The following is a 57,048-nucleotide window of genomic DNA, read 5'->3' as shown; positions in this document are numbered from 1 at the left end:
GGTCCAGAGCGTCCACCATGATCCGGCGCACCGCGGCGACGTGCCCCGGCGCCGAGGCCTCGAGCGCCGTGAAGCCGGCGTCGGTCATGGTGCAGTTGACCCCGCGCCGGTCGCCCTCGGCTGCCTGCCGCGCCACCAGACCGCGTGCCTCCATCCGGGCGACCGTGTGCGTGAGCCGGCTGCGCGACAGCACCAGGCCGTCCGCGAGCGTCGACATCCGCATGGTGCGCTCCGGCGCCTCCGAGAGCTGCACCAGCAGGCTGTACTCGCCGAGAGTGAGGTCGAGGGACCGGTCGTGCACCGCGCCGAGCGCCTCCACGAACCGGGCGGTGCCCTCGAGATAGTGCCGCCAGGAGCCCTGCTGCTCCTCCGTCAGCCAGAGGTCGGACTCCTCGATCGTCTCCGCTGCCACTTCGCCCACCGCCTTCGTGCTCGCCGAGCTGCCAGGAGGGTGACCCGGCGCCCCGGTGCCGACGTCCCCCGGCCCCGATGTGATCTGCGACGCTCCGAGCGCCCTCTAGGAATACGTTACGGGACCCGTTATGTTGGAACGCATCAGATCTAGTTGATCCCTCAACTATCTACCTCAACCGCCGCACCCACAAGGAGTCCCCCTGATGGCCACCCCGCTCCCCGCTGGTCTCACCGCCGGCACCTACGACATCGACCCCTCCCACACCGCTGCCTCCTTCTCCGTCCGCCACGCCGGCATCGCGAAGGTGCGCGGCAGCATCGCGGTCACCTCGGGCACCATCACGGTGGGCGAGGACCTGGAGTCGTCGAGCGTCACCGCCGAGCTGGACGCGGCCTCCGTGAGCACCGGCGACGCCGGTCGTGACGGCCACCTGAAGAGCGCCGACTTCTGGCACGCCGACGAGAAGCCGACCTGGACCTTCTCCTCGACCAGCATCAAGGCCGACGGCGACGACTACGTCATCCTGGGCGACCTGACCATCAACGGGATCACCAAGGGCGTCGAGCTCGAGACCGAGTTCACCGGCACCGCCAAGGACCCGTTCGGCAACGACCGCGCCGGCTTCGAGGCCAACCTCGAGGTCAACCGCAAGGACTTCGGCCTCACGTGGAACGCCACGCTGGAGACCGGCGGCTTCCTGGTGGGCGACAAGGTCAAGATCACGCTGGACGTCAGCGCGATCGCCAAGGCCTGAGCGACTCCCGCCGTCGCCGGGTAGGCGGCGCTCCTGATCCTGGTTCAGCAGACTCGTGGCGACCATCGTCCTTCGGGACACGGTCGCCCCGAGCCTGGTGAGCCAGGATCAGTCGTTTCCGGGCGGGGTCAGACCGCGGCGGCGCGGGTGGCCGCGTGGAACGCCAGGATCTGCAGCTCGCCGCCGACGTCGACCGAGCGGACCACCACGTCGTCCGGCACCTGGAGCGCCACCGGCGCGAAGTTCAGGATCTCCCGGACGCCGGAGCCCACCACGGCGTCGGCCACGTCCTGGGCACCGTGGCCGGGCAGGGCCAGCACGACCATCGAGACGCGCTCGCGCTCGATGACGTCGGCCACCTCGCGCACGTGCTCCACGGTCACGCCGGCCACGCGCGTGCCGACCACCTCGGGCGAGGCGTCGAGCAGCGCCACCACCTGGAAGCCGCGGGTCGCGTACCCGGAGTAGTTCGCCAGGGCGTGACCGAGGTTGCCGATGCCGACGATCGCCAGCCGGTGCTCGGTCTCGAGCCCCAGGGCGACGGTGATGTACGAGGCGAGCGACTCGACGTCGTACCCGACGCCGCGCGTGCCGAACGAGCCCAGGTACGAGAGGTCCTTGCGCAGCTGCGCCGAGCTCACGCCCGACCGCTCGGCGAGCTCCGTCGAGGACGTGAGGCCCACCCCCTCCGCCGCGAGGTCCCGGAGGGCACGCAGGTAGTAGGGCAGCCTCCCCACGGTTGCCGCGGGGACTGTCCCGTCACTGAGCTCGACCACGTGCTGCTCCCCTCCCCGCGACCACTGTGTCGCGGGCGTACGCACACACTGCCTGGACGATCATGCCAGGAGGCGGGCAAGGCGCGCACCGTCCACGCGCCAGAAACCTTGCTGTATCCCGTCCACCTCGAGCACGGGCACGTACTCCCCGTACCTGTCCCGGAGCTCGGGCGTGCTGTCGATGTCCACCTCGCGCCACCGGGCCCCCGAACTGTCGCACACCTGCGCGACGACGGCACGTGCGTCCTCGCACAGGTGGCACGCCTCGCGTGTGTACAGGACGACCCGGGTGTCGGCAGCGGTGGTCACGCCCCCGAGGTTACGTCACACGCGGGCCGCCGAACGGTCGGTGTCCGGCAGCCGCTCGTCCGCCCAGCGCACGCCCCAGGCCAGGACGAGGAACACGACGGCGACGACCGCGGAGTTGGTCACGGCGCCGGCGTACCCGAGCACGTTCACGTCGAGGAACGGGTACGGGTACCAGCCCGTGACGGCCCCGCGGACGAACGTGTAGACCAGCCACGCGATCGGGTAGACGACGCACCACCACACCGTCCGCGCGCTCACGCGCGGCCGCGGCCCCACCAGCAGCCAGGCGACGACGGCGAACACCGGCGCCAGCACGTGCAGCATCACGTTCGACACCATCCCGGCGCCCGTGAGCTCCACCAGCCCCCGCAGCACCGTGTTGTAGACGATCCCGGTGACCGTGATGCACAGCAGGGCGTCGAGCCGCAGCACGCGGAACAGCGGACCGTCGCGTCGCGGGTCGAGCGCGAGCGCGAGCGACACCCCGCCGATCAGCAGGTTCGACTGGATCGTGAAGTAGCTGAACAACCGGACGATCCGCTCGGCGTGCGTGGGGGCAAGGCCGGCGCCTCCGGTGAGGGCCACGACGAGCTCGATGCCGAAGCCGCCGAGCGCGAGCACGGCGACCAGCAGGTGGAGGAATCGCGCGAGCCCGGCCCCGTCGGGAGCCCCGATGTTCTGCGTCACTCCCTGGTTCTACCAGCGCTTCTACCGGGGTGCCCGGCGAGGACTTGCGTCCTGTGGCACGCCGATAGAGTGACCTCCATGCCGTCGACGCACCCTTCGTCCGCCACCGCGGCGTTCTTCGACGTCGACAACACGATCATCCGCGGTGCGAGCGCCTTTCACCTGGCCAAGTCGGCGTACCAGCGCAAGTTCTTCGGTACGCGGGACCTGCTCAGGTTCGGTCTGATCCAGGCCCGCTACCTGCTGTTCGGTGAGAACAAGGACGAGATCGACGTGGTCCGCGACCGCGCGCTCTCCCTCATCGCCGGCCGCAGCCTCGCGGAGGTCGCCACCCTCGGCGAGGAGGTGTGGGACGCCGTCCTCTCGCTGCGCATCTACCCCGGCACCCGCAGGCTGCTCGACGAGCACATCGCGGCAGGCCACCAGGTGTGGCTCATCACCGCCACGCCGGTGGAGATCGCCCGGCTCATCGCTCGCCGGCTGGGCGCGACGGGGGCGCTCGGCACCGTCGCCGAGCACAAGGACGGCTTCTACACCGGCCGGCTGGTGGGCGACCTCATGCACGGCCAGGCCAAGGCCGAGGCCATCGTCGAGCTCTCCGAGACCGAGAAGATCGACCTCGACGAGAGCTACGCCTACGGCGACTCGCTCAACGACCTGCCGATGATGCGTTCCGTGGGGCACCCGTGCCCGATCAACCCGGACCTGCGGCTGCGCCGGCACGCCCAGGAGGTCGGGTGGCCCATCCGCGAGTTCCGCGGGCGGTCGCAGCGCGCGGCCGGGCGCGGGGTCCGGACGGCGTCGTGGGCCGGCGCGGCGTGGGTGCTCGGCCTGGTGCTGCGGGCCGCCCGACGCCGGCTGCGGGGACACTAGCCGCTCCCAGGTTTCGAGACCGGTCCCTTGCATCGAGACCGGTCCATCGGCGGACCGGTCTCGATGCAACGGACCGATCTCGACAAGACAAAGAGGCCCAGCCCCTGAGGGGGCCGGGCCTCTCGTCACGCGCCCGACGGCGCGCGCGTCACTTCTTGTTGCGGCGCTGGTGGCGCGTCTTGCGAAGCAGCTTGCGGTGCTTCTTCTTGGCCATGCGCTTGCGGCGCTTCTTGATGACGGAGCCCATAGGTCCTCGCAATGTTCGGTCGGTCGGTCGGCGGCGGCCCGACGACGGGCCGCGCGGCGAAATGGTCCACGGTTGGTCCGGGACAGTGACGCCATAGTGACGATGGCCGACCAACACGAAAAGGAGTCCGCTACCTAGGCTACCTGCTCTGCCGCGCGCCCCGTAATCGACAGCGGTGTGAGGTGCGCCGGAGCCGCCCGGAGGACGACGTCGGCGCAACCCCTCACGGCCTGGCCGCGAACCGCTCCAGCAGGTCGGCGTGGCCCGAGCAGACGAGCAGGTCGTTGGCCGAGACCCGGGTCTCCGGCGTCGCGTACACGAAGTCCACGCCCGGCGACTTCACCCCGATCACCGTGATGCCGTACCGCTTGCGGATGTTCGACTGCGCGAGCGTGAAGCCCTGCGCCTCCCGCGGCGGGCGCATCTTGACGATGGTGAACCCGTCCTCGACCTCGATGTAGTCGAGCAGCTTGCCGCTGACCAGGTGGGCCACGCGCGAGCCGGCGTCGGCCTCCGGGAAGACGACGTGGTGCGCGCCGATCCGGGTCAGGATGCGGCCGTGCTCGGCGGAGATGGCCTTGGCCCAGATCTGCGGCGTCCCGAGGTCCACCAGGTTGCCCGTGATCAGCACCGACGCCTCGAGCGACGAGCCGACGCCCACCACCGCGACGCCGAAGTCCTTGGCACCGAGCTGCTCCAGCGCGTCCGGGTTGGACGCGTCGGCCTCGACCAGGGGCAGCCGCCCCGACCACTGGGCCACCAGCGTGGGGTCCTGCTCGACGGCCAGCACGTCCTGGCCCAGCCGGTCCAGGGTGGCGCCGATCGCCGACCCGAACCGGCCCAGGCCGATCACCAGCACACCCGCGTCCCGCTCGGGCTTCTTCTCCGGCACGGTAGTCCTCTCCTCGACGTGTCAGACGTACAGGTCACCCTAGTGACCTGTACGTCTGACACGTCGTCAGCCGATGTTGTCTGTCGCGTGCGGCCTGTGTTCCGTTCCGGGCGTGTGCCTCGTTCCTCGGCCCTCACCCTGCACTGCACTCCGGCCTCACCCGATGATGGGGCGTTCCTCCGGGAAGCGTACGATGCGCCGCCGGTCGCGCAGCGCCAGCACCGCCACGACGGTCACGGCACCGGTGCGCCCCACGAACATGAGGGCGGTCAGCACGTACTTCCCGGCGTCGGGCAGGTCGGCCGTGATACCGGTGCTCAGGCCGACGGTCGCGAACGCCGACAGCACCTCGAACAGCACCTTGGACAGGGGGAGGCCGGTGACCTGCAGCAGCGCGACGCACGAGATCAGCACGATGCTGGCACCCGTGAACACGACCGCTATCGAGAGGCGGAGCACGTCACGCGGGATACGCCGGCCGAACGCCTCGATGTCCCGGTCACCCCGCGCCTCCGCGATGATGGCCAACAGCATGACGGCGAGCGTCGTCACCTTGATGCCGCCGGCCGTGGACGCCGAGCCGCCGCCCACGAACATCAGGGCGTCCTGGATGAGCCAGCTCGACTCGTGCATGGCGCCGGTGTCCACGGTGCTGAACCCGCCAGAGCGCGGCATGATCCCCGCGAACAGTGCGGCGAGCAGCTTGTCCCCCACGCTCAGTGGGCCGAACGTCCGAGGGTTGGTCCACTCCAGCACCAGGAGCAGCAGCGCGCCCGCCACGAGCAGCACGGAGCTGGTCACGAGCGTCAGCTTGCTGTGCAGCGAGAGCCGCTTGGTCCAGCCGTGCCAGCGGTGGCCCGGCCGGGGCAGCGACCGCTGCAGGTTGAGGATCACGGGGAAGCCGAGCGCCCCGATGAACACGCCGAGCGCGATCGGCAGCAGCAGCGTCCAGTCACCCACGTGCGGCACGAGGCCGTCCGGGGTCGGCACGAACCCCGCGTTGTTGAACGCCGAGATCCCGTAGAACAGGGAGTGCCAGGCCGCGGTGCCCACGTTGTCCTCGAGCACGAAGAACCGAGGGAAGAGGAGCAGCGCGATGGACAGCTCCAGCGTCGTCGCGGTGATGATGATGACCCGGACCAGCGAGCCGACGTCGCCCAGCCGGCTCGTCTTGGTCTCCGAGGCGGTGAGCAGCTTCTGCGTCAGCCCGATCTTGCGGGAGACGATCATGCCGAGCAGCGAGGCGACGGTCATGATGCCGAACCCGCCCACCTTGATGCCCGCGAGGATGACGACCTGCCCGTAGAACGACCAGTAGGTCGCCGTGTCCTGGACCACGAGGCCCGTGACGCAGACGGCGGACACCGCGGTGAACAGCGCGTCGACGAAGCTCGCGCCCTCGCCGTCGGCGGTCGCGAACGGCATGAGCAGCAGGATCGCGAACAGCCCGATCACGCCCGCGAAGACGGTGACGGCGAGGCGGGCCGGAGCCCGGAAGGCCAGCTCGTCCACCAGCTCCCGGATGCCGAACAGCCTGTGCCGGAAGATCGGCATCAGCCGCGCTCCCTCCTCGTTCCGGTGTCCCAACGATTCGGGGCCCAACTCTGCCACGCCGGAGGGCCGCTGCCAGGCAGAAGTCGCCGGCGGGACTCACCGCCCGACCACTAGATCGCCGTTGCGTATGAGCAAGGGCATCTGAGCGCGCATGGCCATGCTTTCTACGACATGATCCACCGGTGAAAGAGGAGCACGCCCCGTTGGATGTTTTCGCGCTGCACGCCTGGGTGGACGAGTCGATGCAGATGCCGGGCCAGGAACGCGAAGGGCTCTACCTGCTGGCAGCTGCGGTAGCCAGCCCGGCTACGTGTGACCCCGTGCGAGAGAACCTTCGCGAGCTACTGCTCAAGGGAGCTGAGCGCCTGCACTGGCGAGACGAGTCGGCCCCGCGTCGCGCGAAGATCGCGTCCGCGATCGCGAACCACGACCTGGTGCACGTCGTAGTCGTCGGTGCACCAATCGACGCGCGGAAGCAGGAACGGGCCCGCCGCCAGTGCATGGAACGCCTCGTCTTCGAGCTTGGGGTCCTGGGGGTGTCACAGGTCTGGCTCGAGACCCGGACCAGCTCCCTGAACGAGCGCGACCGGCGGATGTTCGCCGCGCTGCACGCGAAGAACGCGATGCCCGCCAGGCTACGCATCGACTTCGCTCTACCGACGGACGAACCGATGCTGTGGGTAGCCGACGCCGTCGCCGGTGCGGTGGGCCAGGCCCGCCGGGGTTTTGCCCTGGACGTCCGAGACGCCCTCGGGCACGGGATCGACGAGATCGACATCTCCCTCTGAACACGCGAAAGCCGGGATCCCGTCGTCCGGCGGGAGTTCCCGGCTTCACTTCCTGGCCCCCCGCAGGGGGTGGCACTCAAAGCGTACCGTGCGAGCCCCTTGCGGGCCATGCCACGCTCCGGTCGTGAACCACGGCGGCCCTCACCGGCGCGGTCCGTTACCGTGGGCGGGTGCACCTCGCCCGGCTGGTCTGGAGTCCGCGACTCCTCGAGTACGACTTCGGCCCAGGGCACCCCATGGCGCCCGCCCGCCTCGACCTGACGATGCGGCTCATCGAGGCACTCGGCCTGCTCGACCGGCCCACGCTCGAGGTGGTGGGCGCCGAGCCCGCCACGGACGCCGTCATCGAGACCGTGCACGACGCCGACTACGTGGCCGCCGTCCGGCATGCCGGTAGCACGCTGGAGCCCGACCTGATGCGTGGCCTGGGCACCGACGACGACCCGCTGTTCGCAGGCATGCACGAGGCCGCCGCGCGGCAGCTCGGCGGGTCCGTCGCGCTCGCCGACGCCCTGTGGCGCGGCGAGATCACGCACGGCGTCAACGTCGCGGGCGGCATGCACCACGCGATGCCGGGCGCGGCGTCCGGCTTCTGCGTCTACAACGACGCCGCCGCGGCGATCCAGCGCCTGCTGGACCTCGGCGCGGAGCGCGTCGCCTACCTGGACTTCGACGCGCACCACGGCGACGGCGTCGAGGCCATCTTCTGGGACGACCCGCGCGTGCTGACCGTCTCGATCCACGAGGACGGCCGCACCCTGTTCCCCGGCACGGGCGCCTCGTCCGACGTCGGCATGCCCGGCCCCGCCGAGGGCACCGCCGTGAACATCCCCGTACCGGCGCGCACGTCGGGCGCGGCGTGGCTGCGCGCCATCGACGCCGTCGTCCCCGCGCTGGTCCGCGAGCACCGCCCGCAGGCGATCGTCTCCCAGCACGGCTGTGACGCCCATGGGCGCGACCCGCTGTCGAACCTCAACGTCTCCGTGGACGCGCAGACCACCGCGCAGCAGTGGGCGCACGCCCTGGCGCACGAGCACGCCGACGGCCGCTGGCTCGCCCTGGGCGGCGGCGGGTACGCCGTGTCCGACGTCGTCCCGCTCGCCTGGGCGGCGCTCGTCGCCGAGGCCGCGCACGAGCCCCTGGAGCGCGGGGCCGCGCTGCCCGCCGTGTGGTGCGAGGCGGTGGAGGCCCTGGACCTGGAGGCCGCGCACACGCTCGGTACGGCCGAGGTGCCGTTCCGGAGCTGGCGCGACGGCTACGACCCCGCCGACCCGGTGGACCGCGCGACCCAGGCCACCCGCCGCGCGGTCTTCCCCCTCTGGGGCCTGGACCCCCTGCTGGACTGACGCGGCGCGGCCGTGGACCCGGATGATCGGTAGAACGTCAGGTGGTCGGCATTCCGAACTACCGACCACCTGACGTTCTACCGATCACCTGGCGTACCGCCGATCACCGGCCGCCGTACACGCTGCGTTCACTCCCGTTCGGGATCGTTCCGGACATGCGACGTCGCCTCGCCGGCCTGTCGGCCGCCCTGCTGCTCCTGCCGCTCCTCGCACCCGCCGCGGCGTCTGCCGCCGCCGGGCACGGGCACGGGGACCACCGGACCGCCACCGTCACCACCTCGGTGGAGACTCCCCCGCTGTACGACGACGAGGCCGGCGGCAACGCTTCGGGCGACGACCCCGCGATCTGGGTGCACCCGGACGACTCGGACCGTTCGCTCGTGGTCGCGACGGCCAAGGAAGGCGGGCTGCGCGTCTACTCCGTGGCCGCGGCCGAGCTGCAGTCGGTCGCGGCCACGCCGGCCCCGCGCGCGGACGGCGTACCCGGCAGGTTCAACAACGTGGACATCGCCTACGGCCTGCGCGTCGACGGCCGGGCGACGGACGTCGCCGTCGTCTCGGACCGGTACAACGACCAGATCCGCTTCTTCGCGATCGACCCCGCGGGGGCGGACGCCGCGGCGCCGCTCACCGAGGTCACCGCGCCCGAGCTGGAGTTGCTGTTCAGCCCGGACCGGGCGACCGTCGCCGAGGACCACACGGCCTACGGCCTGGCCGTCTACCAGCCGCGGCGTGGCGCGGCGTACGCCGTGGTGACCCAGGAGGGCAGCACCACCATCGCCACGGCTCGCCTCACGACCGGCCCGGACGGCGTCGGCTACACCGACGTCGAGCACCTGTCGATGCCCGGCGAGTTCGCCCTGCCCGACGGCACCACCTGGGTGCCGTGCGAGGAGCCGGGCGTCGAGCCGCAGCTCGAGGGGGTCGCGGTCGACCGGCGCACCGGCACCCTGTACGCGACGCAGGAGGACGTCGGCCTGTGGCGGGTGCCGCTCCCGCTCGGCTCGGGCGCGCCACGCCTCGTCGACAAGGTCCGGGACTTCGGCGTGCACGACGTCTATGACCCCGAGACCGAGGAGTGCGCCCCGGTGGACCCGGCGGCGCCGTCGTACGGCGGGACGAACCTGACCGCTGACGCCGAGGGCGTCGACATCTGGTACGGCCCGGGCCGCACGGGCTACGTGATCGTCTCCAGCCAGGGTGACGACACCTACGGCGTCTACGCCCTGACCGGCCGCAACCGCGCGCTCGGCACCTTCCGCGTGGCGGGCGACGGCGTGGACGACGTCAACGGCTCGGACGGGCTGGCGGTCTCCAACGCGCCCGTGGGCGAGTACGGGTCCGGGCTCCTGGTGACGCACGACGAGCCCGAGACCGGCCCCGACGTCGACCCGGACCGGGACGCCACGGGCTTCTCGTACGTGCACTGGGGCGACGTCGCGCAGGCCCTGAACCTCCACTGACGACGTGTCAGACGTACAGGCCACCCGAGTGACCTGTACGTCTGACACGCGTCACGCGGTCCGGCGGCGGAGCGTGGCGATCCCCAGCACCACCGCGCCCACGATGAACAGCACGATCACGCCGACGGCGCCGCGGACGTCGGCCCACTCGTCTCCCGCGGCGAGCGACGTCATCGCCTCGATGGCATAGGTGAGCGGGAAGATCCGGGACAGCCACTCCAGGACCTCGGGCATCTGGTCGCGCGGCATGAGGAGGCCGCAGGTGATGAGCTGCGGAAAGATGATCGCGGGCATCATCTGGACCGCCTGAAACTCGCTGCGCGCGAGCGCCGACGCGGCCAGGCCGAGGGTGCAGCCGAGGATCGCGTCCAGCAGCGCCACCACGACGACGAGCCAGAGCGGACCCGCCACGTCCATCCCCACCAGGAGCGCGAACCCGACCACCACGAACGCCTGCACCAGCGCGAGCGTCGCGAAGGCCAGACCGTAGCCCGCCACGAAGTCGCCCTTGCGGATCGGCGTCGTCATGAGGCGCTCCAGCGTGCCGGACTGCCGCTCGCGCAGCGTCGCCACGCTCGTGACCAGGAACATCACGATGAGCGGGAACAGGCCCACCAGCATCGGGCCGAACTGGTCGACCACCTGGGGCTGGTCGTGGAACATCCAGGCGATCAGGCCGATGAGCAGGCACGGCAGCAGCATGATGAGGGCCACGGTGCGGTGGTCGCCGCGCAGCTGGGACAGCACGCGGCCGGCGGTGGCGAGGGTCAGGGTCATCGTGCGGTCTCCTCGTGCGTGCCGGCGGGACCGGCGTCGGCGGTGGCGGAGCCGGCGTCCGCGGCGTCGATCAGGGCGAGGAACGCGCGCTCGGCGTCCGGCGCACCGGTGCTGGTCAGCAGTTCGTCGGGCGTGGTGTCCGCGACCAGGCCGCCCGCGCGCATCAGGAGCAGCCGGTCGCACTGCGTGGCCTCGTCCATGACGTGGCTGGAGACCAGGAGCGTGCGGCCCTCGGCCGACAGCCGCCGGAACACGGCCCACAGGTCGCGCCGCAGCACCGGGTCGAGGCCGACCGTCGGCTCGTCCAGGACGAGCAGCTCGGGATCGCCCACCAGGGCGGCGGCCAGGGAGACGCGGGACCGCTCGCCACCGGAAAGAGTGCCCACGCGCTGCTTCTCGTGCCCGCCGAGGTCGACGACGGCGACGGCGTCCGCCACGGCCTTCCCGGGGGACGGGACGCCGGCCAGCGCGGCGAAGTACCTGAGGTTCTGCACCACGGTGAGGTCGGTGTAGACGCTGGCATCCTGCGTCATGTAACCGACCCGGTGGCGCAGGGCGGGGCTCCCCGCGACGTCGTCGAGCACCTCCACCGTGCCCGTGACCTTGTCCTGGACTCCCACGACGGCGCGCATGAGCGTGGTCTTGCCCGAGCCGGACGGCCCCAGCAGCCCCACCACGGACCCCGCGGGCACGTCCAGCCGGAGCCCGTCGATGACGGTCCTGTCGCCGCGGACGACCCGCAGGTCCCGGATGACGACCGCGTTTTTCCTCATGTGAGGAATTATGCTCCCGGCGCGGGCTACGGCGCAAGACCTCCGGCGTCCGGGAGCGCCCCGGTGAGGTAGCGCTGCAGGGTGGGGCCCACGAGCCGTGCGACGTCGGCCGGGGCGAGCGAGGCCAGCGGCTCCACCGGGATCAGGTAGCGGGTGAGCAGCACGCCCGACATCTGCGACGCGACGAGCGCGGTACGCAGCGCGGCGTCGGGCAGGTCGAGGGCGCGCATCACGGGCGCCAGGATGGCCGCGCCGATGAACTGCGGCAGCAGGCCGCGCAGCTCGGCGTCGGACATGACAGCGGGGATGACCACGCGGACGGTGTCGCCGCCGTCGAAGTCCCAGATGCCGACCACGGCCGCGGCGAGGCGCTCCCCCAGCGACTCCACCGGGCCGGCGGCGACCTGCTCCACGACCTTGTCGGGCTCGATCCCCGCGACCCCGAGCGTCGCCGTCAGCAGGCGTGCCTTGTCGGGGAACCAGTGCCGCACCGTACCGGGGTCCACGCCCGCGCGGCGCGCGACGGACCGGAGCGACGACGCCTCGTACCCGCGCTCGACGAACTCGTCCCGGGCGGCGGCGAGGATCTCGGCGCGGGCGTCCTGCCCGGCGGGACGGCGGCCGCGGCGGGACAGGGGTGCGGACGGAACCATCCGCTCATTCTCGCCCACCCTCTGCGAGCGCGAGGTAGAGCTCTGGCGAGACAAGACTCCGGCGAGACGGAACGGCAGGCTCGCTGCGTTCCGTCTCGCCAGAGTTTTATCTCGCCAGAGCTCTACCTCGGCGGGGCGGGGTCAGCGGGTGGCCGACGCCCGCTTCTTGTTCCAGACGTCGAACGCGACGGCCAGCAGCAGCACGATGCCCTTGACGATCTGCTGCGTCGACTGGTCGACGCCCATGAGCGACATGCCGTTCGAGATCACCGCCATGATCAGGCCACCGACCATCGCGCCGGTCACGGTGCCGATACCGCCGGTCACGGCGGCGCCACCGATGAAGCACGCCGCGATGGCGTCGAGCTCGAACATGTTGCCAGCGGCCGGCTGGGCGGCGCTCGACCGGGCCGAGAACACGATGCCCGCGATCGAGGCCAGGAAGCCCATGTTCACGAACATCCAGAAGTTCACGCGCTTGACCCGGACACCCGAGAGCTGCGCCGCGGCGAGGTTGCCACCGATGGCGTAGACGTGGCGGCCGAACACGCTGTGCTTGGTGACCAGCGTGTAGGCGATGACCAGCACGGCCAGGATGATCAGCACCGCGGGCAGGCCGCGGTAGCTGGCGAGGTTCCACGCGAACCACATCACGACGGCGGCGACCACGACGATCTTCAGCACGAACAGAACCGGCGCCTCGACCGTCTGGTTGTAGGCGATGCGGGCTCGGCGGTTGCGCCAGGAGTTGTACGCGAAGCCCAGCACGCCGACCGCGAAGATGACGAGCGTGAAGGTGTCGTAGCCGTAGCCGCCGAGCAGGCCGTTGAGGAAGCCCGAGGCGATGGAGGTGTACTCCGCCGGGAACGGCGAGAGCGAGACGTTGTTCAGCACCTCGAGCGTGAGGCCACGGAACAGGAGCATGCCGGCCAGCGTCACGATGAACGCTGGGATGCCGACATAGGCGACCCAGAATCCTTGCCAGGCGCCGACCAGCAACCCGGTGCCGAGGGCGGCGAGCACGCCGACCCACCAGGGCATCCCGTTGCGGATCACCAGCACGGCGGCGACGGCGCCGGTGAGCGCGACCACCGACCCGACCGACAGGTCGATGTGCCCGCCGATGATGATGATGACCATGCCGATGGCGAGGATCAGGATGTACGAGAACTGCAGCACGAGGCTCGTCAGGTTGCGCGAGCTCAGCAGCAGTCCGTCGGTGAGCACGGAGAACAGCACGACGATCGCCACGAACGCGATGTAGATGCCGCTGGTCCGGATGTTCCGGGTGAACAGGTCCCGGATGTTGGCGATGCCGGTCATGCCTTCGTCTCCTGCGTCTCGCGCGTGGTCTCCTGCGTCATGAGGGCCATGAGTCCTTCCTGGGTGGCGGAGGGCACGTCGACCTCGCCTGTGATGCGCCCGAAGGCCAGGGTGTAGATGCGGTCGCAGATGCCGAGGAGCTCGGGGAGCTCCGAGGAGATGACCAGCACGGCCTTCCCTGCCGCGACCAGCTCGTTGATGATGGTGTAGATCTCGTACTTGGCGCCGACGTCGATGCCGCGCGTGGGCTCGTCGAGGATCAGCACCTCAGGGGCGGTGTACAGCCACTTGGACAGCACGACCTTCTGCTGGTTGCCGCCCGAGAGCTTGCCCACCTCCACCAGCACGTTGGGGGTGCGGATGTTCATGGACGCGCGGTACTCCTCCGCGACCTTGAGCTCCTCGTTCTCGTCCACGAAGCCGTTCCTCGACAGCTTGCCGAGGCCCGCCGCGGAGATGTTGCGCCGGATGTCCTCGATGAGGTTGAGCCCGTACTGCTTGCGGTCCTCGGACACGTAGGCGATGCCGGCCCGGATCGCGTCCGGCACGTTGTGCACGTCGACCGGCTTGCCGTGGATATAGGCCTGACCGGTGATGTCCCGGCCGTAGGAACGGCCGAACAGCGACATCGCGAGCTCGGTGCGCCCGGCGCCCATGAGGCCGGCGATGCCGACCACCTCGCCGGCGCGGACGTTCAGGTGGGCCTTGTCGACGACGACGCGCCCGGTCTGGGTCGGGTGGTACACCGTCCAGTCCTCGATGCGCAGCACCTCCTCGCCCGGGTGCGACACGCGGTCGGGGTACCGGTTGTCGAGGTCACGGCCCACCATGCCCCGGATGATGCGGTCCTGGACCGCGTCGGACGAGGCGCCCGCCGTGGCCATGTCGAAGGTCTCGATCGAGCGGCCGTCCCGGATGATGGTGGTGCGGTCGGCGATCTCGGCGATCTCGGCCAGCTTGTGGGAGATCATGATCGACGTGATGCCCTGCTCCTTGAACTGGCGGAGCAGACCGAGCAGGTGCTCGGAGTCGTTGTCGTTCAGCGCCGCCGTCGGCTCGTCGAGGATGAGCAGTCGCACGTCCTTGGAGATCGCCTTGGCGATCTCGACGAGCTGCTGCTTGCCCACGCCGAGCGCGGAGATGGGCGTCGTCGGCGACTCGCTCAGGCCCACCCGCGCGAGCAGGGCGGCGGCCTCGGCGTTGGTCCTGTTCCAGTCGATGGCGCCGCCGGCCCGGGTGCGTTCGTTCCCGAGGAAGATGTTCTCGGCGATGGACAGGTACGGGACGAGGGCGAGCTCCTGGTGGATGATCACCACGCCTCGCGCCTCGGAGTCGTTGATCGTGCCGAACTCGGCGGTCTCGCCGTCGAGCACGATGTCACCCTCGTAGCTGCCGTGCGGGTAGACGCCCGAGAGCACCTTCATGAGGGTGGACTTGCCCGCCCCGTTCTCGCCGCAGATCGCGTGGATCTCGCCCCGGCGGACGGTGAGGTTGACGTCCTGGAGCGCCTTGACCCCAGGGAATGTCTTGGTGATGCCGCGCATCTCGAGGATGTCGGTCGGCGCCGAATCGGCCATGCCAGTCCTTGTCGCGTGCTTGTCGCCAGTAGAGATGTTGCTGTGTGCGACGCCCGCCCGTGGCCCCGGGCCGGCCGGTCAGGACACAGGGGTGTCCTGGCCGGCCGGCCCGGAGGCCGGAGCGGTGTCGCGCCGGTCCCGCGAGGAGGTCAGACCTACTCGTCGACCTGACCGGAGGCGACCTCGTCCTCGGTGAGGTAGCCGGAGTCGACCAGCTCGGCCTGCAGGTTGTCCTTGGTGACGATCACCGTCGGGAGCAGGTACGACGGCACGACCTTCACGCCGTTGTCGTAGGTCTCGGTGTCGTTCGCCTCGGGCTCGTTGCCCTCGAGGAAGGCCGTGGCGGCGGTGACGGCCTGCTCGGCCAGCAGACGCGTGTCCTTGAAGATCGTCGAGTACTGGTCGCCGTCGACGATCAGCTTGGCGGACGACGCCTCGGCGTCCTGGCCGGTGACGATCGGCGTGGCGAGGTCGCCCTTGCCGTAGCCGGAGTTCTTCAGGGCCGTGATGATGCCGCGCGAGATGACGTCGGCCGGGGCCAGCACGCCGTCGACGGTCACGTCACCCTTGGTGTACGTGGCGGTCAGCAGGTCCTCCATGCGCTTCTGCGCACGCTCCTGCTCCCAGCGCTGGATGGCGACGGTGTCGAAGTCGACCTGCTTCGAGGGCACGACGAGCGTCTTGTCGTCGATGTACGGCTGGAGCACCGACATCGCGCCGTCGAAGAAGAACCCGGCGTTGTTGTCGTCGGGCGAGCCGGCGAACAGCTCGATGTTGAACGGGCCCTCGGGCGCGTCCGCGGCCTCCTCGCCGTTCTCGTCGAGGATGCCCAGGCCGGTCAGCAGCGAGGTGCCCTGCTGCACGCCGACCTCGTAGTTGTCGAACGTGACGTAGAAGTCGACGTTCTCCGAGTCGCGGATGAGGCGGTCGTAAGAGATGACCGGGATGTCCGCGGCAGCGGCGGCCTCGAGCTGGCTGCCCAGCGCGGTGCCGTCGATCGAGGCGATGATGAGCGCCTCGGCGCCCTTGTTGATCATCGCGTCGATCTGCTGCTGCTGGGTGGGGATGTCGTCGCCCGCGAACTGCAGGTCGACGTCGTAGCCGGCGTCCTCGAGGCCGGTCTTCACGGCGTCGCCGTCGGCGATCCAGCGCTCGTACGTCTGAGTCGGCATGGCCACGCCCACGAGGCCGCCGGCCTCGCCGTCGCCCGCACCGTCACCGCCGCCGGCGCCACCGCCGGCACCGCCACCGCCGCACGCGGCGAGAGAGACGGCCATCGCGCCCGTTGCCAGCGCGGCCAGACCGCGCGTTGCCCACAGCTTCCTTGCCATGACTTCTCCTCTTCGAGTGTTGCCCGGGCAACGTCTCTGCAACCCGGCCGACTTCACTTTGTGAACGCAACAGATTGTGAACGCTCACAAGCCCATTGGTCAAAACCGTGTCGGCTGAGAACCGCCACGATCGTTCGGTGACGGGGATCACCGTAGCCGTGGTCGCGGGTAAGTAAGGAGAACTTCTTGGATGGTTACGGCATCGATACAGTCAACTCTTGAATCCGGCGCGCCCGGTCCGGGCGCGCCGGACCTCAGCGGACGCTGCCGAGCGACAGACCGCCCTGCCAGTACTTCTGCAACGAGAGGAACGCTGCGACCAGCGGGACCACCGACAGGAACGAGCCGGTGACGATCAGGTTCCAGACCTGTTCGCCGCCCGCGCCTGCGTTCGAGAGGGCCTGCCAGTTGTAGATGCCGACCGTGACGGGCAGCAGGTTCGGGTCCCGGAGCACGGCCAGCGGCAGGAAGAAGTTGTTCCACGTGGCCACGGTGGTGAGGAGCAGCACAGTCACGATGGCGGGGCGCAGCAGCGGCAGGACCACCTGGAAGAAGAGCCGAAGTTCACCCGCTCCGTCGACCCGGCCGGCGTCGAGCACCTCCTCCGGGACGGCGTCCTGGGCGTAGACCCGCACCAGGTAGACGCCGACCGGGCTCAGCAGCGACGGCAGGATGACGGCCCACATCGTGTTCAGCAGGCCCATCCCGCTGAGCAGCACGAAGGTGGGGATGACCAGCGCCGTCATCGGCACCATCACCGAGCCCAGGAGCAGCGCGAAGAACACGGAGCGCCCGCGGAACCGGTACTTGGCCAGGCCGTAGCCGGCGAGCACCGAGAGCACTGTGGCGCCCACGCCACCCGCGACCGCGTACACGAACGAGTTGCGGAACCAGGTCCAGTAGATGCCGCCCTGGTGGGTGAACAACCCCGTGACGTTGTCCCAGAGGGCGAAGTCGGAGCCGAACCAGAGCGCGTCCCCGGCGAACAGGCCCGCGTTCGTCTTGGTGGACGCCACCGCGAGCCACCACAGCGGCACCACGAAGTAGATCGCCAGGATGACGAGCACCACGTGCGAGCCGATGCGTCGGCCCTGGCCCACGGGGGCCGACGGCTCTCGTTCCGTGCGGTCGGTGCGGGACTTGGAGGTCAGGATCGAGGTCGCCATCACTTGAGCCCGCTCTGCTTGCGCGTCAGGAACAGGAACACGTACGAGCCCACGAACACCAGGAACCCGAGGGCGAACGCCAGGGTCGAGGCGTAGTTGAACTGGCTGTAGTTGAACGCCGTCGCGAACGCGTACATGTTCGGGGTGTAGTCGGACGGGATGGCGCCCTGCGCGGACGAGCGCAGGACCTGCGGCTCCGTGAAGAACTGCAGGGTGCCGATGAGCGCGAAGACCACGATCATCACCATCGACGACGAGATCATCGGCACCTTGATGCGCAGCGCGATCTGGCGCCCGTCCGCGCCGTCGAGCACCGCTGCCTCGTAGACCGAGGGGTCGATCGAGCGCAGGGCGGCGTAGATGATGATCATGTAGTAGCCCACCCACTGCCAGGTCACGATGTTGACCAGCGACCCGAAGATGTTGGCGGAGCTGAGGAAGTTCGGCGCCGTCAGGCCGAGCAGGCCGAAGACGTCCTGCGCCGGCCCGAACCGGGGGCTGTACAGGAAGCCCCACATGAGCGCCCCGATCACCGCCGGGATCGCGTACGGCACGAAGATCAGCAGGCGCGTGGCGCGGCTGAGCCGGGTGGCGAGCGTGTCGAGCAGGAGTGCCGCCACGAGGGCGACCACGATCTGGACCGGCACCATGACCAGCACGAACCGCAGCACCCGCCACAGGCCCTCCAGGAACACCGGGTCCGTGAACGCCTTGACGTAGTTGTCGGCGCCCACGAACACGCTGCGCCCGGCCGTGGCGATGCCCTTGTTGTGCAGGCTCATCCACAGCGCGTAGCCCAGGGGCAGCACCAGGAACACGGCGAACACGGCGGCGAACGGCGCCACGTAGACGTATCCCCAGCGCTGCCGCCGGCTGGCGATCTTGCTGGTGGGGCGGGCGGTGCCCGCCTCCACCCGGCTACCGAGGCTCATTCGGAGACCGTGAAGCCCTGCTCGGTGGCGTACTGCACCAGACCGTCCTGCACGGTGCCGAGCGCCGTGGCGGCGTCGGTGCCGTTCTGGACCATGTCGTACAGGGCCTGCGTCTGCTGGTCGTAGGCGTAGACCTGGAACGGGCTGAACGAGAAGCCCTCGTACCCGTTGGCCGCGTCGAGGAACACCTCCTCGTTGATCTTCTGCCCGCCGAAGAACGGCGCCTCGAGGCCCGTGAACCAGTCCGACTCCAGCATCGGCTTCCACTGCGGCCACAGGGCCGCCTCCTCGACGCCGAGCTTCCATGCCTCGTCGGTGTCGAACAGCTCCTTGGCCACGGTCGCCGCGGCCTCCGGCTGCTCGGACTGCGTGGTGACGGCGAAGGTGGAGCCGCCCCAGTTCACCTGCACCGGGTTCTCGGGGTCCCACTGCGGCAGCGGGGCCGCGCGCCACTCGGCGTCGGCGTCGGCCTCCGACAGGCCCTGCAGGTAGCCGGGGCCCCAGGCGGCCGCGAGGTAGACGGCGTAGGTGCCGTCCACGAGCGCCGCGTTGTAGTCGGTCGTGAACGCGTCCTCGGTGGCCACGAGGTCGTCGTCGATCAGGCCCTTCCAGTAGCTCAGGACCTCCTCGGCCTCCGGGCTGTCGACGGTGATGCCGACCTCGGTCGGCTTGGCGGCGTCGTACTGGAACGGCTCCCAGCCGTTCTGGGCGAACAGCGCGTAGTTGAGCGCGTTGCCGTTGGTGGGGAAGTCGGTGATGTGCCCCTCGAAACCCGCGTCGCGCAGGTCCTGGGCCGCGGTCGCGAACTCGTCCCAGGTGGTCGGCACCTCGACGCCGTACTCCTCGAAGATGTCGGCGCGGTAGAGCATGCCCATGGGACCGCCGTCCACCGGGATCGCGTAGACCGCGTCACCGTTCGAGACGTCCGACCAGGAACCGGCCGTGTAGTCGCCCTCCAGCTCGGCGGCGCCGTACTCGGACAGGTCCACGAGCGACTCGAGGATCGTGAAGGTGGGCAGCACCTCGGCCTCGAGCATGATCACGTCGGGCGCGCCGGTGCCGGCCTCGATCGCGGTCTGGAACTTGTTGTACTCGTCCGCGCCCTGGCCCGCGTTGGTCCAGCAGACCTGCAGGTCGGTGTGGGTCTCGTTGAAGTTGTCCACGACCGACTCGAACGCCGGGTACCACGCCCACACCGTCACCTGGGCGGCGTCCGGCTGCTTGATCTCGTTGGTGCAGGTCGCCTCCGCGGCGCTCCCGCCTCCGCCGGAGCAGGCCGTGAGGCCGACGGCGGATACGGCCACGGCGGCTGCGGCAGCCACGCCTCGGCGTCGGGCTGAAGTACGCATCCGAGTCCTCCTTGATTCGGTGCTCCGCGGTCGGGGACCGCGGAGCACCCGGCATCGTCGCCGGGTCACTTTTCAACGTTGTAGGAACGCCGGGCACCGTTCTACCGGCAACCATGCCGCCGTGGCAAGAGGTAGTGCGGTGATCGGTAGTTCGTCAGGCCCAGGTCATGTCGACGGCGACCTGCTCGGTGCCACCCGGCTGGACGTCCACCACATCGCCCGGCTCGCCCGTCGACTCGCGCCCCACGATCCTGGAGTCCGGCACGACCCTGCGGAACGGCGCCGGATCACCGGACGCACCGATGCGCTCGAGCAGCAGCTCCACCGCGGTGTGCGCGATCTGGTCGCGCCCGGGGTCCACGGACGAGAGCGCAGGCACGGAGTACTTCGCGTCGTCGACGTCGTCGAACCCGATGAGCGCGACCTGGCCCGGCACGTCGATCCGGTGCGCGTGCAGGGCGTGCAGCGCGCCGAGCGCCAGGGCGTCGTTGAGGGCGAAGACGGCGTCGATCTCCACCCCGTCGTCCAGCATCCGGCTCATCGTCTCTGCGCCCGTCGAGCGGTGCCACAGGCCCGCCTCGCCCACCAGCTCCGGGTCGAAGGGCAGCCCGGCCTCGGCCAGCCCCGCGCGGTAGCCCTCGGTGCGCAGCGCGGCGGAGCCGACCTGCTCCCCCTCGTGCGCCCCGATCACCGCGATCCGACGTCGCCCGAGCGACGCCAGGTGGAGCGTCGCCGCCTTCGCCGCGGCCACGTTGTTCATGGTCACGTGGTCGGCGGGCGCGCCGAACACACGCTCGCCGAGGATCACGAGCGGGAAGTCCACGGAGAACAGGCCGATGTCGTCGGGGCCGAGCGCCAGCGGCGAGAAGATCAGCCCGTCCGTGAGGTGGCGGCGGCGCCCGGAGAGCACCTCGGTCTCCCGCTCGCGGCTCGCGCTGGTCTGCTCGATGAGCACGGTCCAGCCGGCGGCGTCGGCGGCGGAGATGACGGCGTCCGCGAGCTCGGCGAAGTACGGGAGGGACAGCTCCGGGACGGCCAGGGTGATCAGACCCGTGCGGCGCGTGCGCAGGTTGCGGGCCGACATGTTGACGCGGTAGCCGAGCTCGTCGATCGCCGCCTCGACGCGCTCCTTGGTGGCGGCGCGGATGTACGGGTAGCCGTTCACCACGTTCGACACGGTCTTGATCGAGACGCCGGCGCGTTGCGCCACGTCGTGCATCGTCACGGCCACGCTGCCAGCCTCCGGTCGGCGAGTTTTTCCACAGGGTAGAGGACGGACATCGCTACCGCGTCGTCCATCCGCTAGTGTGCAACGTTGTAGAACCACCGACCGACCAGCGAGGAACAATGACGACCTCCCGCACCCGCGTCCTGCTGCACCCCGACTTCACCGTAGGCACCGTCGACCGCCGCCTGTTCGGCTCGTTCGTGGAGCACCTGGGCCGCGCGGTCTACACGGGCATCCACGAGCCCGGCCATCCGACGTCGGACGAGCACGGATTCCGCCGTGACGTCGCCGACCTGACCCGCGAGCTGGGCGTCACTACCGTCCGCTACCCCGGCGGCAACTTCGTCTCCAACTACCGCTGGGAGGACGCCGTCGGCCCGGTGGAACAGCGCAAGCCGTTCCTCGACCTGGCCTGGCGCACCGTCGAGCCCAACCTGGTGGGCACCGACGAGTTCCTGCAGTGGGCCGAGCGCGAGGGCATCCAGCCGATGATGGCGGTCAACCTCGGCACGCGCGGTGTGGAGGAGGCCGTGGCGCTCCTGGAGTACTGCAACGGCGAGGCCGGCACCCGCTGGGCCGACCTGCGCATCGCGAACGGTCGCGAGAAGCCCTACGGGGTCAAGCTCTGGTGCCTGGGCAACGAGATGGACGGCCCGTGGCAGATCGGCCACAAGGACGCGCACGAGTACGGCAGGCTCGCCCGGAACGCCGGCGCCGCGATGAAGCTCGTGGACCCGTCGATCGAGCTGGTGGCGTGCGGCTCGTCGTCCATGCAGATGGCGACGTTCGGCGAGTGGGAGCGCACCGTCCTGGAGTACACCTACGACCTGGTGGACCACATCTCGATGCACGCCTACTACGAGGAGGTCGACGGCGACCGCGCGTCGTTCCTCGGCTCGGGCACCGCGATGGACCGGTTCATCGAGCGGGTCGTGGCCTCGGCCGACGCCGTGGGCGCGCAGCGCCGCTCGGACAAGCGCATCACCATCTCGTTCGACGAGTGGAACGTCTGGTACCTGACGACCCGGTTCCCCGGCGAGGAGAACCTGCCGATCCAGCGGGACGCGCCGCGCATCATCGAGGACGTCTACTCCGGGCTCGACGCCGTCGTGGTGGGCGACCTGCTGGTCACGCTGCTGAACCACGCCGACCGCGTGCCGGTCGCGTGCCTCGCCCAGCTCGTCAACGTGATCGCGCCGATCATGACCGAGCCGGGCGGCGAGGCCTGGCGGCAGCCCACGTTCCACCCGTTCGCGACGACGGCGCGGCTGGCCCAGGGCGAGGCGCTGGACCTGCGCGTGACGACGCCGGGCATCACCACGAAGGCGCACGGCGAGGTGCCGTCGGTGACGGCCGCCGCCACGCTGTCGGACGGCACCGTGGCCCTGTTCCTGACCAACCGCTCCCCCGAGCCGGTCGAGGTCGAGCTGGCGCACCCGGGTGCGGCGCTGGACGTCACCGAGGGCTGGTCGATGACCGCCGACCACGAGGCCGCCGTCGCCGGCCCGGAGCACGCCGAGAAGGTGGCCCAGGCGCACTGGGGTTCGTTCGACGTCGCCGGCCGGGTCGCCGGGGGCGTCGGCACGACCACGACGGTGACACTGCCGCCGGAGTCGTGGACAGCGCTGTCGGGCACCCTCACGTCCTGAGGACCGGTCAGACGTACAGGTCACTCCGGTGGCCTGTACGTCTGACACCTCGGCAGGGGGTCAGGTCTCGCTGTCGAAGCCGAACCCGCCGTCGGCCTCCGCAGCGCGCCAGAAGTCGCGCAGCATCTCCTCGGGCGTGTGCAGGTTGTGCCGGCTCGCGACCGGCTCCTCGTCGCCCGAGATCGCCTTGACCTCGTCGTGGATGCGTTCCATCGAGGTGTCGAGCGACCACGCGACGTCGGAGGCGAGCTTGAGCGAGTCGGTGAGGTGCCGGGGCACGTCGCCGTCGTACTTGTAGTAGATCTTGTGCTCGAGGCTCGCCCAGAAGTCCATGGCGATGGTGCGCAGCTGGATCTCGACGATGACCTTCTCCACCCGGTCGGACAGGTAGACCGGGATCTGCACGATGAGGTGCAGCGACTTGTAGCCGGTCGCCTTCGGGTGCTTGATGTAGTCCCGCTCCTCGAGCAGCGTCAGGTCGGACTGCGCCAGGAGCATGTCGCGCACCAGGTAGATGTCGTTGACGAAGCTGCAGGTGATCCGCACCCCGGCGATGTCGAACATCTGGTCCCGCACGCCGTCCGGCGTCAGCGGGATGCCCTTGCGCCGGCACTTGGCCACGATCGACTCGAACGACTTGAGCCGCGACCCCACGTGCTCCACGGGGTTGTAGTTCTGCATGTGCCGGAACTCGTCCCGCAGGATCGAGATCTTGGTCATGACCTCGTCGATCCCGAACTTGTAGGTCAGGACCAGGCGGCGCAGGTCGGCGACCAGCTGGCGCAGCTCGGCAGGGTCAGGCATGGGGCGTTCCCGGACGTCCTCGGGCAGCTTGCTCACGGGACCACCGTACGGGCAGACGGTGGTCCCGTGGGCGTGAAAGCCGCTAGCGCTCGTGAAGCCTCAGGAAAGTGATCGAGTGGGCCGGGAAGTCGTACGTGAACGCCGAGCCGCCGCCCGAGCGGGACACGTCGAGCCGGGTGCGGGTCTCGACGGGTACCACCCGTTCGGGCTGCGTCTTGGTGTTCCGGGCCGACGGCGCCCCGCTCATCTCCGTGACGGACGCCCGGGAGTCCACCTTCGCCCCGGCGAGGGACACCGAGGTGCGCGCGACCGACTCGTACGGGTTGACCACCTTGAGCACGAGGTCACCGGTGCGCTCGTCGCGCGTGACCACCTGGTACAGCGACTCGGTGGCCGGCTCGGTGTAGGTCATCTGCAGCTCGCCGTCGAGGTAGAGCTTGATGGTGCGCCCGGAGACCACGACCTTGACGTGGTAGTCGCGGCCCGTCTCCATCGAGTGCCCCTCCACGGCCGCGACCTCGTTCGCCGAGCTGTTGTCGGCCCGCTGCAGCGCCTGCCGGGTGTTGTTCCACCCGCCGAGGTTCCACCAGTAGAAGTCGTCCCGGCCGCCGGCGGCGAAGCCGATCAGGAACGCCTCGCTGCCGCCCAGCTTCCGGGCGTCCAGCTCCAGGGTGTAGTTGTCCCAGTCCTTCGCGTAGGCGTCGGTGATGATCGAGCGCGCGTCGGTGACGTCGCCCGCCGACTGCACGTACTCGCCGTCGGCCACCGCCCACGAGCCGGCCTGCGGGTCCCAGCCCGAGGCGTCGTCGAACGAGTCCGAGAACAGCACGTCGCCGGACGCGTTGTCGGTGACCACGACGTCGTCGTACGCCGCCCGGGTGTTCCACGTGGACAGGAAGACGCCGCCCGAGATGTCGGCGGGGGTCTCCTCCGGGCCGTCGTGCGTGGACGGGACCACCCGGTCGCCCGTGTTCGTCATGAACATCTTCTGCGTCCAGTACGACGTCGAGCCCCAGGACTCGTCGTTGTCGAACCACATCATGTCCGGGGACCACTGGACGTAGTCCTCGTTGGCGAACATCGGCGCGTACGAGGCGAGCTCGACCACGTCGGCGTTGCGCTCGATCCCGGTCATGTACGCGGCCTCGGACAGCGCGTTCGACCACGCGTTGCCTCGTGAGGCGTACTCGCCGAGGAACACGTGCGGGCCCTCGCGGTCGTACGAGTCGTACCGCTCGGTGTTCGACAGGAACCACGACGGGTCGTTGTAGTAGTGCTCGTCGACCATCGCGACGCCCTGCTCGCGGTTGAACTCCCACAGCTCGTCGAACCGGGCGCCGGCGTCGTCCGGGCCGGAGTTCGAGATCACGGTGACCTCCGGGTGCGCCGCCTCGACGGCGTCGCGGAACCGCGGGAAGTTGGCCTGGAACGTGTCCGTGTTCTCCTCGTTGCCCAGCCCGATGTACTTCAGGCCGAACGGCTCGGGGTGGCCCAGCGCGGCGCGCTTGGCGCCCCACTTGGTGCGCACTGACCCGTTGGCGAACTCGATGAGGTCCACCGTGTCCTGCACCCAGCGGTCGATGCGGACGTCGTCGGTCATCTCGGGGATGGTGCTGCCGCAGCCGTTGGCACCCACCGAGAGCACGGGCAGCGGCGTGGCGCCCAGGTCCTCCGCGAACTCGAAGTACTCCAGGTAGCCCAGGCCGTAGGTCTGGTTGTAGCCCCAGAAGTTCCAGTTCGTGGGCCGCTCCTCGACCGGCCCGATGGTCTCCTTCCACTGGTAGGTCCGACGGCGGTCGGCGCCGTCCGACTCCAGGTACGTGTCGAAGGTGCCGACGTTGGTGACGCAGCCGCCGGGGAACCGCAGGAAGGACGGCTCCAGCTCGGCGACCTTCTGGGCGAGGTCCGCGCGCAGGGGCGACCGCCCGTTGACCGGGCCCACCCACGTGTCGCGCGGGAACAGCGAGACCATGTCCAGGCGCAGGGTGCCGCGAGCGCCGCCGGTGACCACGAGCCGGGCGTCGTTCACGGTGCGGTTCGCGGTGAGGGTGGCCGTGTGCTTCTTCCAGCGGTCGGAGCCGTTGACGGTCACCGTGGTGGACGCGTAGGTCGTCGCGCCGTCGGGGGACTCCAGGCTCACGGTGAGGCGCTGCCCGCGCTCGGCGCGGGCGAACACCGAGAAGTCGTACTTCTTGCGCCTCTCGATCGCGAAGCCCTCGTTGTAGCTCGCGTTCCGTACGCCGACGCCGGGGCCGTCGGCCTCGACGGTCAGGTAGGCGCGGTTCGACTCGTTGAGCCACGCGCCCCGCTCGGACTCCACGACGGCCGTGCCCGTGGACCCGCGCTGCACCACGTCCCAGCCGGTCATGCCGGTGAAGCTCGCGTTGTCCGTCGGCGCGAACTCGAAGGACCGGTTGCGGACCAGCTCGGCGTACAGGCCGCCGTCGGCCGCGTAGTTGATGTCCTCGTAGAAGACGCCGTACAGGTCGTCGCTCATCTCGGTGCCGGCCGTCGCGGCGTCGACGTCGAGCGTGTGCTCCTGGACCGGGGCCTCGGCGGGCGGGTACGCGGCCAGCAGCCGCTCGCGCTCCTCGGCGGTGATCGGCAGCACGGTGCCGTGCCGGGGGCTGGCCGGCAGGATCGCGTCGAGGTTGGCCGTCCACTCCCCGCTGCTCAGGTCGTCGGTCTCGAAGAGCATGTAGCCCTGGCCGCCGTGGTAGCTCGGCTGGTCCTGGAGGAGGAACCAGCGGTCGTCGGTGAGCGACGGGAACAGCGTGGGGCCCTCGCCGCCGGTGAACGTGCCGCCCCACGGGTTGGGCTGCCCGAACCCGACGCGCTCCTTGATCAGGTCCCAGCCGTCGCCCTCGGTCACGCCCTGGGTGCGGCGCAGGTCGGTGGACGACTCCTGCCGCATACCCATGTACGACTCGTCCTTGGTGAGGCGGTAGTAGACGCCGTCCTCCTCCTGGACGGTGGAGTCGATCATGCCGAGGCCGTCGCCCTGCGGTTCGTCGATCCAGGGCCGCGGCTCCGAGAACGTCTCGAAGTCGGTGGTGGTCGCGTAGAGCATGCGCTGGTAGGAGTCGCGGATGTCGCGGTCGGCGGGCGGGACGTCCTCGGGGTAGAGCGCCGAGGCCCAGTAGACGACGAACTCGCCCGCCGCCTCGTCCCAGTACGCCTCGGGCGCCCACAGGTTGCCGGCGTTCTCGGGCGCGAGCTCGATCTCGCGCTGCTCACCCCAGTTCACCAGGTCGGTGGACTCCCAGACCATGATCGAGCGGCTGCCGGTCTCCTGGGCGTCGCCGAAGTTGCCGCCGCCGTAGATCCGCAGGTCGGTGGCGAGCAGGTAGTACGTGCCGTCGCCGCCGCGGATCAGGAACGGGTCGCGCAGCCCCTTGGTCCCGAGGTCGGACGAGAGCACCGGCTCGCCGCCGTTCAGCGTGGTCCACTCCAGCGGGTCGGGCCCGTCCGAGACGGCGAACGAGATGGTCTCGCCGTCCGCGGTGGACTCACCGGTGAAGTAGGGGAAGAAGTAGGCGGCGTGGTCGCCGTCGGCCGCGCTCCCGGAGGCCACGGCGCCCGGCGCCGTGGTCGTGGCCGCCGCAACCGCGGGGGCCACCAGCCCCAGGCTCAGGGCGGCCGCCACCAGGGCGGTCCTGCGTCTCGTCGATCTCTTCATCGTTGTAATTCCTTTCGTCACGTCGTTGTGGCTGTCGGATGGGTCGGACCCCGCCCCTGACTCGGCGCACCGGGTGCGGCAGGTCAGGGGCGGGGCACGTCGTCAGGTGCGGCGGAGGCTCAGCACCCGCTGGAGGGCCACGAAGATCAGCAGCAGCACGCCGATGACGATCTTGGTCCACCAGGAGCTGAGGGTGCCCTCGAACGTGATGATGGTCTGGATCAGGCCCAGCACGAGCACGCCCAGCACGGAGCCGAGCACGAACCCGGTGCCACCGGTCAGCAGCGTGCCGCCGATGACGACGGCAGCGATCGCGTCGAGCTCCATCGCCACGCCGGTCAGCGAGTAGCCGGACCGGGAGAACATCGCGAACAGCAGGCCGCCGAGCCCGGCGCAGGTGCCGCTGACGACGTACGCGAGCACCTTGGTGCGGGCCACGGGCAGGCCCATGAGCAGGGCGGACTGCTCGCCGCCGCCGATCGCGTAGACGGTGCGGCCGAACCGCGTGAAGTGCAGCACCAGGAACCCGAGGCCCACCACGATCAGCGCGATGAGCACGCTGGACGTCATGCGCCACTCACCGAAGATCTGCACCCAGCTCGCGAGCGCCACGAACGACGGGTCGTCGATCGCGATGGACTCGGGCGCGATGAGGAAGCACAGCCCGCGCGCGAGGAACATGCCCGCGAGCGTGGCCACGAACGGCTGCACCTGGAAGTAGTGGATCATCACGCCGTGCGCCAGGCCGATCACCGTCCCGGCGCCCACGGCGAGCGGGAGCACCACGGGCACGGGCAGGCCGGCCTGGAGCAGAGCCGCGGTGATCACCGTGGACAGCGCCAGGACCGACCCGACCGACAGGTCGATACCGCCCGTGAGGATCACGAAGGTCATCCCCACCGCCAGCACGATGAGGTGCGCGTTGTTGATGAACAGGTTGGAGATCACGGCGGGCGTCAGGAAGTTGTCGTACCGGGTGCCGCCCACGATGAGCATGAGGGCGAGCACCACGAACGTGCCCAGTACCGGCAGGTAGCGCCGGTCCAGCCGGACAGGGAGCTTCCGGGCGCGGGCCGTGCGGGCCACGGGCTTCGTGGGGGCCGCGCCGGGCGCGGGGGCCGACGTCGTCATCAGGCCTTCACCTCCGTCGAGTCGGGGGTCGAGTCGGGGCGCGCGGTGGACGGCGGCTCGGCCGGCGCCATGACCTGGCGCCGTCTTGCGGTCGTGAGCCGTTCCCGCATCCTGGGCGACTGCAGCAGCGTCACCGCGATGACGACCAGGGCCATGAACAGGGGCGTGACCAGCGGCGAGATGCCGAGCACGGTGACGGTCCGCTCCAGGGTGGCGATCACCAGCGCGCCGACCAGGGTGCCCGACAGGTTGAACTTGCCGCCCGAGAGCGCCGTCCCGCCGATGACCACCGCGAGGATCGCGTCGAGCTCGATGAACAGGCCGGCGTTGTTGGCGTCGGCCGCCATCGTGTCGGCGCTGATCAGCAGGCCCGCCAGGCCCGCGAACAGGCCGGACGCCGCGTACACGGTCCAGGTCAGGGTGCGGGAGCGGACACCGGACAGCCGGCTCGCCGCCGGGTTGATGCCCGTGGCCTCCAGCAGCATGCCGAGCGCGGTGCGCCGCACGACGAACGCGACCACGGCGAACACGCCGAACGCGAGGACCGCCGCTGCGGGCAGGCCGAGCCAGAACCCGGAGCCCAGCACCTTGAACGGCGCGCTGTTGACGGTGGTGATCATGCCGCCGGTGATGAGCATGGCGACGCCGCGGCCCGCCGTCATCAGGATGAGCGTCGCGATGATGGGCTGGATGCCGAGCACCGAGACCAGGAACCCGTTCCACACGCCCAGCAGCAGGCAGAGCACCAGGGCCAGCGCGATCGCCGTGAGCACGGTGACCGGCGAGTCCGGGTTCGGCGACGACGCGATGTGCGACAGCGCGACCGCCCCCGAGACCGCGACCACGGCGCCGACCGAGAGGTCGATGCCGCGCGTCGCGATGACCAGGGTCATGCCCAGGGCGACGAGCAGCAGGGGCGCCGTCGTGCGCAGGATGTCGATCGGGGCACCGAACAGGTGCCCGTCGCGGACGGTGACCGCCAGGAAGCCCGGCCGGGCCACCGTGTTGGCGACCAGCAGCGCGACCAGCGCGGCCACGGGCCAGAACAGATGGTGCCGTAATACGTCCCTCACGCTGCCCCACCTCCGGCGATGAGCTCGACCACCTGGTCCATCGACGCGCGGTCGCCGTCGATCTCCGCCACCTTGCGGCGGTCGCGCAGCACCGCGATGCGGTGCGAGATGCGCAGCACCTCCTCCAGCTCGGCGGAGATGAAGACGACGGACATGCCGTCGGCGGCCAGCTCGGCCACCAGCTTCTGGATCTCCGCCTTGGCGCCGACGTCGATGCCGCGCGTCGGCTCGTCCAGCACGAGCAGCTTGGGGGCGGTGGCGAGCCACCGGGCGAGCAGCACCTTCTGCTGGTTGCCGCCGGACAGGTTGCGCAGCAGCGCCTCCGGGTCGGCGGGGCGGATACCGAGCTGCTGGATGTACTTCGCGACCAGCTCGTCCACCTGCTTGCGAGGCAGCGGCCGCATCCAGCCGCGCTCCGCCTGGAGGGCGAGCACGATGTTCTCCCGCACGGTCAGGCCGTCGACGACGCCTTCGCCCTTGCGGTCCTCGGACGTGTACGCGATCCGGTGGCGCATGGCCGCGCGCGGGTTGCGCAGGCGCGTCGGCACGCCGGACACGCGAGCCTGTCCGGCGTCGGCGCGGTCGGCGCCCGTGAGCAGGCGCGCCAGCTCCGTGCGGCCCGAGCCGAGCAGCCCGGCGAGGCCGACCACCTCGCCCTCGTAGAGGTCGAGGTCGAACGGCTGCACCGAACCCTTGCGGCCCAGGCCCACCACCTGCAGCAGCGGGGTCGCGTCGGCGGGCCGCTCGGCCTGCTCCAGCACCTCCTCGGCGGCCTCCAGCACGTCCATGGACCGGCCGATCATGTGCTGCACCAGCTCGGAGGCGGGCAGGTCGGCGGTCACGAACTCCCCGACGAGGGTGCCGTTGCGCAGCACCGTCATGCGGTCGGAGACCTCGTAGACCTGGTCCAGGAAGTGGCTCACGAACAGGATCGAGACGCCGTCGTCGCGCAGGGCGCGCATGACGGTGAACAGGTGGGCCACCTCGTCGGTGTCCAGGCTGGAGGTGGGCTCGTCGAGGATCAGCACCTTGCAGTCCCCCACCGTGGCCCGGCAGATCGCGACGAGCTGCTGCACCGCCAGCGAGTGCGCCCCCAGCGAGGAGCTCGGGTCGATGTCCAGGCCCATCCGCTCCAGGTGCGTCGCCGCCTGCCGGCGGATCGCCCGCCAGTTCAGGCCGCCCAGCACGCGGGGCTCCGCGCCGAGCATGATGTTCTCCGCGACCGTGAGGTTCTCGCAGAGGTTGACCTCCTGGTACACGGTGCTCACGCCATGGGCCCGGGCGTCGGCGGGGCCGGAGAACCGGCGCTCGACGCCGTCCACGCGGATGGTCCCCGCCGTCGGCGAGTGGATGCCCGTGAGGGCCTTGATCAGGGTGGACTTGCCCGCGCCGTTCTCGCCCATGAGGGCGTGGATCTCGCCGGGGCGGAGGCTGAAGTCGACACCGTCGAGGGCCTTGACCGGCGGGAACTCGACGCTGATGCCGGTCATCTCGACGACGGGTGGTGTGGTCTGCTGGGTCATCCTCGACCTTCTTACGTGCGTGGCTCCCGGGCGGCGAGCCCGTGCGCCGGGCGAGCAGAGCTCGACCGGCGCACGGGGCGCGCCGACCACGAGCGGCCGGCGGCGGGGGTCAGTACTCGCGGGTGGGCAGCGCTTCCTTGGCCGCCGCCTGGTCGAACGCCTCGTCCTTGACGACGATGCGCTTCTCGACCTCCTCGCCGGCGAGGACCTTCTTGGCGATGTCCGCCAGGTCCGGGCCGAGCAGCGGGTTGCACTCGACGATGTAGTTGATCTTGCCGTCGGCGAGCGCCTGCATGCCGTCCTTGACGGCGTCGATCGTGACGATCTTGATGTCCTCGCCCGGCGTCAGGCCGGCCGCCTCGATGGCCTCGATCGCGCCGAGCCCCATGTCGTCGTTGTGCGCGAACACGAGGTCGATGTCGTCGTGGGCGTTCAGGAAGCCCTCCATGACCGTCTTGCCCTCGGCGCGCGTGAAGTTGCCGGTCTGGCTGTCGATGAGCTCGATGTCGGTGCCCTCGATGGCGGACGCGAAGCCCTCCTTGCGGTCGATCGCCGGAGCGGCACCGGTGGTGCCCTGCAGCTCGACGGCCTTGTAGCCCTCGCCGTCGTACTGCTCGGCCACCCACTCGCCGGCCATCTCACCCTCCTTGACGAAGTCGGAGCCGATGAACGACTCGTAGAGGGTCTCGTCGCTGGAGTCGACGGCGCGGTCCGTGAGGATCACGGGGATGCCCGCGGCCTTGGCCTCCTGGAGGACGGCGTCCCAGCCGGTCTCGACCACCGGGGAGAACGCGATGACGTCCACGCCCTGCGTGATGTACGAGCGGATGGCCTGGATCTGGTTCTCCTGCTTCTGCTGGGCGTCGGAGAACTTGAGGTCGAAGCCGTTCTCCGCGGTGAGCGTGTCCTGGATCGACTTCGTGTTGGCGGCGCGCCAGCCGGACTCCGCGCCCACCTGGGAGAAACCGAGCGTGATGACGCCGTCGTCAGCGGCGGCCGTCTCGCCGCCGCCCGCCGCCTCCGTGCCGGCGTCCGAGCTGCACGCACCGAGGGCGAACAGCGAGGCTGCCGACACTGCGGCCAGAACGGTACGGGTCAGGGTCGTGCGTGCCATGTCTCCTCCTTGAGATCTCGCACGGCATCGTGCGAGTGCTTGTGGCTTCGTGCCCGGTTGGAATGTTAGCGCTCACAATTACCAGACAGACAGGTGGACACGTCACATTCCGGTAACGAGTCCGCCGCTTTCGCCCCGTTAGGGGAACGAAACCCCCAAGTCCGGCCAATCCCGAACTGTGCGCCGGACCGCCCTCGGCGGGCGCGGCTCCGCCCTGCGGCGGGCCGCTGTCATCCCCGCGGCGGATCCCGCGGCCGCGCCGCCCGTGGTCTGCTGGTTCCGAGGGCACAGTCCCCACGACACCGACGACCGGGAGACCGCGATGGAACTCAGCCTCGCCGAGGAGTACCTGCTCCTCGCGCTCGACGACGCCTCGGGACGCCCCCTGCTCAGCGGGCAGCACCTGCAGTTCGCACTCGCCGGCGCTGCCGTCGCGGGGCTCACGCTGCGGGGCGCGCTCGGCGTGTCCGACGGCGTCGACGGCGGTCAGAAGGGCCGGTTCCGCGCGACCGGCCGGGCCGCACCGTCCGATCCGCTGGAGCGCGAGATCCTGGACCTGCTGGATGGCCGCAGGCCCAAGGAGGCGATCCGGAGGATCGGTCAGGGCAGCTTCGCCCGCACGCTGCGCGACGCGCTGCAGCAGGGGCTGGCGGCCCGAGGCGTGCTCCGCGAGGAGCAGGTCAAGGTGCTCGGGCTGTTCCCGAGCACCACCTGGCCGGCGCACGACCCGGCGCCGGAGACCGCCGTCCGCGAGCGGGTGCTGGCGGCACTGACCGGGAGCGCGGACCTGGACGAGGCGACGGCGGCCCTGGTCTCGCTGCTGCACGCGACCGACCTGACCCGCAAGGTCTTCCCCGACCAGGACCGGCGGGTGCTCAAGCGGCGCGCGAAGGAGATCTCGGAGTCGCAGTGGGCCGGCGACGCGGTGAAGCGGGCGATCGACGAGGTCAACGCGGTGATGGTCGCGACCATGGTGGCGACGACGGGCGCGGCGACGGCGGGCAGCACCTGACCCTGCCGAAGCAGGACCGGGGCGAGCAGAACCGCAGCGCACTGACGCGTGCGCCGCGGTTCTACTTCGGCAGGAAGGGTCAGAGGCCCTGGGCCAGGCGGTAGTACGCCTGGTTGTGGCGCACCTGGTCGGCGAAGCCGCGGCGCGTCGTGTCCTCGTCGATGACCAGCAGCTCGGTGCGCGCGATGTTCGCGAACACCTCGAACGCCTCGATGCCCGCGGCCGTCGACATGACGGTGTGGTGCGCCCCGCCCGCCGTCAGCCACGACTCGGCCGAGATCTCGAACGACGGCCGCGGCGCCCACATCGCGCGGGCCACGGGCAGGTTCGGCAGGTCGCGCGGCGGCGTGACGACGTCGACCACGTTCGCCGTCAGGCGGAACCGGTCCCGCATGTCGGCGAGCGACACCACGACGGCGCCCTCGACGGCGTCCGCCGAGAAGACCATGCGGACCGGGTCCTCCTTGCCACCGATGCCGAGCGGGTGGATCTCGATGCGCGGCGTCGAGGTGGTCAGCGACGGGCAGACCTCCAGCATGTGCGCGCCGAGGATCAGCTCGGAGCCCGGCGTGAGGTCGTAGGTGTAGTCCTCCATGAGGCTCGCGCCCCCGGGGAGCCCCTCGCCCATCACCTTGGCCGCGCGGACGAGCACGGCGGTCTTCCAGTCGCCCTCGGCGCCGAAGCCGTAGCCCTTCTCCATCAGGCGCTGGACCGCCAGGCCGGGGAGCTGGCGCAGCGCGCCGAGGTCCTCGAAGTTGGTGGTGAACGCCTTGGCTCCGGCCGCCTCCAGGAAGCCCTCCAGGGCGAGCTCCTGGCGCGCCGCGTAGCGCAGCGAGTCGTGCCGGTCGGCACCGGCCCGCAGCTCCGGGGCGACGTCGTACTTCTCCTCGTACTCCGCGACCAGGGCGTCGATCGCGGCGTCCTCGACGGCGTCCACGGCCGCGACCAGCTCGTTCACGCCCCACGTGTTCACCGAGACGCCGAACCGCAGCTCGGCCTCGGTCTTGTCGCCCTCGGTGACCGCGACGTTGCGCATGTTGTCGCCGAACCGGACCAGCTTGAGCTCGTGCGTCGCGGCCCAGCCGGCCGCGCCGCGCACCCAGGTGCCCACCCGGCGGGTGACGGCCGGGTTGGAGACGTGCCCCACCACCGTGGTCCGCGCGACGCCGAGCCGCGTGGCGATGTACGCGTACTCGCGGTCGCCGTGCGCGGCCTGGTTGAGGTTCATGAAGTCCATGTCGATGTCGTCCCAGGGGAGCTCGACATTGGCCTGCGTGTGCAGGTGCAGCAGCGGCTTGCGCAGCGCGTCCAGGCCCGCGATCCACATCTTGGCGGGGCTGAAGGTGTGCATCCAGGTGATGACGCCCAGCACCTTGTCGTCGCCGTTGGCGTCCAGCATGGCGCGGCGGATCGCGGCCGAGTCCTTCAGGACCGGCTTCCAGACGACCTTGACCGGCACGTCGGACGACGCGTCCAGCGCGCGGGCGACCTCCTGGGACTGCTCCGCGACCTGGGCCAGGGTCTCCTCGCCGTAGAGGTCCTGGCTCCCGGTGAGGAACCAGACCTCACGGTCCGCGTAGGGCTTGGTGCTCATGCCTGTCCTTCCGTGCTCGTGGCGGCCTGCTGGCCGTAGACGTTCTGGTAGCGGTCGTAGAGGGCGTCGATGTGCTGCTGCTCGATCGGCAGGGGGTCGCCGAGCTGCCGGGCGACGTGCACCGTGCGGGCCACCTCCTCGACCATGACGGCGGCCTTGACGGCAGCGCGCGCGTCCTTGCCGATGGTGAACGGGCCGTGGTTCTGCATCAGCACGGCGGGGCTGCGGTGGCCGCTGAGGGTCTCGACGATGCCGCGGCCGATCGAGTCGTCACCGATGATCGCGAACGGCCCCACCGGGACCGGCCCGCCGAACTCGTCGGCCATCATCGTCAGCACGCACGGCACCTCCTCGCCGCGCGCGGCCCAGGCCGTCGCGTACGTCGAGTGGGTGTGGACGACGCCGCCCACCTCGCGCATGTGCGTGTACACGTAGGCGTGCGCCGCGGTGTCGGACGACGGCGCGCGCGTGCCGTCCACCAGGTTGCCGTCGAGGTCGCAGACCACCATGTCGGCCGGTGTCAGGTCGTCGTAGGAGACGCCCGACGGCTTGATGACGAACAGGTCGGCGCTGCCGTCCGGCACGTCCGTGTTCGGCACGCGCTGCGACACGTTGCCCGCCGTCCAGACCACCAGGTCCCAGCGCGGCAGCTCGGCGTGCAGGTCCGAGACGACGGCCCGGACGCGCGCCACCTCTTCCTGGACCGCCTGCGAGTAGTCGGTCAGTGTCTTGCTCATCGGTCGCTCTCCTGCGTCGTGTCTCGGGTGCGGAGCTCGGCGACGGCGGCACGCTCGATCGCCAGGCCCGCGCTGTAGCGCTCCAGGAAGGCGGTGAAGCCCGCCAGGTCGTCGGCGTCGGGCTCGACGACGTCGAGCGCGGCGTCCGCGAAGATCTCGGTACCCAGGTAGGTGCCCAGGTCCTGCGCCGGGGTGGCGCCGCCGGCCGCGGAGGCCCGGTAGGCGGCCAGCACGGCGATGCCCCAGGCGCCGCCCTCGCCCGCCGTGGTGCCCACGGCCACGGGGGCGCCGAGCGCGGCGGCCAGCAGGCGCTGCGCCACGCCCGCGGTCTTGAACATGCCGCCGTGCGCGAACATCGCGTCCAGGCCGACCTGCTCCTGCGCGAGCACGCGCATACCCAGGGCGAGGGTGCCGAACGCGCTGTAGACCTGCGTCCGGGCGAAGGTGGCCAGCGTGAGCCGGCTGTCCGGGGTCCGGGTGAACAGGGGGCGGCCGGCCTCCAGGCCGGTGATCGGCTCGCCGGACAGGTAGTTGTAGGCGAGCAGGCCGCCGCCGTCGGCGTCGCCGTCCAGGGCGGACCGCAGGAACGCCTCGAAGACGGCGCCCGGTTCGGCGGGCTGCCCCAGGGCGGACGCGAACTGTCCGAACACCTCGGCCCAGGCGCCCAGCTCACTGGCGCCGTTGTTGCAGTGCACCATCGCGACGAGGTCGCCGGAGGGGGTGGTCACGAGGTCGAGCTCGTGGTGCACGCGCTCCAGCGGACGCTCCAGCACGACCATCGCGAAGATGCTGGTGCCGGCGCTGACGTTGCCGGTGCGGGGCGCCACCGAGTTGGTCGCGACCATGCCGGTACCGGCGTCGCCCTCGGGCGGGCACAGCGGGATGCCGGCCTGGAGGGTACCGGTCGGGTCGAGCAGGGCGGCGCCCTCGGCCGTGAGCGCGCCGGCGTCGGCGCCCGCGGGCAGCACGCCGGGCAGCAGGTCGGCGATGCTCCGACCGAACCCGTGACCTGAGGCCACCTCGTCGAACTGCGCCAGCATCCGCCGGTCGTAGCCGCCGGTGGCGACGTCGATCGGGAACATGCCGGAGGCATCGCCCACGCCGAGCACCTGCCGCCCGGTGAGCCGCCAGTGCACGTACCCGGCCAGGGTGGTGACGTGCCGGACCGACGGCACGTGCGCCTCCTCGTCGAGGATCGCCTGGTACAGGTGGGCCACCGACCAGCGCAGCGGGATGTTGTGCCCGAACAGGGGGCTCAGCTCGGCGGAGGCCCGTTCGGTGGTGGTGTTGCGCCAGGTCCGGAAGGGCACCAGCAGCTCGTCGGCCTCGTCGAACGCGAGGTAGCCGTGCATCATCGCGGAGACGCCGATCGCACCGATCGTGGTGGGGCGCACGCCGTACTGCCGCTCGACGTCGCCGAGCAGCTCGGCGACGGCGTCGCGCAGGCCCGCCCAGACCGCCTCCAGCGAGTAGGTCCACACGCCGTCGACGAGCTGGTTCTCCCAGTCGTGGCTGCCGCCGGCGAGCGGCTCCCCACCCGGGCCGACGAGGCACGCCTTGATCCGGGTGGAGCCGAGCTCGATGCCGAGGGCGGTCCGACCCTGGTCGATCGCCTCCCGGTACCCGGCGAGCCGCTCCGCCCCTTCGTCCTGCCGCTCCACCATCGTGGACCGCTCCGTCCTGCCCGCACCGTCGCGAGGCGTAGCTCGTTCATCCGTGGTTCGGCCGTGGTGATGAGCGACCCGCTCGCCGCCACGGCGATGTTAGCGCTCACACGATACCGGTCTACAACGCTGTACCCAAGCCGACCCCGGGCACGCACCCACCACGCACCCCGGAACGCGCCGGACCCCCAGGTCACCGGGGTGACCTGGGGGTCCGGCACGTGCGGGGCGGCGGTCCGTCAGCCGCCGTTGACCGTGAAGCCCTGCTCCGTGCCGTACGACACGTTCTCCTCCTGCCAGGCGGCGAGGCCGTCCATCAGCGACGTCTTGTCGAGGTAGGACTGACCCACGGTGTCGGCGAAGATGCTGTTCGCGTACGACTGCCAGGGCAGGTACTGCCAGCCCTCGTTGACGTCGGACGCGCCCGCGGCGAGCACCTCGTTGATCTTCTGCCCGCCGAAGTACTCGGACTCGTAGCCCAGGAACTCAGGGGACTCCAGCTGCTTGACCGTGGCGGGGAAGCCGCCCGTCTCCATGAACGCGTCGATCGACTCGTCGCTCGAGTTGAGCCACTTCAGGAACCCGGCCGCGAGCAGCTTGTTCTCCGCCGCACCCGGGATCGACTCCGCGCTGCCGCCGTTCTCGGCGTTGGTCGGGGTGCCGTCGTAGGTCGGCATCGGGGCCACGCGCCACTTGCCCTTGCCGTCCGGCACACCGTCCTCGAGGATTCCGGGCATCCACGCACCCAGCGCCACCGAGCCGATGGTGCCGTCGTTCAAGGCCTGGTACCACTCGTCGCTCCAGCCCGGGAGCTGGCAGAGCAGCTCGTCGTCGATGAGTGGCTGGTACATCTCGGCCCACTTGGTGGTGCCCTCGTCGGCCAGGTCGATGGTGACCTCGCCGTTCTCGGTGTGGAACGGCGTGCCGCCCGCCTGCCAGATCATGCTGGTGGTGAAGCCGGCGTCACCGGTGTCGTTGCCGATGCAGGTCTCGGGGTCGTGCTGCTTGATCTTGGCCGCCGCCTCCTTGTACTCGTCCCAGGTGGTCGGCACCTCGACTCCCGCGGCGTCGAACACGTCCTTGTTGTAGAAGAACGCCATGGGACCGGAGTCCTGGGGCAGGCCCCAGATGCCCTGCTGCGAGACCGCACCCCACGTGGACGGCGTGTACAGGTCCTCCAGGTCGGCGAACCCGAACGCGGTGAGGTCCACGAGCTGGCCGGGCAGCTGGAACTGGGGAATGGACTGGTACTCGATCTGCACCACGTCGGGCACGCCGTCGCCCGCCGCGATGGCGTTCTGCAGCTTGGTGTTGGCGTCGCCGGCACCGACGGTGTCCACGAGCGTGACGTCGACGTTCGGGTATGCCTTCTCGAATGCCGCGACCTGCGTCTCCGCCTGCGGCGTCCAGGTCCAGTACGTCATGCTGCCGCCCTCCTGGAGCGCGGCCTCGATCTCGTCGGCGCTGGCACCCTCCGTGGCGCCACCGCCGCCGTCGTCGCCCCCGCCGCCCGAACAGGCGGTGAGCGAGGCTGCCATCAGTGCGGCCAGGGCGCCGAGCGCGACCCGGCGGTTACGGGTGATGGTCATGGTCTTCCTTCTTCCACATCGTTGTAGTTCAGGTCTCTCGACGTCGGCGGGGCCGACCTCACCTAAGCCTTGACGCTGCCCGCGTTCAGGCCGGACTGCCAGTACCGCTGGAGCACCAGGAACACCACCACGATCGGCACGATCGTCAGGAACGACCCGGTGATCACGAGGTTGAACACCGGCTGGGCGCCGATGCCCGAGGCGTCCGCCAGCCACTGGTACAGGCCCAGCACCAGGGGATACAGGTCCGGGTCGTTGAGCATGATCAGCGGCAGGAAGTAGTTGTTCCACGTGGCCACGATCGCGAACAGCGCCACCGTCACGATGCCCGGCGCCAGCAGACGCAGCGAGATCGTGAAGAAGGTGCGCCACTCCCCCGAGCCGTCGACCCGGGCCGCCTCCAGGATCTCGGTGGGCACGGCCTCCGCCGAGAACACCCACATGAGGTAGAGCCCGAAGGGCGAGACGAGCGACGGCAGGATGACCGCCCACATGGTGTTGGTCAGCCCCCACTGGCTGAACAGCAGGAACGTGGGCACCGCGAGGGCGGTGCCGGGCACGGCGATCGCCCCGAGGATGACGGCGAACACCGCGTTGCGGCCGCGGAACCGGTACTTGGCCAGGCCGTACCCGGCGGCGGTCGCGAGGACCGTGGCGCCACCGGCGCCCACCACGACGTAGACCAGCGTGTTGGCGAACCACTTGAGGAAGACGCCGTCGTCGTGCGTCAGCACGTCCCGCACGTTGTCGAAGAACGCGAAGTCGCCCGAGAACCACAGGCCGAACGAGCTGAGCAGCTCGGGCTGGGTCTTGGTGACGCTGAACAGCATCCAGGTCAGCGGCAGGATCGAGTAGATCAGCAGCGCGCCCAGCAGGACCGTCAGGGTGATCGACTTGCGCGGTCGGTGGTACGAGTAGCCGGCCATCAGATCTCCCTCCGGGTCCCGCGGAGCTGCACCACGTACGCGACGACCGCGGTGACCAGGCCCATCACGATCGCGACGGTGGCGGCGTAGCTCACCTGGTTGCCGACGAAGCTCAGGTTGTAGGCATAGATGTTCGGTGTGTAGTAGGTCGAGATCAGGGCCGGCTCGATCTGTTTCAGGATCGTCGGCTCGTTGAAGAGCTGGAAGCTGCCCAGGATCGAGAAGATCGTCGCGATCACCAGCGCCCCGCGGACGGCGGGGATCTTGATCGACCGGACGATGCGGAACTGGTTGGCGCCGTCGATGGCCGCCGCCTCGTAGATCTCGAGCGGCACCGTCTTGAGCGCCGCGTACAGGATCAGCATGTTGTAGCCGACGAACTCCCAGGTCACGATGTTGCCGATCGCGGTGAGGATCCACTGCTTGGTGTACGGGTCGATGAGCGGGAAGCCCACCAGGTCGTTCACGCTGCCGGTGAGGCCCAGCCGGTCGTCGTACATGAAGCCCCACATCAGCACCGCCACCACGCCCGGCACCGCGTACGGCAGGAACAGCGCCACGCGGAAGAAGCTCTTGCCGTGCAGGCGGCCGCTGTCGATCGCGAGCGCCGCGATCAGGGCGATCCCCAGCATGATCGGCACCTGCACCACCAGGAACAGGCCTACGCGGCCCACGCCGTCCCACAGCTTGGGGTCGGTGAAGGCGGTCACGTAGTTCGCGAACCCAGCGAAGGTGGTCCCGCCCATGAGCTGGTTGCGGAACAGGCTCAGGTACATCGAGTAGACCAGCGGGGTGACGATCATCAGGGCGAACGCCACCAGGAAGGGCGTCACGAAACTCCAGCCGGCCGCGGATACGCGGCGACTCGGCGGGCGGCGACCGGGCACGGTCACACCCCTTTCCCCGGACGACGTCGTCCGGACTCTCCTGGACGGCAATGTCCTCGGATCACGCCGGACGACACTGCCCGACACCAAGAATGTGAACGTAAACATCCTTGTGCGCGGTGACTCTGCCACTGCCTCGCGGACGTGTCAACGCCCCCTCCGGCAACGTTCTCATAAAGGTATACGGGGTCCCCGCGAGGGGTCAGGCGAGCTGTGCGACGGCGGTCAGGCGCACTGCGCGACCGCAGCAGTCAGGCGCGCGGAGCCGCCGCGCTCCTGCGCACCACCAGCTCAGGCGCGATCAGCTCGGCGGCGGGCCTGCCACCGTCGACGGCCGCGAGCAGCAGCGCCACGCTGCGCCGGCCGAGGTCAACGAAAGGCTGGCGCACGGTCGTGAGCGGCGGGATGAAGTGCCCCGAGCCGTCGACGTCGTCGAACCCGACCACCGAGACGTCGTCGGGCACGGAGACGCCGCACTCCCAGAACGCGCGCAGCAGACCGAGCGCGAGCTGGTCGTTGGCGGCGAAGACCGCCGTCGGCCCGTCGCCGGACCTGACCCGCTGGGCCAGGTCGAGGCCCACCATGTAGCCGCGGTCGGCGGTCCAGCCGGCGATCACGGGCTCGGGCACGGGGATGCGGTGCTCGGTGAGCACCGCGCGCCAGGACTCCTCGCGCTGGACGGCGTCCAGCCAGTCCTGCGGTCCGGCGACGTGCAGGATCCGCCGGTGCCCCAGCTCGATCAGGTGCTCGACGGCGAGCCGCGCCCCCGCCCGCTGGTCGACGGAGAGCGGGATGGTCGGCACGTCCGGCTGGAGCTCGCGAGCCGCGATGAGGACCACGGGGACGGGTGCCTGGAAGGACTCCACGGCGTCGGCCACGTCGCTGTGCGGCGCGATCACCACGATGCCCTCGACCGCCTGGTCCATGAAGTGCTCGAGGGCGTCGTGCATGGTGGCGGTGTCGTACTGCCGCAGCGTCGCGACGCTGACGTACCAGCCCTGCTCCCGCGCGGCCTCCTCGACGGCGATCAGCGTGCTGGACGGGCCGAACAGCGGGGACCCGGTGGTCACCACGCCCACCGTGGCCGAGCGGGCCGTGACCAGGGCTCGCGCCGCGCTGTTGCGGCGGTAGCCGAGCTCCGCGATGGCCTCCAGCACCCGCTCCCGGGTGGCCGGCCGCACGCTGCGGTGGCCGTTCAGCACGCGCGAGACGGTCTGGTGGGACACGCCGGCGAGCGCGGCGACGTCGGCCATGGCCGGCGGCCGCGTCGTCGCGGGTCGAGAGATGGTCACGGGAGGATCATCCACCCAGCTGTTGCGCGCGGTCACGCGCGGCGGCAGCGGCGCTCAGGAACGAGGCGCGCACGCCGCCCTCGTCCAGGGCCCGCAGAGCGGCGGCCGTGGTGCCGCCGGGTGAGGTGACCTTCTCGCGGAGCACGACCGGGTGCTCCCCCGACTCGTCCATGAGCCGGGAGGCGCCGAGCAGGGTCTGGGTCGCGAGCCTCCGCGCGACGTCGCGGGTCAGGCCGAGCAGGACCCCTGCCTCGGCGAGCGCGTCGGCCACGTAGAAGACGTACGCGGGGCCGGACCCGGAGATCGCCGAGACGGCGTCCAGGTCCTTCTCCGCGGCGCGGACCACCGCGCCCGTGCCCGCGAGCAGGTGCTCGACCGCCTCGAGGTGCGTCTCGGTGGCGGCCGCGCCCGGCGCGATCGCCGTGATGCCCGCGCCGATGGCGGCGGGCGTGTTGGGCACGGTGCGGACCACCGCGACGCCGGCGGGCAGCCGACGCTCGTAGAAGGCGGTCGGGTGGCCGGCCGCGACGGTGACGACCACGGCGTCCGCGTCGATCGCTGGCGCGATCTCGTCGAGCAGCGCGCCCACGTCCTTGGGCTTCACGCCCACGAGCACGATGCCGGCGCCGCGGACCGCCGCCACGTTGTCGCTGGTCGTGGCCACCTGGTAGGTCTCGCGGAGGTGCTGGGCCTTGGCCTCGGTACGCACGGTCGCCACCACGTCGGACGCGGCCCAGCCCGCCGAGAGCGCACCCGCGAGCACCGCCTCGCCCATGTTCCCGGCCCCGAGCACTGCAAGTCGCTGGTTCACCGCACCATTGTCCCCCGGCGCGCCGGAGCGCTCGCCATCACAGCGGGAACGCCGTGTAGAAGTCCTCCATGCGGTCCGTCGGACCGGTCGCCTGCAGCACGACCGTCCCGTTCTGCCACACGACGACGGTCTTGCCGCCCTCGACCGGGACGAACGCGTACTGCCCCACGACCTTCTTGCCGACCTTGACGTCGCCGGTCCGCTCCGCCTCGCCCGCGGACGAGGTCCAGGCCGTGGCGGCGGTGGCCGCCTCGTCGGCCGAGGACCACTGCCCGGCGACGACCGCGACCTCGATCGCGTCGCCGTCGGAGTACTCGGCGTTCCAGGCCTCCAGCGCACCCTCGCCCTTGGGCTCCTTGGCCTCGTCGAGCGAGCCGAGCGCGAGCTGCAGCACCGCCGACGGGAGGGCCTTCTGGAAGGCGGTCTCCTCACCGCTGCGGTCCATCGCCTTGACGGTGGGGGTCGGCACCGGCGCCGTGACGGTCACGGTCGGCACGGGCTCCGGTGTCGCCTCGGCACGCCAGAAACCGGGCCAGGCGAAGCCCATCAGCAGCACCAGCGCGAGCACCACGACGAGCACGCCCACGAACGCGACGAACCGACGACGCCGGTACACGGCGGGCGATGCCTTCTTCGCGGTCACCGATGCTGTCGCGCCGGTGCGCGGCGAGTTCACGCGCTGGTCGGTCATGTCTGGCTCCCCCGTGCTCGGTCCACCGGATACGTCACGATGGCTCAGCTGAGACCTTATGTCGCGCCACTGACATCGGCAGGGAGGCACGCCCGGAGGGCCGGGTGAGGGGCCTGCTACCGGGGGCGCGCCGCCGCCTGGCTCAGCGGGAGCAGCACCGCGAAGGCCGCGGTCGCGATCGCGACCGCGGCGAGGAGGCCGCCCGCGTAGACCGTGAGCCCGGCGTCCCAGGGCAGCACGGCCCACAGGTGCCCCTCGGTGGCCGCGGCGGCCAGGGCCGACAGCCCGGCAGCCGGGACCGCCACCACACCGAGCGCGACGGTGACCAGCCGTGTCGGCACGTCGGCGCGCGCGAGCGGGTCGTCGTGCGGCCGGTCCGCCCACCCGGCCGGAGCGACGGCGCTCACCAGCCCCACCCACAGCACCACGACGAGCACGGCCGCGACGACGTCGGACGGGCGGTGCCAGCGGTCCGCGATCGTCGCGAGGCCCATCGCGCAGGTCGCGGCGCAGCCCGCGAGCGCCGTCGCGGGGCGCCAGCGGCGAGGCACGACGAGCAGGAGCGCCGCCCAGGCGGCCGCGACCACGGTGACGTGGCCGCTGGGCAGTGTGTTGACGTCGCGGTTCCAGTCCCCGACGAGCCCGGTGCGGTGGAGCACGCCGTCCTTGACCACCTGCGTGGTCAGGTTCGAGCCGACGACGACGGTGGCGGCCAGGGCGGTGGCACCCCACCGCCGGCGCGCCAGCCCGACACCGCACACCGCGAGGAGGCCGGTCACGAGCCACGGCGGCGAGCCGAGCAGCAGCACGGGCTCCACGGGCCGGTTGACGACGTCCTGGAAGAGGTCGGCGGTGACGAACACGAGCTCCTCGACACGCTGCCCGGGCCAGGTGGTGACCATCACCCACCAGACCAGCCAGATGCCCAGCGCCGCGGCGAGGGCGACGACGGCACCGGCGAGCCGGGCCCGCCCGCGGCCGGCACGGCCGGCGGGGCGGGCGGGGACGGTGGGCAGAGGGACGGTCGGGTGTGCTGGGCCGGTGCGCGATCCGTCCTGGCGCACCCTGCGCCCGTCGGTGGCCGGCATGGTCGCAAACTACCTGCCGGAGGCGGTCCGCGCGGCGTGGTCGGAGGGCTCGCGGGGGGTGATCTTCGGGCCCGTGTCAGTGGTGCCACGTACGGTTCCCTCGTGACCTCATCGACCTCCAAGAAGGCCCGGCCCGCGTACCGGTGCTCCGAGTGCGGCTGGACCACCGTCAAGTGGGTCGGCCGCTGCGGGGAGTGCCAGGAGTGGGGCACGGTGGTCGAGGACGGAGCGGCGACGACCGGCCCCCGCACGGCCGCCGTGTCCCCGGCACGGGCGCCGGCGCGCCCCATCGCCGAGATCGACGTGGAGTCCGCGCGCGCCAACCCGACGGGCGTGGGCGAGTTCGACCGCGTCCTCGGCGGCGGCCTGGTGCCCGGCGCGGTGATCCTGCTCGCCGGCGAGCCGGGAGTGGGCAAGTCGACGCTGCTGCTCTCGGTCGCGAGCAACGTGGCCGACGGCGCACTGGGCCCCGACGGGTTCGAGTCGCCCCGCACCGTGCTGTACGTGACGGGCGAGGAGTCGGCAGGCCAGGTGCGGCTGCGGGCCGAGCGGATCGGCGCGCTGTCGCCCACGCTGCTGCTCGCGTCCGAGACCGACCTGGGTACGGTGCTCGGCCACCTGGAGGCGAACCAGCCGGACATGCTCATCGTCGACTCGGTGCAGACCATCGCGTCCGCGCAGGTGGACGGGGCCCCGGGCGGCGTCTCGCAGGTCCGGGAGGTCGCGGCAGCGCTGATCGCCGTGGCCAAGGAGCGGCAGATCCCCACGATCCTCGTGGGGCACGTGACCAAGGACGGCTCCGTGGCCGGCCCTCGCACGCTCGAGCACCTGGTGGACGTGGTCTGCCAGTTCGAGGGCGACCGGCACTCCCGCCTGCGCATGATCCGTGCGGTGAAGAACCGGTACGGCCCCACGGACGAGGTGGGCTGCTTCGACCTGTCGGAGGACGGGATCGTCGGGCTGGCCGACCCGTCCGGGCTGTTCCTGTCCCACGCGGGCTCGGGGGTCGCCGGCTCGTGCATCACGGTGACGCTGGAGGGGCGGCGCCCGCTCGCCGTCGAGGTGCAGGGCCTGGTGGCGCCGAGCCCGCTGAACAACCCGCGCCGTGCCACCAGCGGCGTGGACTCCAGCCGGCTGGCGATGATCCTCGCCGTGCTCCAGCGGCACGGCGGCCTGCGACTCGCCGACCAGGACGTCTACGCCTCGACCGTCGGCGGCGTGCGGATCACCGAGCCGGCGTCGGACCTCGCCGCCGCGCTGGCTCTGGTGTCCGCGCGGACGGGCAAGCCGCTGCCGGGGGCCACCGTCGCGCTCGGCGAGGTGGGCCTGGCCGGCGACCTGCGCCCGGTCGCCGGGCTGGACCGGCGCCTGGGCGAGGCGGCCCGCCTGGGCTTCGCGAACGCCGTCGTGCCGCACGGGACCGGGGTCAAGGCGCCCGAGGGTCTCCAGCTCGTCGAGGCGGTGCACATCCGCGACGCGGTCGAGTGGGCACAGGCCATAGGCCGCGGGGGCGACGGCGAGGCGTCCGGGAGATGACCGCTTCATGAAACGAACTACTTGTGACCCGGGGCACAGCGTAGGATTTCTTCGTGGCCACGACCTCCTCGCACACTGACGAGCTGCTCCGTGAGACCCTGGCCGCCGTCGCGCCCGGGACCGAACTCCGCGACGGGCTCGAACGCATCCTGCGCGGCCGCACCGGCGCGCTCATCGTGCTCGGCCTCGACCCGGTCGTCGAGCAGATCTGCTCCGGCGGTTTCTCGCTCGACGTCGACTTCTCGGCCACCCGCCTGCGCGAGCTGTCGAAGATGGACGGCGCCGTGGTGCTCGACCGGCATGCCACCCGCATCCGCAAGGCCGCCGTGCAGCTGCTGCCCGACCCGACGATAGAGACCACCGAGTCCGGCACGCGCCACCGTACGGCCGAGCGCGTCGCCAAGCAGACCGGCTTCCCCGTCATCTCGGTCAGCCAGTCCATGCGCATCGTCGCTCTCTACGTGGGCGGTCAGCGGCACGTGCTGGAGGACTCGGACACGATCCTCGGCCGCGCCAACCAGGCGCTCGCCACGCTCGAGCGGTACCGCGCCCGCCTCGACGAGGTGTCCGGCACCCTGTCGGCCCTCGAGATCGAGGACCTGGTCACGGTGCGCGACGTCTGCTCCGTGGTGCAGCGACTCGAGATGGTGGGGCGCATCTCGGACGAGATCGCGGGCTACGTGATCGAGCTCGGTGTGGACGGCCGGCTGCTGGCGCTGCAGCTCGACGAGCTGATCGGCGACGTCGGCTCGGACCGCGAGTTCGTGATCCGCGACTACGTGCTGAGCCGCAAGGACCGCGCGCTGACCGACGTGCAGGCCGAGCTGTCGGCGCTCACCTCCCAGGAGCTGCTCGACATGAGCCAGATCGGCAGGATCCTGGACCTGCCGGGCGGCGGGGACGCGCTCGACGCCGCCGTCGCGCCGCACGGCTACCGGCTCCTGTCCAAGGTGCCGCGCCTGCCGAACGCGACGATCGAGCAGCTCGTCGGACACTTCAGCAGCCTGCAGAAGCTCCTCGCCGCGAGCGTGGACGACCTCATGTCGGTCGACGGCGTGGGCGAGCAGCGCGCCCGGACCATCCGCGAGGGCCTGTCCCGGCTCGCCGAGTCCAGCATCCTCGAGCGGTACGTCTGATCCGAGGGGTACGTCCGCGAGGAGCAGGTCGCCTGGGAAGAGCGGTACGCCTGAGGAGAGCGCCCCGCCGGTGACGCCTCAGGACTCCTTGCCCGAGCCGTCCCCGGCGTCCTGACCGTCCGTCGCGTCCCCGCCCTTCGCGTCCCCGCCGTCGTCCGGCTTCTCGTCGGCCCCCGACCTCCCCCCGGCCTGCCCCGACCCGCTCGGGTCCGCGTCCGGCTCGTCCGACGCCTTCCCCGAGGGGTCGCCCGACGGCTCGCCGGACGGGTCTCCGGACGACTCGCCGGAGGACGACGGCGACGGCTGCGGCACCGTGTACGTCAGCCGCACCACGTCGCTGCTCGCACCCTCGACGTCGGCCAGCGTCACCTGGGCCGTGTACTGGCCGGCCGTCAGCTTGGGCTGGCCGCCCGGGCAGTCGGGCGCCGAGCGGGAGTCGGACCAGCTCACGCTGGTGGTGTCGACGTCGCCGGGACCGAGGAGCAGCAGCCGCTCCTCGTCCTGGTCGGCGCAGTCCGCGGACGACCAGGCCCGCTCCGCCGTCTGCTCGCCCACCTCGCCCTCGTAGACCGTCACGGCGAGGCTGCGCCGGGGCGCGTCGACCAGGCACTGCACCTGGCCGGTGTTGCGCACCGACACCGTGAACCGGACCGGCACGCCGGGCGTGACCGCCGTGCGGTCGGCCGCGAGGCCGACGTCGAGGTCCTCGGGCGCGCAGGGTGCGGCCGCGGCGTTCGGGTCCACGGGCTCGGGCGGCTGCACCTTCGCGGCGGCGATCGGCGGGTCCGCCCTGGGCCATGTCGCGGCGACCCCGATACCGCCCAGCGCCAGCACCACGAGGACCGCGATCAGACGCCCTCGCCGGCGCGGCCGGGGACCGGTCGCGCTCCGCTCCGCCGCGGCCCGACGAGCGGACCGCCCGGTCCGCTCCGGCGCACTGACCACCTGCTCGACCCCCTGAAAGCTGCTGGATGCCACGGCCTGACGTGCGATGACGGCCGTGCGGCACCAAAGTACGACGCCGCGCCCGGACCGGGCCGCAGCCGCGCCGTCGAGTCGGTCACATGTCCCACTCGGCACCCGCGCGGCGTCTCGCCCGGTGTCCGGCACCCGGGGCGTGGTCGGCCCGGACACCCGCGGTGCGGCAGGATGAGTCCCCGTGAAGACACCGGAGGCGACGCGACGTACCGAGGTGCGCTCCGGCGTCGTGCAGTGGTTCGACGGCGCCGCGCGTGACCTGCCCTGGCGCGCCCCGGACCGTACGGCGTGGGGCGTGCTGGTCAGCGAGGTCATGCTCCAGCAGACCCCCGTGGTCCGGGTGGAGCCGGCCTGGCACGCCTGGCTGGAGCAGTGGCCAACGCCCGCCGACCTCGCCGACGCCCCGACGGCCGACGTGCTGCGCGCCTGGGGCCGGCTGGGCTACCCGCGCCGCGCGCTCCGGCTGCAGGAGTGCGCCCGCACCATCGTCGAGCGGCACGACGGCGTGGTCCCCCGCACCGAGGCCGAGCTGCTCGCGCTGCCCGGCGTCGGCGAGTACACGGCCGCGGCGGTGCTGGCGTTCGCGTACGGGAAGCGGTCCGTGGTGGTCGACACGAACGTGCGCCGGGTGCTGGCCCGCGCCGTCGGCGGGTCGGCGCTGCCCGCGCCGTCGTACACGGCCGCCGAGCGCGCCCTGGCGACCGCGCTGGCCCCGGAGGACGACGCCGACGCCGCGCGCTGGGCGGCCGCCTCGATGGAGCTCGGCGCTCTGGTCTGCACGGCGAAGGCGCCGAAGTGCGGCGTCTGCCCGGTCGCCGGGCTGTGCGCGTGGCGCCGGGCCGGTTCACCCCCGGACGCCCACGCCGACAGGCGCCGCACCCAGGCCTGGGCGGGCACCGACCGGCAGGCGCGCGGCCGCGTGATGGCGGAGCTCCGGCAGGCGGACGAGCCCGTGCACCGGGCCCTGCTCGCGAGCCTCTGGCACGACCCGGCCCAGCTCGACCGCGCGATCGCCGGCCTGGTCGAGGACGGCCTGGCGGAGCAGGACGACGCGGGCCGCCTCCACCTGCCGGGATAGCGCCGGCAGGCCCGAGGCGGGCCGGGTCAGAGCTCGAGCAGCATCCGCGAGTTGCCCAGCGTGTTGGGCTTCACGCGCGCCAGGTCCAGGAACTCGGCCACGCCCTCGTCGTAGGAGCGCAGCAGTTCGGTGTACACCTCGGGCGTCACGGGTGTGCCGTCGATCTCCCGGAACCCGTGCGCAGCGAAGAAGCTCACCTCGAACGTCAGGCAGAACACCCGGCGCAGGCCCAGGGCGCGGGCACGCTCGACCAGCGCCTCGAGCAGCGCGTGCCCCACGCGGCGGCCGCGCCAGTCGCGGTGCACCGCCAGGGTCCGCACCTCGGCCAGGTCGTCCCACATCACGTGCAGCGCCCCGCAGCCGACGGCGTCCCCCCGCTCGGCGGCCGGGTCGGTCGCCACGAGGAACTCCTGGACCGCCTCGTAGTACCCGACCATCTCGTACGGGCGCAGGATGCGCTCCTGGCTGAGCGGCTCGACGAGGTCGCGGATGGTGCGCACGTCGGCGGGCAGGGCGGGGCGGATCACGGGCGCGGCCGGCGCCTCGGGTGTCGTCACGGCGACACACTACGGCGGCCCGCCGATGCGGCGCCCGCCGCGTACGACAGGCGGTCGCCACCAACAATCACCCACGGGCGCACGTCGGCCTTCACCAGGGGAAACGAATGGCAAATCGGAAAGTGAGCGAGAGAACATCCCAACACACCCGCGCGGCGAGGGCAAAGGTCTTGCCAAGTCGCGGAATGCGTGGTGAGTTTGGCGCATGGCATCAACTCGCCTGACCGCAGAAGCAAGGACCCAGGCTCTGGCTGCGCTCGAGGCCAGTGTCAGCCCCTCGGCCGAGCTCGATGTGCTGGTGATCGGCGGCGGGGTCACCGGTGCCGGCATCGCCCTCGACGCGGTCACCCGTGGCCTGTCGACCGCCGTCGTCGAGGCACAGGACTGGGCGCAGGGCACCTCCAGCCGCAGCAGCAAGCTCGTCCACGGCGGCTTGCGTTACCTGCAGATGCTCGACTTCGAGCTGGTCCACGAGGCGCTCACCGAGCGCGACCTCCTGCTCCGGGACCTCGCACCGCACCTGGTGCGACCGGTCCCGTTCCTGTATCCGCTGGAGCACCGCGTGTGGGAGCGCGCCTACGTCGGCGCCGGCATCGCGATGTACGACGTCCTCGCGACGCTCACCCCGGGCCGGCGGCCCATGCCGTTCCACCGGCACCTGAGCCGCAACCAGATGGAGGCCAAGTTCCCGGACCTGGCGCACGACGCCGCCGTCGGCGCCGTCCAGTACTGGGACGCCTCCGTCGACGACGCCCGCCTCGTGGCCACCCTGATCCGGACCGCCGCGAGCTACGGCGCGCACGCCGCGAGCCGCACCCAGGTGGTCAGCCTGACCCAGGGCGCGACGGGCGCGGTGAACGGTGCCGTGGTCGTGGACCTGGAGACGGGCAAGGAGATCACCGTCCGGGCGCGCGCGGTCATCAACGCGACCGGCGTCTGGACGGAGGACACCGAGGCCCTGGCCGGCTCCGAGGGCGGGCTGCGCGTGCTCGCCAGCAAGGGCGTGCACCTGATCGTGCCGCGGGAGCGGATCCGCGGGCATGCCGGGCTGATCCTGCAGACGGAGAAGTCCGTGCTGTTCGTCATCCCGTGGAGCCGGTACTGGATCATCGGCACCACGGACACGCCCTGGAGCCTCGACCCCACGCATCCCGTGGCCACGAGCACCGACATCGACTACGTGCTCGACCATGCCAACGCGGTGCTGGCGCACCCCCTGACCCGCGAGGACGTCATCGGCACCTACGCCGGGTTGCGCCCGCTGCTGCAGCCGGGCACCAAGGCCGGCACCAGCAGTGCGAAGGTCAGCCGCGAGCACACCGTGGCCTCGCCGACGCCGGGCCTGACCGTCGTCGCCGGCGGCAAGCTCACGACGTACCGGATCATGGCCAAGGACTCCGTCGACTTCGCAATCGGGCAGCGCGCCGCCGCACTCCCCTCGATCACGCACCAGATCCCGCTCACGGGCGCCGTCGGGCTGCGTGCCGTGCAGCGCCAGGCGCGCACGTGGGGCAAGCGGTTCGGCTGGTCGCCCCCGATGCTGGACCACCTGCTGCACCGCTACGGTGCCAACGTCGCCGAGATCGTGGAGCTGTGCGACGCCGACCCGTCGCTCGCCAAGCCGCTCGAGCACGCCTCCGCGTACCTGCGCGCCGAGGTGCACTACGCGGTGAGCCACGAGGGGGCCCTCCACCTGGAGGACGTGCTCGGGCACCGCACGCGGCTGGTCTACGAGGTGCCGGACAGCGGCACCGCGGCCGCCGAGGAGATAGCCGCCGTCGTCGGCCCGCTGCTCGGCTGGGACGCGGCGGACGCCGAGCGCGAGATCCACGCCTGGCAGGCGCGGATCGACGCGGAACGTCAGGCCGCGCAGGAGCCTGACGACGAGGGCGCCGAGCGTACGCGCCTGACCACCCCCGACGTAGCGGCCATGCAGCCGCTCCGAAGCTAAGGAAAGCGAAGGACCACACCTACTCACAAGCCGACGGGTCGCCGCGAGGGACCGCCGGGATTACCTCCGTACGCCGACAGAGCGGTCGGCAGAAAGCGAGTCAGCGATGAACGCATTCACGGACATCATGGTGCCGGAGTTCCTCGGCACGATGATCCTGCTCCTCGGCGGTGCCGGTGTCGTGGCGAACGCCATCCTCCCGAAGAACAAGGGCTTCAACGGCGGCTGGCTGATGATCAACTTCGGGTGGGGCCTGGCGGTCTTCGCCGGTGTGTTCGTGTCCCTGAAGTCCGGCGCGCACATCAACCCGGCCGTGACGCTCGGCATCCTCTCCAGCGGTGCCGAGGAGTTCGCTCCGGGTGTCGCCGCCAGCTTCCCCAACATGCTCATCTACTGGGTGGCGCAGCTCGCCGGCGCCTTCGTCGGCGCGGTCCTCGCGTACCTGGCCTACAAGCAGCACTTCGACCAGGACGCCGACCCGGCGGTGAAGCTGGGCGTCTTCTCGACGGGCCCGGCAATCCGCTCGTACGCGTGGAACTTCATCACCGAGCTCATCGGCACGTTCATGCTGGTCTTCGTCATCCTGTCCTTCGCGAACTGGCCGGGAGACATGGGCCCGCTGGCCGCGGCGCTCCTCGTGCTCGGCATCGGCGCCAGCCTCGGTGGGCCGACCGGGTACGCCATCAACCCGGCCCGTGACTTCGGGCCGCGCATCGCCCACTTCGTGCTGCCCATCCCGGGCAAGGGCGGGAGCGACTGGGCGTACTCGTGGGTCCCGGTGCTCGGCCCCCTGGCCGGCGGTGCGCTCGGCGGCCTGCTCATCGCGGCCCTCTGAGCCGAACCCCCAGGCAGACCTCGACACAGACAAGGGAGTCAATTCCGATGGCTGACTACGTACTCGCGATCGACCAGGGCACCACGAGCACCCGGGCGATCGTGTTCAACCACGGCGGGACCATCGTGTCCACCGGCCAGATCGAGCACGACCAGATCTTCCCGAAGGCCGGCTGGGTGGAGCACAAGCCGGACCAGATCTGGGACAACACCCGCCAGGTCGTGGGCCTGGCGCTCACCAAGGCGAACATCAACCACACCGACCTCGCCGCGGTGGGCATCACCAACCAGCGCGAGACCACGGTGGTCTGGGACAAGACCACCGGCAAACCGGTCTACAACGCGATCGTCTGGCAGGACACGCGCACCCAGGCGATCGTCGACGAGCTCGCCGGGTCGGAGGGCGCGGACAAGTACAAGGCGATCGTCGGCCTGCCGCTGGCCACCTACTTCTCCGGCCCCAAGGTGAAGTGGATCCTCGACAACGTCGAGGGGGCACGGGAGGCCGCGGACCGCGGCGACCTGCTGTTCGGCAACACGGACGCGTGGGTCCTGTGGAACATGACCGGCGGGGTCGACGGCGGCGTGCACGTCACCGACGTCACCAACGCGTCCCGCACCATGCTCATGGACCTCGACACCCTGTCCTGGCGCGAGGACATCGCGTCGGACATGGGCATCCCGCTGTCGATGCTCCCCGAGATCCGCTCCTCCTCGGAGGTGTACGGCACGGGGCGGCCCCGTGGCATGGTTCCCGGCGTGCCCATCGCGGGCATCCTCGGCGACCAGCAGGCGGCGACGTTCGGCCAGGCGTGCTTCGACGTCGGTACCGCCAAGAACACCTACGGCACCGGCAACTTCATGCTGCTCAACACGGGCACGGAGAAGGTGCCCTCCGAGAACGGCCTGCTCACCACGGTCTGCTACAAGATCGGTGACGCCGCCGCCGTGTACGCGCTGGAGGGCTCGATCGCCGTCACGGGCTCGCTGGTGCAGTGGCTCCGCGACAACCTGGGCCTGTTCGCCGACGCGCAGGACGTCGAGTGGTTCGCCCGCAAGGTCGACGACAACGGCGGCGCGTACTTCGTGCCGGCGTTCTCCGGCCTGTTCGCACCGTACTGGCGGCCCGACGCGCGCGGTGCGCTCGTGGGTCTGACCCGGTACGTCAACCGGAACCACATCGCGCGGGCCGCGCTGGAGGCCACGGCGTACCAGACCCGCGAGGTCATGGACGCCATGAAGGCGGACTCCGGCGTGGACCTCACGGAGCTCAAGGTCGACGGCGGCATGGTCGCCAACGAGCTGCTCATGCAGTTCCAGGCCGACCAGCTCGGCGTCGACGTGGTCCGGCCGGTCGTCGCGGAGACCACCGCGCTCGGCGCGGCCTACGCGGCGGGGATCGCCGTCGGGTTCTGGAAGGGCGAGTCCGACGTCACCGCCAACTGGGCCGAGGACCGGCGCTGGTCGCCCGACATGGACGAGAAGGAGAGGGACCGCCTGTACCGGAGCTGGAAGAAGGCGGTGACCAAGACCTTCGACTGGGTCGACGCCGACATCGGCTGACCTGCGCCACCGCACGTGTCGGACCCCCAGGTCACCATCGTGACCTGGGGGTCCGACACGTCTTGGGACAACGTCGTCAGGGCGCCAGGAAGCGGCGCGCCGTCTCCACGAGCGTCTCCGTCTCGCCCTCCACCGTGAACTCCTCGTCGACCGCCACGCGCCCGAGGAAGCCATCGGTCAGCAGGTACAGCCACGAGGTGATGCGGCCGGGCGTCAGGTCGGTCCGGATCTCACCGGCCCGCTGTGCCCGCTCGACCCAGGGCCGGATCAGGTCCTGCTGGACGCTCGCGTCCTCGTCCAGCTTGGCCGCGACCTCCGGCAGGTGCATGACGCCCCCCACCGCGCGCACGAACCCGGGCATCCGGGGGTCCGCGGCGTCGTCGGCGCCCTGCCGCACGATGTCGAGGACGACGCCGAGGGCGTCCGGCCGGCCCGCGTACCGTGCACCGGCCTCGCCGACCTCCTGGATGCCGAGCGCCAGGATCGCGAGCAGCACGTCGAGCTTGGTCGGGAAGTAGTGGAAGAACGTGCCCGACCCGATGCGTGCCTGCTTGCAGATCGCCGCGGTGGTGGCGCCGTCGTAGCCGCGCTGCGCGAAGACCGTGAGCGCGGCGTCGATGATCACCAGCCTGCGCGCCTCGTGCCGCTCGGGGTCAACGGTCCGCGCCACGTGCGCCCTCGGTCGTCGCCGTGCGGCGCACCTGGATCCGGTCGTCCCGGACGCGGGCCACCAGGCCGAGCGCAGCCAGGTCCTCGTCCGCCTGGCGCCGGGCGTCGGCGTCCTTGCGCTTCTCCAGCCGGCGGCGGAGCGCCTCGTGCTCGGCGGTCGTGAACCCCGGGCGGCCGTCCACCCAGCGCTCGTAGCCCTCCTCGTGCGGGTCGGCGTCGTGCCAGGGCCAGCCGTGCCCGTTCAGCGCGTCGCGGACCCGTGCCGCCGACAGGGTGTCGGTGTCGAGGCGCGCGCGCAGGGCGCCGTCGGGCCGCAGGAGCACCAGGTCCGTCCGGTCGGGGAACGCGGCGCCGACGTCGGTCCGTTCGATCCAGACCTCGCGCTCCTCCTGCCTGTGCTCGAGGTGGTCGTCGGCGACGGTGAGCACCGGCGCCTCCCCCACCGTGACGAAGGCGATGAAGCCGCCGCCGAGCAGGCCGAGCCCGCCCAGGATGCCGAGCGTCCAGGGCAGGGTCAGCGACTGGATCAGCGTGACCAGCCGCGGCACGGGCAGCGGTGTGGCGTCGATCAGGCCGGCCAGCCCGCCGGCCAGCGGCGCGGCGAACCAGCCGAGCACGAGGCCGAGCGCGAGCACGCCCAGGCCGAGCACGACGGGGAGTGCGGGCGGCTGGCGTACCTCGGTGGTCGTCATGACTCAATTATTAGAGCGGTCACTCCACTAATGCAATCAATATCGCGAACACGGCGCTGCGGTGGCCCGTCGTGCGGCCGTAGGCTCGGCGCGTGCCCATCAGCTACACGCTCCCCGGTGTCCATGTCACCGACCACTCCGTCGACGTCCCGCTCGACTGGTCCCAGCCCGACGGCTCCCCCACGATCTCGGTGTTCGCGCGCGAGCTCGTGGACCCGACCCGCCGCACCGACGACCTGCCGCTCCTTGTGTTCCTCCAGGGCGGCCCCGGTGGCAAGGGCCCCCGGCCCACCGGTCCCGACGGCTGGGTCGGCGCAGCCCTGAAGCGGTTCCGCGTGGTGCTGCTGGACCAGCGCGGGACCGGGCGGTCCACCGCCGTCCGGGCGGAGTCCCTGACCTCGATCGGCACGCCCGAGGAGCAGGCGGAGTACCTCGCGCACTTCCGCGCCGACAACATCGTGCGCGACGCCGAGCACGTCCGGAAGACGCTGTTCGACGGCCGGCGCTGGACCTCGCTGGGCCAGTCGTACGGCGGCTTCATCACCATGACGTACCTGTCGTTCGCCCCCGAGGGCCTGAACGCGAGCCTCGTGACCGGCGGTCTGCCGGGGCTGACGGCGTCGGCCCGAGAGGTCTACGAGCGCACCCAGCCGCGCGTGGTCGCCAAGAACGAGCGGTTCCGCGCGCGCTACCCGCACGTCACCAAGGCCCTGGGCCGTATCGCCGACCGCCTCTCGACCGGCGAGGTGACGGAGCCCGGCGGCGACGTCCTGACGACGCGGCGCTTCCAGACCCTCGGCATGGACTTCGGCATGCAGCCCGGCTTCGAACGCGTGCACTGGATCGTCGACGAGGCGTTCGACTCCCCGCACGGCGGCCCGCTCAGCGACACGTTCCGTGCGACGGTCGCGGCCGAGACCTCGTTCGCGACCAACCCGCTGTACGCGCTGCTCCACGAGTCGATCTACGCCCAGTCCCACACCGGCCCCACCGCGTGGGCGGCCCAGTCCGTGCGCGACGCCGACCCCGCGTTCGGCGAGGACGCCCGGCCGCTGCTGCTGACCGGCGAGATGATCTACCCCTGGATGTTCGCCGAGATCAGCGCCCTGCGGCCGTTCGCGGCCGCGGCCGATGCCCTCGCCCAGCGGCAGGACTGGGGCGACCTGTACGACCTGCACCGGCTCGCGGACAACGAGATCCCGGTCGAGGCCGCGGTGTACTTCGACGACATGTTCGTCGACGCGTCGCTGTCGCTGGAGACCGCGGCGCACGTGGGCAACGTCGAGCCGTGGGTCACCAACGAGTTCGAGCACGACGGGCTACGGCTCGGCGACGTCCTGCCGAAGCTGCTGGACCGCCTGGACGCCCGAGGCGGCCCGCTGCCGTCGTCGAGGTAGCCGCTGCTCGGAATCGAGGTGCCACCACTCCCCTTTGAGGCCTAGGTTTCTTCGCTTTGCGGTTCCGCAAAGCGAAGAAACCTAGGTGTGATGTTCAGGGAGGTTGTTCAGTCGGGTGATGGGTGGTTGGTTGCCGATCGCTGTGTGGGCTCGGTGGTGGTTGTAGTAGTGCAGCCAGCC

At 71.1% G+C, this 57,048-nt stretch carries 51 protein-coding genes (1 of these 51 only partly in view); 14 read left to right on the top strand and 37 right to left on the bottom strand.

The features are described from left to right. A protein-coding gene (locus ACH47X_RS22405) for a MarR family winged helix-turn-helix transcriptional regulator (RefSeq protein WP_397407093.1) crosses the window boundary here: on the bottom strand, positions 1-412 show its 5' portion. It extends 101 nt beyond the left edge of the window; only the first 412 of its 513 coding nucleotides appear in the window; its start codon is at positions 410-412; the stop codon falls past the left edge of the window. Between the two features lie 205 nt (positions 413-617). Here ACH47X_RS22405 and ACH47X_RS22400 point away from each other — a divergent pair, with 205 nt between their 5' ends. After that, positions 618-1,169, top strand: coding sequence for a YceI family protein (locus ACH47X_RS22400; RefSeq protein WP_397407091.1), 552 nt, complete (start codon positions 618-620; stop codon positions 1,167-1,169). Between the two features lie 128 nt (positions 1,170-1,297). Here the strand turns inward: ACH47X_RS22400 and ACH47X_RS22395 are convergent, their stop codons facing one another. From ACH47X_RS22395 to ACH47X_RS22385, 3 genes are read right to left on the bottom strand one after another with little or no spacing between them, the layout of a single operon-like run. After that, positions 1,298-1,945 (bottom strand): redox-sensing transcriptional repressor Rex, encoded by a 648-nt coding sequence (locus ACH47X_RS22395; protein ID WP_397407089.1) that lies wholly within the window; start codon positions 1,943-1,945, stop codon positions 1,298-1,300. A 60-nt stretch (positions 1,946-2,005) separates the two neighbouring features. Beyond that, positions 2,006-2,254 carry a glutaredoxin family protein gene (locus ACH47X_RS22390; protein WP_397407087.1) on the bottom strand — a complete coding sequence of 83 codons (249 nt, stop codon included), beginning with the start codon at positions 2,252-2,254 and terminating at the stop codon, positions 2,006-2,008. Positions 2,255-2,269: 15 nt separating this feature from the next. Then, the gene (locus tag ACH47X_RS22385) at positions 2,270-2,941 is read right to left on the bottom strand and encodes a Pr6Pr family membrane protein (RefSeq protein ID WP_397407085.1); all 672 of its coding nucleotides are present in this window, start codon (positions 2,939-2,941) and stop codon (positions 2,270-2,272) included. 78 nt (positions 2,942-3,019) lie between these two features. Here ACH47X_RS22385 and ACH47X_RS22380 point away from each other — a divergent pair, with 78 nt between their 5' ends. After that, positions 3,020-3,814, top strand: coding sequence for an HAD family hydrolase (locus ACH47X_RS22380; RefSeq protein WP_397407083.1), 795 nt, complete (start codon positions 3,020-3,022; stop codon positions 3,812-3,814). Between the two features lie 148 nt (positions 3,815-3,962). On the opposite strand, the gene ACH47X_RS22375 is transcribed toward ACH47X_RS22380, so the two are convergent. The 3 genes from ACH47X_RS22375 to ACH47X_RS22365 all read right to left on the bottom strand — a co-directional run bounded on the left by ACH47X_RS22375 (position 3,963) and on the right by ACH47X_RS22365 (position 6,507). After that, positions 3,963-4,061: a 30S ribosomal protein bS22 gene (locus ACH47X_RS22375; protein ID WP_003792170.1), complete on the bottom strand. Its 99-nt coding sequence runs from the start codon at positions 4,059-4,061 to the stop codon at positions 3,963-3,965. A 223-nt stretch (positions 4,062-4,284) separates the two neighbouring features. Continuing rightward, positions 4,285-4,953 (bottom strand): potassium channel family protein, encoded by a 669-nt coding sequence (locus ACH47X_RS22370; RefSeq protein ID WP_020016003.1) that lies wholly within the window; start codon positions 4,951-4,953, stop codon positions 4,285-4,287. 156 nt (positions 4,954-5,109) lie between these two features. After that, complete coding sequence (locus ACH47X_RS22365; RefSeq protein ID WP_397407081.1) at positions 5,110-6,507, bottom strand: TrkH family potassium uptake protein; 1,398 nt, start codon at positions 6,505-6,507, stop codon at positions 5,110-5,112. Positions 6,508-6,689: 182 nt separating this feature from the next. Here ACH47X_RS22365 and ACH47X_RS22360 point away from each other — a divergent pair, with 182 nt between their 5' ends. From ACH47X_RS22360 to ACH47X_RS22350, 3 genes are all read left to right on the top strand, one after another. Then, positions 6,690-7,295: a hypothetical protein gene (locus tag ACH47X_RS22360; RefSeq protein ID WP_397407079.1), complete on the top strand. Its 606-nt coding sequence runs from the start codon at positions 6,690-6,692 to the stop codon at positions 7,293-7,295. A 170-nt stretch (positions 7,296-7,465) separates the two neighbouring features. Continuing rightward, positions 7,466-8,641, top strand: a complete 1,176-nt coding sequence (locus ACH47X_RS22355; protein ID WP_397407077.1) for an acetoin utilization protein AcuC — start codon at positions 7,466-7,468, stop codon at positions 8,639-8,641. A 155-nt stretch (positions 8,642-8,796) separates the two neighbouring features. Further along, positions 8,797-10,104, top strand: coding sequence for a phytase (locus ACH47X_RS22350; RefSeq protein WP_397407075.1), 1,308 nt, complete (start codon positions 8,797-8,799; stop codon positions 10,102-10,104). A 51-nt stretch (positions 10,105-10,155) separates the two neighbouring features. Here ACH47X_RS22350 and ACH47X_RS22345 read toward each other — a convergent pair whose 3' ends face one another. From ACH47X_RS22345 to ACH47X_RS22300, 10 genes are all read right to left on the bottom strand, one after another. Next, a complete protein-coding gene (locus ACH47X_RS22345; protein ID WP_397407074.1) occupies positions 10,156-10,881 on the bottom strand; it encodes an ABC transporter permease in 726 nt (241 codons plus the stop codon). After that, the gene (locus ACH47X_RS22340) at positions 10,878-11,654 is read right to left on the bottom strand and encodes an ABC transporter ATP-binding protein (protein ID WP_397407072.1); all 777 of its coding nucleotides are present in this window, start codon (positions 11,652-11,654) and stop codon (positions 10,878-10,880) included. Before ACH47X_RS22340 ends, ACH47X_RS22345 begins: the two co-directional genes overlap by 4 nt. 26 nt (positions 11,655-11,680) lie before the next feature. Continuing rightward, positions 11,681-12,307: a TetR/AcrR family transcriptional regulator gene (locus tag ACH47X_RS22335; RefSeq protein ID WP_397407070.1), complete on the bottom strand. Its 627-nt coding sequence runs from the start codon at positions 12,305-12,307 to the stop codon at positions 11,681-11,683. A gap of 141 nt (positions 12,308-12,448) precedes the next feature. Next, complete coding sequence (gene mmsB, locus ACH47X_RS22330; RefSeq protein ID WP_397407068.1) at positions 12,449-13,630, bottom strand: multiple monosaccharide ABC transporter permease; 1,182 nt, start codon at positions 13,628-13,630, stop codon at positions 12,449-12,451. Then, positions 13,627-15,207 carry a multiple monosaccharide ABC transporter ATP-binding protein gene (gene mmsA, locus ACH47X_RS22325; RefSeq protein ID WP_397407066.1) on the bottom strand — a complete coding sequence of 527 codons (1,581 nt, stop codon included), beginning with the start codon at positions 15,205-15,207 and terminating at the stop codon, positions 13,627-13,629. Before mmsA ends, mmsB begins: the two co-directional genes overlap by 4 nt. Before the next feature lie 155 nt (positions 15,208-15,362). Further along, positions 15,363-16,538: a multiple monosaccharide ABC transporter substrate-binding protein gene (gene chvE, locus ACH47X_RS22320; RefSeq protein ID WP_397407064.1), complete on the bottom strand. Its 1,176-nt coding sequence runs from the start codon at positions 16,536-16,538 to the stop codon at positions 15,363-15,365. A 254-nt stretch (positions 16,539-16,792) separates the two neighbouring features. Beyond that, positions 16,793-17,704 carry a carbohydrate ABC transporter permease gene (locus tag ACH47X_RS22315; RefSeq protein WP_397407062.1) on the bottom strand — a complete coding sequence of 304 codons (912 nt, stop codon included), beginning with the start codon at positions 17,702-17,704 and terminating at the stop codon, positions 16,793-16,795. Continuing rightward, positions 17,704-18,636, bottom strand: a complete 933-nt coding sequence (locus ACH47X_RS22310) for a carbohydrate ABC transporter permease (protein ID WP_036964491.1) — start codon at positions 18,634-18,636, stop codon at positions 17,704-17,706. The genes ACH47X_RS22315 and ACH47X_RS22310 overlap by 1 nt, the downstream gene beginning before the upstream one ends. Further along, entirely contained in the window at positions 18,633-19,985 is a 1,353-nt protein-coding gene (locus ACH47X_RS22305; RefSeq protein ID WP_142032588.1) for an ABC transporter substrate-binding protein, read from the bottom strand. The genes ACH47X_RS22310 and ACH47X_RS22305 overlap by 4 nt, the downstream gene beginning before the upstream one ends. 154 nt (positions 19,986-20,139) lie before the next feature. Beyond that, positions 20,140-21,216 carry a LacI family DNA-binding transcriptional regulator gene (locus ACH47X_RS22300; RefSeq protein WP_397407059.1) on the bottom strand — a complete coding sequence of 359 codons (1,077 nt, stop codon included), beginning with the start codon at positions 21,214-21,216 and terminating at the stop codon, positions 20,140-20,142. A 116-nt stretch (positions 21,217-21,332) separates the two neighbouring features. Between ACH47X_RS22300 and arfA the strand changes: the two genes are divergently transcribed. After that, complete coding sequence (arfA, locus tag ACH47X_RS22295; RefSeq protein ID WP_397407057.1) at positions 21,333-22,862, top strand: arabinosylfuranosidase ArfA; 1,530 nt, start codon at positions 21,333-21,335, stop codon at positions 22,860-22,862. A 60-nt stretch (positions 22,863-22,922) separates the two neighbouring features. Here arfA and ACH47X_RS22290 read toward each other — a convergent pair whose 3' ends face one another. The 6 genes from ACH47X_RS22290 to ACH47X_RS22265 form a co-directional block, all read right to left on the bottom strand. Next, positions 22,923-23,702, bottom strand: a complete 780-nt coding sequence (locus ACH47X_RS22290) for a GTP pyrophosphokinase (RefSeq protein WP_036964487.1) — start codon at positions 23,700-23,702, stop codon at positions 22,923-22,925. A gap of 46 nt (positions 23,703-23,748) precedes the next feature. Beyond that, positions 23,749-27,345 carry an alpha-L-arabinofuranosidase C-terminal domain-containing protein gene (locus ACH47X_RS22285; protein ID WP_397407055.1) on the bottom strand — a complete coding sequence of 1,199 codons (3,597 nt, stop codon included), beginning with the start codon at positions 27,343-27,345 and terminating at the stop codon, positions 23,749-23,751. 102 nt (positions 27,346-27,447) lie between these two features. Continuing rightward, a complete protein-coding gene (gene yjfF, locus ACH47X_RS22280; RefSeq protein ID WP_397407053.1) occupies positions 27,448-28,476 on the bottom strand; it encodes a galactofuranose ABC transporter, permease protein YjfF in 1,029 nt (342 codons plus the stop codon). Then, the gene (locus tag ACH47X_RS22275) at positions 28,476-29,549 is read right to left on the bottom strand and encodes an ABC transporter permease (RefSeq protein ID WP_397407051.1); all 1,074 of its coding nucleotides are present in this window, start codon (positions 29,547-29,549) and stop codon (positions 28,476-28,478) included. Before ACH47X_RS22275 ends, yjfF begins: the two co-directional genes overlap by 1 nt. Then, the gene (locus ACH47X_RS22270; protein ID WP_397407050.1) at positions 29,546-31,072 is read right to left on the bottom strand and encodes a sugar ABC transporter ATP-binding protein; all 1,527 of its coding nucleotides are present in this window, start codon (positions 31,070-31,072) and stop codon (positions 29,546-29,548) included. The genes ACH47X_RS22275 and ACH47X_RS22270 overlap by 4 nt, the downstream gene beginning before the upstream one ends. Before the next feature lie 109 nt (positions 31,073-31,181). Continuing rightward, positions 31,182-32,186 (bottom strand): ABC transporter substrate-binding protein, encoded by a 1,005-nt coding sequence (locus tag ACH47X_RS22265; protein ID WP_397407048.1) that lies wholly within the window; start codon positions 32,184-32,186, stop codon positions 31,182-31,184. A gap of 322 nt (positions 32,187-32,508) precedes the next feature. Here ACH47X_RS22265 and ACH47X_RS22260 point away from each other — a divergent pair, with 322 nt between their 5' ends. Beyond that, entirely contained in the window at positions 32,509-33,198 is a 690-nt protein-coding gene (locus ACH47X_RS22260; RefSeq protein WP_397407046.1) for a GOLPH3/VPS74 family protein, read from the top strand. Between the two features lie 79 nt (positions 33,199-33,277). Here the strand turns inward: ACH47X_RS22260 and araA are convergent, their stop codons facing one another. The 10 genes from araA to ACH47X_RS22210 all read right to left on the bottom strand — a co-directional run bounded on the left by araA (position 33,278) and on the right by ACH47X_RS22210 (position 44,477). Then, entirely contained in the window at positions 33,278-34,792 is a 1,515-nt protein-coding gene (gene araA, locus ACH47X_RS22255; RefSeq protein WP_397407044.1) for an L-arabinose isomerase, read from the bottom strand. Then, positions 34,789-35,529 carry an L-ribulose-5-phosphate 4-epimerase gene (locus tag ACH47X_RS22250; RefSeq protein ID WP_142032574.1) on the bottom strand — a complete coding sequence of 247 codons (741 nt, stop codon included), beginning with the start codon at positions 35,527-35,529 and terminating at the stop codon, positions 34,789-34,791. The genes araA and ACH47X_RS22250 overlap by 4 nt, the downstream gene beginning before the upstream one ends. After that, positions 35,526-37,193, bottom strand: a complete 1,668-nt coding sequence (locus ACH47X_RS22245; protein WP_397407042.1) for a xylulokinase — start codon at positions 37,191-37,193, stop codon at positions 35,526-35,528. Before ACH47X_RS22245 ends, ACH47X_RS22250 begins: the two co-directional genes overlap by 4 nt. A 239-nt stretch (positions 37,194-37,432) precedes the next feature. Continuing rightward, on the bottom strand, positions 37,433-38,782 hold the full coding sequence (locus ACH47X_RS22240; protein ID WP_397407040.1) for an ABC transporter substrate-binding protein: 1,350 nt from the start codon (positions 38,780-38,782) through the stop codon (positions 37,433-37,435). Between the two features lie 62 nt (positions 38,783-38,844). Then, positions 38,845-39,708 (bottom strand): carbohydrate ABC transporter permease, encoded by an 864-nt coding sequence (locus ACH47X_RS22235; RefSeq protein WP_142032568.1) that lies wholly within the window; start codon positions 39,706-39,708, stop codon positions 38,845-38,847. Further along, positions 39,708-40,601, bottom strand: a complete 894-nt coding sequence (locus ACH47X_RS22230; protein ID WP_084800465.1) for a carbohydrate ABC transporter permease — start codon at positions 40,599-40,601, stop codon at positions 39,708-39,710. The genes ACH47X_RS22235 and ACH47X_RS22230 overlap by 1 nt, the downstream gene beginning before the upstream one ends. Before the next feature lie 245 nt (positions 40,602-40,846). Continuing rightward, complete coding sequence (locus ACH47X_RS22225; RefSeq protein WP_397407194.1) at positions 40,847-41,848, bottom strand: LacI family DNA-binding transcriptional regulator; 1,002 nt, start codon at positions 41,846-41,848, stop codon at positions 40,847-40,849. A gap of 46 nt (positions 41,849-41,894) precedes the next feature. Beyond that, entirely contained in the window at positions 41,895-42,680 is a 786-nt protein-coding gene (gene proC, locus ACH47X_RS22220; RefSeq protein ID WP_397407192.1) for a pyrroline-5-carboxylate reductase, read from the bottom strand. Positions 42,681-42,735: 55 nt separating this feature from the next. Continuing rightward, positions 42,736-43,389 (bottom strand): hypothetical protein, encoded by a 654-nt coding sequence (locus tag ACH47X_RS22215; RefSeq protein ID WP_397407037.1) that lies wholly within the window; start codon positions 43,387-43,389, stop codon positions 42,736-42,738. 116 nt (positions 43,390-43,505) lie between these two features. After that, entirely contained in the window at positions 43,506-44,477 is a 972-nt protein-coding gene (locus ACH47X_RS22210; RefSeq protein WP_397407035.1) for a phosphatase PAP2 family protein, read from the bottom strand. Between the two features lie 102 nt (positions 44,478-44,579). On the opposite strand from ACH47X_RS22210, the gene radA reads away from it, so the two are divergent. Both radA and disA read left to right on the top strand, forming a co-directional pair. Continuing rightward, positions 44,580-46,013 (top strand): DNA repair protein RadA, encoded by a 1,434-nt coding sequence (gene radA, locus ACH47X_RS22205; protein ID WP_397407033.1) that lies wholly within the window; start codon positions 44,580-44,582, stop codon positions 46,011-46,013. 53 nt (positions 46,014-46,066) lie between these two features. Continuing rightward, entirely contained in the window at positions 46,067-47,149 is a 1,083-nt protein-coding gene (disA, locus tag ACH47X_RS22200) for a DNA integrity scanning diadenylate cyclase DisA (protein ID WP_020015970.1), read from the top strand. 78 nt (positions 47,150-47,227) lie between these two features. On the opposite strand, the gene ACH47X_RS22195 is transcribed toward disA, so the two are convergent. Then, a complete protein-coding gene (locus ACH47X_RS22195; protein ID WP_397407031.1) occupies positions 47,228-48,127 on the bottom strand; it encodes a hypothetical protein in 900 nt (299 codons plus the stop codon). A gap of 181 nt (positions 48,128-48,308) precedes the next feature. Here ACH47X_RS22195 and ACH47X_RS22190 point away from each other — a divergent pair, with 181 nt between their 5' ends. Further along, positions 48,309-49,205 carry an A/G-specific adenine glycosylase gene (locus ACH47X_RS22190; protein WP_397407029.1) on the top strand — a complete coding sequence of 299 codons (897 nt, stop codon included), beginning with the start codon at positions 48,309-48,311 and terminating at the stop codon, positions 49,203-49,205. A 26-nt stretch (positions 49,206-49,231) separates the two neighbouring features. Here ACH47X_RS22190 and ACH47X_RS22185 read toward each other — a convergent pair whose 3' ends face one another. Further along, positions 49,232-49,762 carry an amino-acid N-acetyltransferase gene (locus ACH47X_RS22185; RefSeq protein WP_397407027.1) on the bottom strand — a complete coding sequence of 177 codons (531 nt, stop codon included), beginning with the start codon at positions 49,760-49,762 and terminating at the stop codon, positions 49,232-49,234. Between the two features lie 205 nt (positions 49,763-49,967). Between ACH47X_RS22185 and ACH47X_RS22180 the strand changes: the two genes are divergently transcribed. The 3 genes from ACH47X_RS22180 to glpK all read left to right on the top strand — a co-directional run bounded on the left by ACH47X_RS22180 (position 49,968) and on the right by glpK (position 54,110). Then, positions 49,968-51,713, top strand: a complete 1,746-nt coding sequence (locus ACH47X_RS22180) for a glycerol-3-phosphate dehydrogenase/oxidase (RefSeq protein WP_397407025.1) — start codon at positions 49,968-49,970, stop codon at positions 51,711-51,713. Between the two features lie 106 nt (positions 51,714-51,819). Next, positions 51,820-52,548: an MIP/aquaporin family protein gene (locus tag ACH47X_RS22175; RefSeq protein ID WP_397407023.1), complete on the top strand. Its 729-nt coding sequence runs from the start codon at positions 51,820-51,822 to the stop codon at positions 52,546-52,548. A gap of 47 nt (positions 52,549-52,595) precedes the next feature. After that, a complete protein-coding gene (gene glpK / locus ACH47X_RS22170) occupies positions 52,596-54,110 on the top strand; it encodes a glycerol kinase GlpK (RefSeq protein WP_397407021.1) in 1,515 nt (504 codons plus the stop codon). 76 nt (positions 54,111-54,186) lie between these two features. On the opposite strand, the gene ACH47X_RS22165 is transcribed toward glpK, so the two are convergent. After that, positions 54,187-54,780, bottom strand: a complete 594-nt coding sequence (locus ACH47X_RS22165) for a TetR/AcrR family transcriptional regulator (protein ID WP_397407019.1) — start codon at positions 54,778-54,780, stop codon at positions 54,187-54,189. Next, on the bottom strand, positions 54,764-55,471 hold the full coding sequence (locus tag ACH47X_RS22160) for a YqeB family protein (protein ID WP_397407017.1): 708 nt from the start codon (positions 55,469-55,471) through the stop codon (positions 54,764-54,766). The genes ACH47X_RS22165 and ACH47X_RS22160 overlap by 17 nt, the downstream gene beginning before the upstream one ends. Positions 55,472-55,563: 92 nt before the next feature. Between ACH47X_RS22160 and ACH47X_RS22155 the strand changes: the two genes are divergently transcribed. After that, complete coding sequence (locus ACH47X_RS22155; RefSeq protein ID WP_397407015.1) at positions 55,564-56,868, top strand: alpha/beta fold hydrolase; 1,305 nt, start codon at positions 55,564-55,566, stop codon at positions 56,866-56,868. Positions 56,869-57,048: the final 180 nt, after the last annotated feature.

The organism is Promicromonospora kroppenstedtii, from assembly GCF_044389675.1.
Taxonomy (GTDB): Bacteria; Actinomycetota; Actinomycetes; order Actinomycetales; family Cellulomonadaceae; genus Promicromonospora; species Promicromonospora kroppenstedtii.
This window is presented reverse-complemented; position numbering and strand designations above follow the sequence as displayed.

Excerpts from the sequence above, each read along its gene's own strand:
- ACH47X_RS22305 (WP_142032588.1), bottom strand. The coding sequence starts at position 19,985 with ATGCGTACTTCAGCCCGACGCCGAGGCGTGGCTGCCGCAGCCGCCGTG.
- glpK (WP_397407021.1), top strand. The coding sequence starts at position 52,596 with ATGGCTGACTACGTACTCGCGATCGACCAGGGCACCACGAGCACCCGG.
- ACH47X_RS22340 (WP_397407072.1), bottom strand. The coding sequence starts at position 11,654 with ATGAGGAAAAACGCGGTCGTCATCCGGGACCTGCGGGTCGTCCGCGGC.
- ACH47X_RS22375 (WP_003792170.1), bottom strand. The coding sequence starts at position 4,061 with ATGGGCTCCGTCATCAAGAAGCGCCGCAAGCGCATGGCCAAGAAGAAG.
- ACH47X_RS22215 (WP_397407037.1), bottom strand. The coding sequence starts at position 43,389 with ATGACCGACCAGCGCGTGAACTCGCCGCGCACCGGCGCGACAGCATCG.
- mmsA (WP_397407066.1), bottom strand. The coding sequence starts at position 15,207 with ATGGCCGATTCGGCGCCGACCGACATCCTCGAGATGCGCGGCATCACC.
- ACH47X_RS22240 (WP_397407040.1), bottom strand. The coding sequence starts at position 38,782 with ATGACCATCACCCGTAACCGCCGGGTCGCGCTCGGCGCCCTGGCCGCA.
- arfA (WP_397407057.1), top strand. The coding sequence starts at position 21,333 with ATGACGACCTCCCGCACCCGCGTCCTGCTGCACCCCGACTTCACCGTA.
- ACH47X_RS22350 (WP_397407075.1), top strand. The coding sequence starts at position 8,797 with ATGCGACGTCGCCTCGCCGGCCTGTCGGCCGCCCTGCTGCTCCTGCCG.
- ACH47X_RS22310 (WP_036964491.1), bottom strand. The coding sequence starts at position 18,636 with ATGAGCCTCGGTAGCCGGGTGGAGGCGGGCACCGCCCGCCCCACCAGC.
- ACH47X_RS22175 (WP_397407023.1), top strand. The coding sequence starts at position 51,820 with ATGAACGCATTCACGGACATCATGGTGCCGGAGTTCCTCGGCACGATG.
- ACH47X_RS22245 (WP_397407042.1), bottom strand. The coding sequence starts at position 37,193 with ATGGTGGAGCGGCAGGACGAAGGGGCGGAGCGGCTCGCCGGGTACCGG.
- araA (WP_397407044.1), bottom strand. The coding sequence starts at position 34,792 with ATGAGCACCAAGCCCTACGCGGACCGTGAGGTCTGGTTCCTCACCGGG.
- ACH47X_RS22265 (WP_397407048.1), bottom strand. The coding sequence starts at position 32,186 with ATGGCACGCACGACCCTGACCCGTACCGTTCTGGCCGCAGTGTCGGCA.
- ACH47X_RS22345 (WP_397407074.1), bottom strand. The coding sequence starts at position 10,881 with ATGACCCTGACCCTCGCCACCGCCGGCCGCGTGCTGTCCCAGCTGCGC.
- ACH47X_RS22400 (WP_397407091.1), top strand. The coding sequence starts at position 618 with ATGGCCACCCCGCTCCCCGCTGGTCTCACCGCCGGCACCTACGACATC.
- ACH47X_RS22225 (WP_397407194.1), bottom strand. The coding sequence starts at position 41,848 with ATGGCCGACGTCGCCGCGCTCGCCGGCGTGTCCCACCAGACCGTCTCG.
- mmsB (WP_397407068.1), bottom strand. The coding sequence starts at position 13,630 with ATGACCGGCATCGCCAACATCCGGGACCTGTTCACCCGGAACATCCGG.
- ACH47X_RS22235 (WP_142032568.1), bottom strand. The coding sequence starts at position 39,708 with ATGGCCGGCTACTCGTACCACCGACCGCGCAAGTCGATCACCCTGACG.
- ACH47X_RS22335 (WP_397407070.1), bottom strand. The coding sequence starts at position 12,307 with ATGGTTCCGTCCGCACCCCTGTCCCGCCGCGGCCGCCGTCCCGCCGGG.
- chvE (WP_397407064.1), bottom strand. The coding sequence starts at position 16,538 with ATGGCAAGGAAGCTGTGGGCAACGCGCGGTCTGGCCGCGCTGGCAACG.
- ACH47X_RS22380 (WP_397407083.1), top strand. The coding sequence starts at position 3,020 with ATGCCGTCGACGCACCCTTCGTCCGCCACCGCGGCGTTCTTCGACGTC.
- ACH47X_RS22285 (WP_397407055.1), bottom strand. The coding sequence starts at position 27,345 with ATGAAGAGATCGACGAGACGCAGGACCGCCCTGGTGGCGGCCGCCCTG.
- ACH47X_RS22210 (WP_397407035.1), bottom strand. The coding sequence starts at position 44,477 with ATGCCGGCCACCGACGGGCGCAGGGTGCGCCAGGACGGATCGCGCACC.
- ACH47X_RS22180 (WP_397407025.1), top strand. The coding sequence starts at position 49,968 with ATGGCATCAACTCGCCTGACCGCAGAAGCAAGGACCCAGGCTCTGGCT.
- ACH47X_RS22160 (WP_397407017.1), bottom strand. The coding sequence starts at position 55,471 with ATGACGACCACCGAGGTACGCCAGCCGCCCGCACTCCCCGTCGTGCTC.
- ACH47X_RS22260 (WP_397407046.1), top strand. The coding sequence starts at position 32,509 with ATGGAACTCAGCCTCGCCGAGGAGTACCTGCTCCTCGCGCTCGACGAC.
- ACH47X_RS22315 (WP_397407062.1), bottom strand. The coding sequence starts at position 17,704 with ATGGCGACCTCGATCCTGACCTCCAAGTCCCGCACCGACCGCACGGAA.
- ACH47X_RS22250 (WP_142032574.1), bottom strand. The coding sequence starts at position 35,529 with ATGAGCAAGACACTGACCGACTACTCGCAGGCGGTCCAGGAAGAGGTG.
- ACH47X_RS22270 (WP_397407050.1), bottom strand. The coding sequence starts at position 31,072 with ATGACCCAGCAGACCACACCACCCGTCGTCGAGATGACCGGCATCAGC.
- yjfF (WP_397407053.1), bottom strand. The coding sequence starts at position 28,476 with ATGACGACGTCGGCCCCCGCGCCCGGCGCGGCCCCCACGAAGCCCGTG.
- ACH47X_RS22365 (WP_397407081.1), bottom strand. The coding sequence starts at position 6,507 with ATGCCGATCTTCCGGCACAGGCTGTTCGGCATCCGGGAGCTGGTGGAC.